Source organism: Nostoc sp. (assembly GCF_036917535.1).
GTDB lineage: Bacteria > Cyanobacteriota > Cyanobacteriia > Cyanobacteriales > Nostocaceae > Nostoc.
The window spans coordinates 1-57,671 of record NZ_JBALDA010000007.1 but is presented as its reverse complement, the minus strand read 5'-3'; the positions used below and the strand labels follow the sequence as shown (position 1 = coordinate 57,671).

Sequence of the window (57,671 nt, the reverse complement as noted above, 5' to 3'; positions counted from 1 at the left end):
TAGCTTTATAGACGCCGACATCCTTAATACTTGTAGTTCAGCTTTTTAGAATGTGTGATGAAATACCCAAGTAAGTCAGTATACAGACGTAAATAGATACAAAAATGACAAAAATTGATTGTGTAAAAGGTTATTGTTTATGGGATGTCGATTAAAAGTGTTTCTCACAGAAGAAGAAAAGCTGACTTTAGAAGAGTTGAGAAAAGCCAAAGATGTTCCTCAACGTACTAAAGATCGTGCTCAAGTTTTACTGCTGAATACTCGTGGCTTAAAAAATGAGCAAATTGCAAAAGGCTTGAACTGGGCGATTTCAACAGTGCGTCAAACCCTTCATCGCTGGGAAAAGATGGGTTTAGCAGGTTTATGGGATGCTCCTGGTCGAGGAGGAAAACCTCGATATTCAGAATCAGATTTGGTTTATCTCGAAAATTGTTTAGCTCAAGAATCAGAGACTTATAACTCTAAACAATTAGCAAAAAAACTCGCATCTGAGCGTCAAGTAAACTTGAGTGCAGATCGACTACGACGGGTACTGAAAGAAAGGGGAAGGAAGTTTGGAAGCGCACGCACACAAACTCAGAAACAGCATAATTAGCTGATTAAATCATCTTGGACTCGAATCACTTGTTTCGTTTAGGTAGCGATCGCTAGATTGTGGTTGACAATCAAGATTATCTTCTTGACAAGTTCTGCTTTGTGCAGAGATAGTACTTGTTGCGTTTATTTCTGTTACTTGGGCTTGGGCGCTGTTGAGGTCTACACGCTTTTGGTTTAAGGTTTGCCAAGAAACTGGATAAACCAATTTGAAAAAAGAATGCGACAGATACATATGGACATACCTTTGTTCTGTCTGGCTTTCTTAATGCGTGAATTTTGTTAGCGCAGCGTAAAGCCTTCTCTTCTCCCAAGGGGAGACGCTACGCGAACGAGAGGCTTCGCCAACGGCATGGCAACTCTTAGAGACGCACTCGCGTTCGCTTAGAGCGAGTCCGCGTACTCTGTAAGAGTTGCAAGCTACGCTTTTAGCGTCTCGTAGAAAGCGTCATTTTGAATTTTGAATTGGTATAATAGTCCAGTTTCGCATTTTTACCAAAAATTTTGGGCTTAACTCAACGGTATTGCTATATTAACTGTTGAACTCAAGTTAGCTGTGCATTATAGAAAATTCTGATGAAAGTTTCCCATAAAACAAAGTCCACTTACACATCACAGTGTTAAGTGGACTTGTTAACTATTTTTAGTGGATCCGAGCAGAGTCGAACTGCTGTCCAAATTGGGTATTGACCCCCCGCTCATTCACAGGTTTAGCCTTTCTGACCCTCAAGGCGGGAATCGTTCATTATCCCGAACGTAGGATGCTCTGATTTAATCTTAGCCAGCAAGCCAACCAGAGAACGCTTGCTAGAGCATCCGTTGGGGTTTGGTCTTCAGTCCTTAACGGAGTCAAACTAAAGACGCTCGAACCTGTAAAAGGTGTTTTAGGCTGCTACTAGAGCTTCCCGACGAGCAAATTTTACGATGTTATTCGCATTTACTTTTTTTTCGAGCCTTTGATTTTCGAGAGGAGACTCACTCTCGACCTGAATCACAGAGCAGCGTTCGCCAACCTGTCGAAACCGTGACGGACCCATGCGCTTCATACTTCAATTATAATACGCAATTCTTGAAATGTGTTAATAGACAAAATTTTTTGCTTGATGTTGAAAGTCCCAAATACTAAAATAGCCAATTGCTAATCTTAAAATAATTAGCAATTGGCTATATACTACAACACACTACAAATAAATAATTAGCTATACCCTAAGCTAGTGCTTCAGCACCGCCTACAACCTCTAGGAGTTCTTGGGTAATTGCAGCTTGTCGGGCTTTGTTGTAAGACAGGGTTAAAGTATTAATCAGTTCACCGGCATTGTCGCTGGCATTACTCATAGCTGTCATCCGCGCTGCTAGTTCGCTAGCTGCTGATTCTTGTAGCGCCCGCAATAACTGGTTACTCAGATACAGGGGCAATAGAGAATCGAGAATCTGCACAGGATCTTGCTCAAAAATCATGTCAGGAGCCAACGTGCGGACTTGGTTAGTCACTTTCTCCCGTTCTACTTGAAATTGACCACCACGGGTTGTTAAGCGGAAGATTTCGTCATCGTTTGCTTCTAGTCCTTGCGGGTCGAGGGGTAGCAGGGTTTGGACTACAGGACGGGAGCTAACCAAAGAAACGAATCTGGTATAAATTAACTCAACACGATCTACTTCTTCTGAAAGGAACAAGGAAAGCAGTTGGTCAGCAATTTGAGTAGCTTCAGCTGCGGTAGGAATTTGCTCTAAGCCACTGTAAGTTGCATCAATGGGTTGATTGCGACGTTGAAAGTACTGCATAGCTTTGCGTCCAACAATCACAAATTGATAGTCTAAACCTTCTGCCTTAATTTCCTTAGCACGGTTTTCTGCACGGCGGATAACGTTATTGTTGTAGCCGCCGCATAGACCGCGATCGCCTGAAATAACCAACAACCCAACTGACTTAACTTGGCGTTTTTTCAGTAGTGGTAGGTTTGCTTCTTCAAAGCGCAGACGGCTTTGCAAACCATACAATACTTGTGCCAAGCGATCGGCAAAGGGGCGAGTTGCTAGCACTTGTTCTTGCGCCCGACGCACTCTAGCCGCAGCTACCAGACGCATGGCTTCTGTAATTTTTTTGGTATTTTTGACCGACTGAATGCGATCGCGTATTGCTTTTAAATTGGCCATAACTGTAAGTTCTGAGTCCTGAGTTCTGAGTTCTGAGTAGTAGAAAGTGCTGAATGCCAAGCTTCATAGGAATTGGAAATGTGAGAACTTGTAAGCATCATGCTCATATATCTTCACTCTTGACTCCTCTTCTCACTCAGCACTCAACACTCAGCACGGGCTTAACGCCCCGCTACCGCTAACAGCACTCTATTACGCTGTAGCTTTGAAGGTCTTCTTGTATTCGGTAAGTGCTTCCTTCAAGGCAGCTTCTTCTGCATCACCTAGTGCTTTAGATGCTTGTACTCCTTGGACATACTGGGTTTTTCCAGTCTTTAAGAACTCACGTAGACCTGCTGTGAAGCTGGTGACTTTATCTACAGGTACATCATCTAAATAACCATTAATACCAGCGTATAAAATTGCTACTTGCTCGTATACCGAGAGTGGCGAATTTTGTGGCTGCTTGAGGAGTTCGCGCAACCGTTGACCCCGTGCCAACTGGTCTTGAGTGGCTTTATCTAAGTCAGAAGCAAATTGTGCGAAGGCTTGCAGGTCGTCAAATTGGGCTAGTTCCAATTTAATCTTACCGGCAACTTTTTTCATTGCCTTGGTTTGAGCCGCAGAACCCACGCGGGATACTGAAATACCGGGGTTTACAGCCGGACGGATACCAGCGTTAAACAAGTCAGAAGAGAGGAATATCTGACCATCGGTAATAGAAATTACGTTGGTGGGGATGTATGCTGAAACGTCACCAGCTTGAGTTTCAATAATTGGTAGGGCAGTCATACTACCTTTACCTAATTCGTCACTCAACTTTGCGGCTCTTTCTAACAAGCGGGAGTGGATGTAGAATACATCTCCGGGGTACGCTTCGCGTCCGGGTGGACGACGTAGCAGTAGTGACATTTGGCGATAAGCTTGGGCTTGCTTGGAGAGGTCATCATAAATTACCAGGGTAGCTTTGCCTTTGTACATGAAGTACTCAGCAATAGTTGCGCCTGTGTAGGGAGCAAGGTATTGCAGGGTAGCTGGTTCACTGGCACTAGCGGTGACGACGACGGTGTAATCGAGTGCGCCTTTTTCTTGCAGTGTCTGTACCACGTTAGCCACGGTGGAAGCCTTTTGACCAATCGCAACGTAGACACAAATTACATCTTCTTCTTTCTGGTTGATGATGGTGTCGATCGCGATCGCAGTTTTACCAGTTTGGCGATCGCCAATAATCAACTCCCGTTGACCACGGCCAATAGGAATCATTGAGTCAATAGCTGTGATACCCGTTTGCATGGGTTCGTGTACAGACCGACGGGCAATGATACCGGGTGCTGGAGATTCAATCAAACGGCTTTCTGGGGACTTAATGTCTCCCTTACCATCAATAGGACGACCCAAGGAATCTACAACTCGTCCAATTAAGGCTTCTCCTACTGGGATCTGGGCAATTCTACCAGTGGCAGTTACAGAACTACCTTCTTGAATTTCCAGCCCTTCACCCATCAGCACCGCACCCACGTTGTCTTCTTCTAAGTTCTGGGCAATGCCAATTGTGCCATCTTCAAATTCCAAAAGTTCCCCAGACATAGCCTTTTCCAGACCATAAATCCGGGCAATACCGTCACCAACTTGGAGAACAGTACCAACGTTAGCAACTTTGACCTCTTGATCGTATTGCTCGATTTGTTGTTGGATAATACTGCTAATTTCGTCAGGTCTAATTGATATGCTCATGTGTCTATCTTTTTTGCTTTCGAGACAAAAGTAAAAGGGACTGGGGATTAGGGACTGGGGATTAGGGATGGAAAGAATTTTTGATTATAATCTTTTTCCTAGTCCCCAGTCCCCAGTCCCAATTTTCTAACTATTAGTTAAGCGCAATGAAAGGCGGCGCAACTGACCCCGGATACTAGCGTCAATTACCTGCGAGCCTACTTTAATGATCACACCACCAATTAACTCGCTGTCTATCCTGGTTTCTAGTTCTACCTGGCGAGCATTTGAGATGGCGATGACCTTTTGGATGATTGCCTGCTGTTGAGCTTCTGTGAGGGGAACGGCTGAAATTACTTCCGCTAATACGGTTTGATTCAGCTGCCGCAACAGCGCTAGATACTGTTGAAAAATCTCTTCCAAGAATGCAATCCGCCGTTTATCTACCAGTACCAGCAAAAAATTGCGTAAGTAGGGGTTAGCACTTTCACCGAATATTTGTTTGATCAGAGCTTTTTTATTCTCAGACTGAATAAACGGGTTGCTGAAGAAGTTGTGTAGCTGTTTGTCTGCTTTGAGCAATCCCAGGAAAGTACGCGCATCTTCCCCGAATTCTTCTGTCAAATTTTTTGATTGAGCTATTGACAAAAGTGCTTGTGCATAAGGCTGGGCTACTTCGATTGCCGCTACCTGACTTGTCATACATTGCCTCCCAGTTGTGCGATGCTGCGGTCAATTAAACTTTGTTGAGCATCGTCGGCAATCCCGCTTTTGAGTTGCGATTCGACTTTTTGCAATGCTAGTGTAGCTACCCTTTGCCGCAGTTGAGCGATCGCTCGATCAGTTTCGGTGTTTAAATCTGCTGCTGCTGTTTGTTTCAAGCGTTCTACGTCTTGCACTGCCTTCGCTAACAAGGCTTCTTTCGTCTTTTGGGCGTTTTCTGTGGCAGATTGGCGGATACGTTCTGCTTCTGCCTGAGATTGCTTCAATTGCTCTTGCGCTTGGGAAAGGGCAGTTTTTGCCTCTTTTAAGCGCCCTTCTGCTTCCTGAATTGCGGTGGCAATATTGGATTGTCGCTCGTTCAGGATATTGCTTAAAACTTTACGTCCGAAGTAGAATAATATGCCAATCAGAATCGCTAGATTAATCAGATTGGTTTCAAAAATGTCTACGTTTAGACCGAAACCACCTTCTGCTGCGCCTTCTGCAAATTCAGAGTGAACAGCGTTCGCTTCTGCGGCAAGTAATAAGAATGTCCCCATGATACCCATTTACAAGTGCGCTGCTCGCTTGCTAATACGTTGTATTTTCCTGAAGGGAAATTAAGTTTCTTTCCCTGAAGGGAAATTAATTATCTTTTCCGGAAGGTAAATTAAGTATCTTTCCCGAAGGAAATTTAAGTATCTTTTCCTCGAAAGGAAATTAAGTATCTTTTCCCAGAAGGGGAAAAAGTGCCTTTTTTTGACACTTAATTAAGCGCTCTGGACTAGGGACCAGTTTGCGCGTATGCTTTCACAGAACAATTCTAGTTAGTTTATCTAACTGGAGTTGGTCCCAATAGTTTTTCTAGAATCTGCCTGCTTAGAGCATCAACTTGTTGCTCTAAGGTGCGAAAAGCTTCCTGCTTTTGTTGTTCTATTTCAACAGCAGCTTGTTCTCGTTGAGTCTGAGCTTCCTTTTGGGCCTCAGCAATTTTCTCGGCAGTAATTTTCTTAGCTTCTAGTTGAGCTGCTTCTATAGTAGCTTGCGATTGTTTGCGAGCGTCTGCGAGTTGCTGCTCGTATTCGGTAGCCAAGCGCTCGGCTTTAGCCAAGCTCTCCCGGGCTTCCAAGGTATTCGTTCGGATATAATTATCGCGATCGTCTAGTACCTTGGTCAGTGGCTTATAGAAAATTGCATTCAACAAAGCTGCTAGTAGCAGGAATTGCAATGCCATGAAGGGCAAGGTAGCATCGAAATCAAACATTTGTCTCCTCTTTGGCTGGAGTAGCAGTTTTCGTGGCTAGCAACATCATCCAACCTTTGATATTTTAGAAACCCATAGCCAATAAGGGTCAACTGAACATTAAAACTATTACGACACCCAAAATATTTTGATTGTAGAGGCGTGATGGTTCACGTCTCCACACTCACAAAAATTTTCAGGTATTAGCCGAAGGGGTTAGCAAACAGCAATACCAGGGCAATTACTAGACCATAGATAGTCAAGGATTCCATGAATGCCAAGGTTAATAGCAGAGTACCGCGAATTTTTCCTTCTGCTTCAGGTTGACGAGCAATACCTTCTACTGCTTGTCCAGCAGCGTTTCCTTGACCAATACCAGGGCCAATTGCAGCTAAACCAATCGCTAAAGCAGCAGCGAGAACTGAAGCGGCCTGAACTAATGGATCCATGTTGATTTTCCTTGCTTTGATTACAAAACTAACAAAAGTACGTTAACAATTAGAAACGTGGTTTTCACGCTGCACATGAGTTCTTTTCTTTGATCGCGCTTTGCGATGTTTTGAGCGAAAATGCTCTTGGAACCGTGCTATCAACTGAGAAGTTTAATGCTCCTCATGTTCTTCTCCACCATGCCCCTCCATTGCCTCATGAATGTATGCTCCGGCAAGGGTGGCAAAAACCAGGGCTTGAATGGCACTGGTAAATAAACCCAAGGCCATTACAGGCAGAGGTACAAATAGAGGAACTAGCAGCACCAATACCGCTACTACCAATTCATCCGCCAAAATATTACCAAATAGCCGGAAACTTAGGGAGAGGGGCTTGGTGAAATCTTCTAGAATTGCGATCGGCAACAAAACAGGTGTTGGCTCTATATATTTCTTAAAGTAGCCTAAACCCCGTTTGCTAAAACCTGCGTAAAAGTACGCTAAAGAGGTCAGCAGTGCTAATGCAACAGTCGTATTGATGTCATTGGTGGGAGCTGCCAATTCACCTGAAGGTAGCTTGATGAGCTTCCAGGGAATTAGTGCGCCTGACCAGTTCGATACGAAAATAAACAAAAACAATGTGCCAATAAATGGCACCCAAGGGCGATATTCTTTCTCACCGAGTTGGTTTTTGGCTAAATCGCGAATAAATTCTAGGGCGTATTCCATCAAATTTTGGATGCCCTTGGGAATTCTTTGTGCGTTGCGAGTAGCAGCTATTGAAGCCACTACTAGAATACTAATCACAAACCATGAGGTAAGAAAAACTTGCCCATGAATTTTAAGATTGCCCAACTGCCAGTAGAAATGATGACCTACTTCTAATTCGGCGAGGGGAAAAGAATTAAAGGCGTTTAAGACACTAAGCATTTGCATTCTTCAAGCATTTTCCCCAACGAGCGAGGATGGGATTACTATCTTTGTGAGCCTGACTTTTTAAGAATCAGGAATGAACGCAATTTGCACCATATAGACGAGGAGCGTAGCTTTGTAAGTTAGAAATCCCAAAAAAATGGGCAGAATCTGTAGCTCACGCCACCGAGTTGCCACGATCATGATTCCAATAAACAGAGCAAAACGAGTTTTGCTCAGACTGGTTTTTTCACTACCGAGCTGCTCAACATCTCTAGCCAACATTTTTAAGTAAACCACACCTGTACACGCCCCAATTAAATAATTTAGGGCAATGTTTAAGGAATAAAAAATCCACACAGAGATAAAAATAACCCCCGTCAAGACAAGCGTGATTACCAACAATCGCTGAAAGAGTTGATAGAACTCTTGCATGGAGTTACCTGATTCTGTGTCTTCAGAACCAGTTTTAGCATCTTGTTGCGTTGTCGGAGTGGGCGCAATTGATTCGTCAGACAAGCTCACGGGACTTGAAACCAGTACAGTTAAATATGATGACTGCACATTCAGTCAGCTGAATCATATCACGATGCGGTAACAATACTTTAGGAAAAAACAATTAACTTCTTGTCAACATTCAGAGAGTAAGTACCAACAGACTAAAGCCTACAGCACTTTTACCAAGTTCGCCAAGGTGTACTTGGTGAAAAAGTAAGGGTTTTATAGGATATTGATAAATAGAGGGCAGGCATCTTGCCCGCCCCACAAGAGTCTTGGATTGAATATACCTCTCGAATTAAATTATTTTGGCAGTCCGCAGACCGAACAGCAAACCTACAGCTAAACCAAAGAATAAACCCAAGAAGACGATATAAGATACAATTGCAAACATTTATTGCTCTCCAGAATACTTCCTAAATCTATTGAATCATTAGTTGTTGGGTATTGGGTATTGGGCATGGGGCATGGTTATTTTGCTTGTCCTTTTGTCCCCTTGTCTCCCTTGTCTCTCATCTTCCCCTACTTCCCTGGTTCTTACCAATCCCCAATTCTCAATTCCCTATGCCCATTTCTTAGATTGCGATAGAATACAGCCCACGGGCGCTTGTTTGGGGTTGGGCAATGACTTCTGTAATTAATGTAAATCTACCAGAGCAGTCTTATGAGATTGCGATCGCACCTTCAAGTTTAGATCAACTGGGTCAACAGATGGCCAGTCTCAAGTTGGGCAAGAAGGTATTGCTGGTTTCTAATCCGACAATTTTTAAGCATTTTGGTGAAAGAGCAATTACATCCCTAACATCTGCTGGATTTGAAGTTGCTAGCTGCAATCTACCACCTGGTGAACGCTACAAAACCCTCAATTCCATCCAAAAACTCTACGATATCGCCTTGGAAAACCGCCTAGAACGTTCTTCTACGATGGTAGCTTTGGGCGGAGGTGTAGTTGGCGATATGACTGGCTTTGCAGCCGCAACTTGGCTACGCGGTATTAATGTTGTCCAAGTGCCTACCTCTTTATTGGCGATGGTAGATTCAGCAATTGGCGGCAAAACTGGCGTGAATCATCCCCACGGTAAAAATTTAATTGGGGCATTTCATCAACCGCGCTTGGTTTTGATTGACCCAGATGTGTTAAAAACTCTACCTATGCGTGAGTTTCGAGCAGGGATGGCAGAAGTGATTAAGTATGGTGTGATTTGGGATGCCGAATTGTTTGCCCAGTTGGAAGCAAGTAAACGCCTTGACCAACTCCGCTATGTCAAACCTGACCTAATAAAAAACATATTAACGCGTTCTTGTCAAGCTAAAGCTGATGTTGTCGGCAAAGATGAGAAAGAAGGCGGATTACGCGCAATTCTCAATTATGGACACACCATCGGTCATGCAGTGGAAAGTTTGACTGGTTATCGTTTAGTGAATCACGGTGAAGCGGTAGCTATTGGTATGGTAGCAGCCGGTCAAATTGCTGTGGATTTGGGACTGTGGCAAAAGGAAGATACAGAACGTCAAAATGCTTTAATTCAAAAAACTGGTTTACCGACTCAATTACCAGATGGGGTAGATATTGAAGCAATCATTGAGGCGTTGCAGTTAGATAAGAAAGTCAAAGCCGGGAAAGTGCGGTTTGTTTTACCAACAGAGATTGGTGTAGTAACAATTACTGATGAAGTATCATCGGATATTATTCGACAAGTTTTGCGAGGAATTTCAACAATTTGAAAAAAGAATGCGACAGATACATACGGGCATACCTTTATTCTGTCTGGCTTTCTTAATGCATGAATTTTGAATTTTGAATTTTGAATTTTGAATTGGTATTAGTTGCTCTGTTCTTCAATTACGAATTAATAAGCCATGATACTCCAAGCCAAAAATCAATTAACTTTGCAAGAGTTCTTGAATCTTCCACCAGGCGAGGGAGATATCACCTATGAACTTGTTGATGGTCAAGCAAGTCCTAAGATGTCACCAAAAAAATTCCACTCGAAACTTACCCGTGCCCTTCTCAATTTAATTGAGCAATGCTGTGAAGGCAAAGGAGAAGTTTGCCCAGAATTAGCTGTCGCATTAACTCGTCGAGGACGAGATTGGATGCCAATACCTGATATTTTATATATTTCTAATGAACGTTTACCCCTTGATTGGGAGCAAGAAGGAATATGTTCTGTTCCTCCTAATTTGGTGATTGAGATTATTTCGCCAGGACAAACCTTTGGACAAATGGCGGCTAAAGCCAAAGACTATTTGGATGCTAAGGTACTGCGGGTATGGGTATTAGATAGTAAAGCCAGAAGTATTACTGTTTTTTATCCAGATGCAGCACCACAAACTTATATGGGAGAAGAATTACTCACAGATTCTTTATTTGAAGGACTGCAATTTACTGTTGAGCAGGTGTTTCAAAAGGCGAAAATACCATTCACTACAGAATAACACTTTACATCTAGCACAATTCTCTTCCTTTCAACATCCATCGAAACTTCAAGTGGCAGAAGATTTGTCTAAAATTAACCAGTTGCTTGAGCAACTTCTCTGGTTAATTTAGATGGTAGCTGTATTGTACTAATAGTTGATCTGAATAATTCATCCATTTGTAGGAGGTAATTAGCAAGGAAATAAGTATACTTTGTTTATAATCAGACCAACACTAATATGGTTGGAAACTGTATTTTTACAACAGATGTATCAATTATGTCAAACTTAATATTTACCAGATGTATAAAAACAAAACTATTGGTTGTTTCAACAGCTTTTTTATTGGCTGTACAGACTTCTGCCAATGCTCAACAAGCTGTTCCTAGTTTGACGCCAGCACAAGCTCAACATTTATCTCGTGACTTGGTTCCATATAATTCTCAAGACTTTTTTAGACGAGGAAAGGATTCAATTGAGAGAGAAATTCAAATTCTTAATCAAAGACAACAGCGCCCAATTAAACCTTTTCTTAAGATTGATTTAGTGCCGCAAAGCAAGAAACCACATACTCAGCAAAAACCCCAACGTTTTATTTGAGTAAGAATCATCACCCTTCTACGGCTCCTTTTTGTCCTGTTAATTCTTAAACTGTAGTACATAACCTACATCCCCAGGCATCAGAATTACTATGTTCTGCTTTTGGGTACAGGATTTTGCATTATCAATAAACTTTGTAATATAAATTTACAATTTTAATCGTCTAGCAAACTCATCAATGCTTGTATTTCAAGGTCTTGCTCTTGCGGCTCTGATATTTGAGACTGTAGCTTTAATAATTGACTCTGCAATTCTTCTGCTACATGAAGCATATCAGACTCTTGTGCAATTTTTAGCTGATTTTCTTTAATTTTGATTTGTTTAAGCAAGTTACTTTCAATATGAATTGAGTTGTAATGTTGAGCAATCATAGCTTTACATTTATTATCAATCTATGGAGTGCGATTAAATTTTCCACCTATGTATTATTCCATACTTTTGTAATTTTTTAAATATGTTGATGATTTAATCTTGATGTTCATAGTTTTTAGCCTGTTCTATTCTTCTCAAAATTTTGGCAATATTGAATTACAGACTTCCAGTGAAAAAACATCCCATCTAAGGGTGTACATCTGTGCATTGGTATCAAATTAAGCTGAAATCTCCTGAAGTATTGTATATATGTTAAATATTATTTTTGGAAGCAGTATGGACTTAAAGTTTATCAAGAAAAAGATTTATACCTTTGTAAAAATTATATCTACAGTGCTTATAACAAGCGCAATTGGATTGGAATCATGGAATATTTATGCAGTAATAACTAATATTAATGTGCCGAGTAGCCTTAATCCTATTTTTTGGATTGAGCGTTTTGCTATAATAAGCCATTTTATTGAAGGCATTATAGCAGCTTTTTATGCACCTTCAAAACAAAAGATGCCAATCAAATATGCTACTTATACTTTTTTTGTAGGCACAATTGGATTGTTAGAACTGTTTGATCGGCAGGATGAGTATTGATGCTTCTACGCCTTGAAGGTATAGGTTTTTGGATTAGGTTGGTTGCTAGGGTGCGTTATGCGATCGCACTCTCCGTACAAAGAGTATAAGTTATTAAATATACCATAGAAAGCAAAAATCATCTGTGGGGTTTCCCCAATGAATGTAGATAACTAATGAATCTAATATTCATAAGGGAGTATAGTTTGTATAGTTAGCTTTTTGCTGAAATTTTAGTTTGACACTAAGGAATTAAAAAATGTCTACTGATACTGACATAGTTGCTTACGTTGAAGAAAGTGAATTTGATGTTGTTTTAAATGGAAGTGAAGAGAAAGTTGTTGTTGTTGATTTTACTGCTACTTGGTGTGGCCCTTGTCGCTTAGTCAGTCCGTTAATGGATCAACTTGCCCAAGAATACAAAGGTCGCGCTAAAGTGGTTAAGGTAGACGTTGACAACAATAAGCCAATTTTCAAACAATTTGGTCTTCGCAGTATTCCAGCGGTTTTAATTTTCAAAGATGGTATTTTAGCAGAAACCATTGTGGGAGTTTCTGCTTACGAAGACTTTAGCAATGCTGTTCAGAAGCTTCTTTAGCTAATTTGTAATACTCGCCATTCGTGTAGCGTCTCGTAGAGAAGGCGAGAAGCAAACTACGTAATTCGTAATTCTTAGAACACATCATTAAGAATTACGAATTATTTTAAATATTTCCTTGTCGCCGATAATGTGCTTGAAGTAAACCAGTTGGATATTGTTGTGAGTTAATCAGCTCCAATTTTTCTTCATGGTTAGATGGTGGAAAAAGATGTATACCGCCACCTAAGATAATTGGAATAGTTGAAATAATATATTCGTTAATCAAGCTGTGCTGAAGAAACGAATTGATTAATTTTCCGCCACCAACTAGCCAGATATTTTTAAAGCCTTGAGCTTCTATATTAGCTAACGCCTGTTTTACTGGGTTAGAAATAAACACAACGTCCTCACGAGCGGATTGAAGAGGACGCTGAGTGAATACGAAGGATTTTTTTTCTGGATAAGGCCATTTATCAAAACCAAGCCCTACTTCATACGTGTTGCTGCCTAAGACGATCGCATCAATCGATTCGTAGAAAGCAGTGTAACCGTAGTCTTCACCTTCTGTATCCAGGATTGATAGCCACTCAATTTTGCCATCACTGCGAGCAATGTAGCCATCCAAACTAGCTGCAATGTAGAGTGTAACTTTCGTCATTGTGCTTAGTGAATTTGGGAGTTTTCACTCAATTAGTGCAAGCGAGCGCAGGTAAGTATTTTTTTATAGCATTTTAGCCTTTGATGATTTTAGACGATATTTTAATTGAACATATCACAAAATAGCGATGTCTACGACGGGTTACACCTACGCTTACCCAATTACTTACGTTTTTTGATTATGCGATTTAAACCGACCTACAACAAATTCTCGCCCAGATAAATGTTTTGTATTGCGTTTGGTGACTCGCTCTCGCCACATCTGGAAACTAGATTCCTTCATTTCGCGTCTCATTAGGGCAATTACCTGTTTCTCCAGCAGCCCAAACTGAGCTTCAATGGCATCAAAAGATGTTCTATCTTCCCATGCCATTTCAATGATGCGATCTATGGTTTGTGAATCGAGGTTAGGTAGCTTCATTTTTTTGCTGGCAATTGCTAAATTCGAGCTATATATCTATTTTACTTTTCATTTTGGAGAACCGTTGTGTCTGCTGCACCCAGTTGCAGAGCATAAAGGTTGGCATAGACACCTTGCTGATTAACGAGTTCGGCGTGAGTACCTTGTTCCACAATTTGTCCTTGCTGAATTACTAATACCTGATCTGCTTGAGTAACTGTACTGAGACGGTGGGCAATTACGAAACTGGTACGACCTTGAAGCAAATGAGCGATCGCACTTTGCACTAGCGCTTCTGTACGCGTGTCAATGCTACTAGTGGCTTCATCAAGAATCAGAATTTGCGGATTAATTAATACCGCACGAGCAATACTAATTAGTTGTCGCTGTCCTTGACTCAGGGGCGCTCCCCGTTCGCCCAATTGAGTTGTATAACCCTGTGGCAGTGAGGTAATAAACTCATGCACATTTGCTAGTTGTGCAGCCGCTTCGATATCAGCTTGAGTGGCGTAAGGAGCGCCAAAAGCTATATTTTCGGCGACGGTGCCGGTGAATAAAATATTATCTTGCAGGACGATGCCTATTTGACGGCGCAGACTTGCTTGAGTCACGCTACGCACATCAATATCGTCAATTTTCACTGCACCGCCAGACACATCATAGAAGCGCAAAATCAAGTTAATAATTGTACTTTTTCCCGAACCAGTCGGCCCTACTAATGCAACCATCTGCCCTGGATAGGCGTGCAAATTCACTCCTTTGAGAACCAGTTGCTCTGGGTTGTAGCCAAATTTGACATTCTCGAATGTCACCTCACCTTGAATTGGCGGCATTTCTATGGCATCGGGTGCATCTTTGAGTTCTGACGGTTCATCTAGTAATAGAAAGATTCGTTCTAATCCGGCGAAAGCAGATTGAGCTTGGGTGTAAAACTGGCTAAGAATTTGGATAGGGCGGAAGAACTGCTGGACGTAAAGTAAAAAGGATGTCACTACACCTACTGTTGCAGCTCCTGTTACCGTTAGATAACCGCCATAGGCTAACACGCCTGCGGTTGCTAATGTGTTGAGAAAATCGATGGAGGGCAAAAAGGCTGAAGTAATTGCCACAGCTTGAACGTTGGCATTTCTATTGGCGATGTTAAGAATGTTAAATTCTGCGATATTCATCTGTACACGATTAAATGCTTGTGCTTCTCGCACGCTGCCAATATTTTCTTCTAACTTGGCGGAAAGCTCCCCAATAGTTTGTCGCGTAATCCGAAATCTGGCTCTTGCCCAACGTGCAAATAAGCTTGTGGTAAAAATCATCAGTGGTACAACCAGATTGCTCAATAAACCAAGTCGCAGGTTGATTGAGAGCATTGCAATGATGATGCCAACTAAACTGAAAGTGTTGCCCAGCATTTGGGCAATCGTCAGTCCAAATGCCTGATTCACGGTATTCACATCATTCAGCAAACGGCTCATTAAATCGCCTGCTTCGCTACGGTCAAAAAAGCTGACTGGCAGACTTTGGATTTTAATGAAAATGTCTTGTCTCAGTTGAGCCAGCAATCGCTGCATAATCCAGCCGACTCGAATAATTTGACCCCGAATTGCTAAGATACCAAGTCCATAGTTCAGCCCTAGTAGCCCTAACAACATCAGCAGTCCTTGCAAATTCCCTTGTGCAATCAGATGATCAATTGACCAGCCGATAAAGAATGGGCCAATTGCCTGGGTTATGGCACCAATCAATACTAATGTGATGGCGATGGGAATTTCTTTGCGATAGAGTAGCACGTATTCCAAAAAGCGCCGCAAGGTGGAAAGTTGCTGACTTGTCTGCTCAGATGCAACATCGGGAATAGTGCCTTTCATAAAAATTTTGGATTTTAGATTTGGGATTAAAAGTCTTTATCAAAACAGAATTCAGGAGTCAGGAGTCAGGAGTCAGAATTCAGTTAACTATTCTGTACGAATGGGAGACTTCGGCGTCAGCGCTCAATCGAATACAGAATTCAGAATTCTGAATTCTTCTTCAATACAAGGCTGTAGGCAAAATTAATTATGCTAATTAGATCATTTTTTTTCTTTTGGGTTTACCTGAGATTCCAAAATCACACCATAAAGTGGGCTGCTTTGCATCAATTCCTCATGAGTACCTTGTGCTACCAATTGTCCTTTATCGATGAGAAAAATGCGATCAGCATTCTGGATGGTGCTAATGCGTTGAGCTACTACAAAAGTTGTACAAGCTTTTTGGCGCATTAAGCCATCTAGTTTGGCTTTAATTTGAGCAGCAGTTTTGGCATCTATAGCCGAGGTACTATCGTCTAAAATCAGAATGCTGTAATCGGTTAGTAAGGTACGAGCGATCGCAATTCGTTGTTTTTGTCCACCAGATAAGCCCACGCCCCGTTCACCCACAAACGTGTTGTAGCCATTGGGTAGACCGATAATAAAATCGTGTATTTGAGCAGTTTTGGCAACTTCAATCACCTGCTCTAAGGTGGCATCAGATTTGGCATAGGCAATATTTTCCCGGATTGTGCCAAAGAAGAGGGTGGTTTCTTGAAAGACAATGCCAATATGCGATCTAAGGCTTTTGAGTGTGAAATCTTTTACATCTCGTCCGTCAATGCGAACTGCCCCATTAGTGACATCGTAAAAGCGGGGAATCAGGTTCATAATTGTACTTTTTCCTGAACCAGTCATTCCAAGAACGGCGATTAGCTCGTTGGGCTTGGTTTCAAAGGATACTTCTTTAAGAGCTTCGGTTATCGCTCCTGGATAGCGAAAAGAAACGTTTTCAAAGGTAATTCTACCACCGCAGGTGTCAAATGGGACAGCACCGGGGCGATCGCTAATTTCTACTTCTGCATCCACAACTTCATAAACTCGTTCCGCAGAAGCCGCAGCTTGAGAGATCGCGGGTGCGGCAAATCCAATTAACAAAATCGGTTGCAGAATCAACGCTAGGTAGGAGTTAAACGCCACCAGTTCGCCAATGGAGAACCGATTTCCAATCACCTGCGCTCCCCCGTAGGCGAAAACTGCCAGTGTTACCAAATTACTCAGCAAAAAGATCAATGGAAAGGTATCACGGATGGCGCTAATGGTCTTCAAGTTTGCCTTGACTAGGCCATCATTCAGAGTTGTATAACGCGACCTTTCGGTTGACTCCCGTACAAAAGCTTTCATTACCCGGATTCCTAGCAAGTTCTCTTGCAATACAGCATTCAGATTGCTCAGTTGCTCTTGTACTTGCCGAAAAAGTTTGTTATTTCGGTTGATGAATTGTGCCATCAACCATGCGGTCATAGGTACTACTGTGAGGGTAATTAGGGCTAATCGCCAGTTCATCACCAGCAAAAGCACCGAAATACTCACCAATGTCACAATTGAACCGACAACCTGAATTAAGCTAGTGCCAATAAAGGTACGAATCTGCTCAATGTCGCTGGTGACACGGGTTAGTAATTGGGAAGTCTGCGCCTTGTCGTGAAAGCTGAAACTGAGATTTTGAATCTTGCTGAAAATTGTGTTTCGCAGGTCATAAGCAACACCCTGAGACACTGCTTCTGCTAAATAGCTTTGTCCAAAGTTAAATACACCACGAGCGATCGCCGCAACTACCATCCAAGCGGCGCTGTATAGCACAATTTGGAGATTTTTTGGTACGATCCCCTCATCAATTCCCCACCGAAATAGTTGTGGAGTGACAGCGTTGGCGATCGTCAACAGCAACAGGCTGATTAATGCTGCCAGTGAAGTCCACCGGTAAGTGCTTAAACTTCTAAGCACGCGCTGGGTTGACTTTATCGACGAAGTTTCCTGGAGTTCTGGTTGCTGAACCACGGCAATTCACCCCTGTATCTTTGGAAAATTATCTCGTACTTTGATTGTAAAAAACCAATTGCTTGTTTGAGAGCGGGGAATGTGAGATAGAGAACATCTTTGTTCTTTATTAGGACTTACGCACAGGTAACGGAAAACGAACCACAGAGAAGCCAGTGCGTTGGGCGGGTTCCCCGACTTGTTCGCGCAGCGTCTCCCCTTGGGAGAAGCAACTGGCGCGACGCAGAGGCGTTAGCGCAGCGTTAGCGAGCCTGCGTTCGCGGAGCGCGTAGAGAGCCTCACCTGTTAGCGCAGCGTTAGCGAGTCCTCGAGCGTCAGGGGTGGTTTATTTATGCCGTGCTGTACTAGTAACTAAGTTCTTCACTTAAACTTGCTCTGTCATCTTCAAAATACTGAACTTACAGAACCTTGGTGTATACCGTGATTCCCGCATGGGTAAGGTACAGACAAAAACAATTAACCACAGATGAATACAGATACTCATAGGGAGATGGCATTGCCTTGTCCCTAGTACGCCACGACGTAAATAGCGCAAAGTCGAGCCAGTCGCACAGTCAGGGTTTCCCGACTTGGGCGAACTGGCGTTGAGCGGCGTTTCCCGCCGTAATATGTATCTAAATATGGTATTAAATATTTCTGAATAATGCGAAAAAATCAGTTTAACTTGGTTTGTATATCAACTAAATGTACATCAAACGTGGTCTAGGTTCAGGAACTGGACGCCCCAAATCCTTAGCAGTTTCTATCCATTCCTGCACAACTAATTCTACATTATGCAGGGCTTCTTGATAAGTATCACCGTCAGCAGCACAGCCTGATAATTCTGGGACTTCAGCAATAAAAGCTTGATCTAGTTCACTCCAATAGAGAATAATTTCATACCGAAACATCATTTTTACTTCCTAGTTTATGTTTGAGAATCACTGCCCGAACTTGTTTAATTTGATAGCTTTTGGCTTTTCCTTTTTTATGTTGCAAGTTCAATATTTCCTCAACATCGGCTTTGACAAAAATACGATGATCGCCACGAATCCGTTCTTCAAAGCCTAGTGTATATAAAAGTTGCCACAGTTGGGCGAAAGGGATATCTGTATCAGAAGTCCCAGAGAGAATTTTTTCTAAGAGTTTGTCTTGCTGACTCACGTTTTTCTGACTGCCTTAATATTTCTATAGTCTCATATTTATTTAAAATCAGGGTATCCAAAAGCAAATATATTATTTTGCTCCTGAGCGAGAGCATCCCTGATGACAATGACTAATCCAGTTATCAAGATAAGTTTTAGGCTTGGATACTGCTCTACTAATTTACTTGATTTTAAAAAAGACTAATTATTTCGATGTTACAGATACTTTCTTTGAAGCGATATTTTGCAGTGAGTTTAATTTGGTAACATTAGTTTCGCTTATAGTGGAGTGTATAATTTCTCTTAACGAATGATGCTTATTTATCATTCTTGCTGGGGTTATCAGTCTTAATATCGGCTTAATTTATACTTTCACGACTTTTCTATAATCCTTTAGCGTAAACTTCCACAGGAAAGGTATCGCCAATTTCTCGCTAATATAGGCAACTACAGAGGGCAAATTGTTGAGATTGCTCATATCATAATGCTGAGGTATAAATCCATCTCAGTCAATATTGCTATTAAGTAAAAAATATTACACAAGTATGAAAAGCCAGCTTCTAAGTGCAGTTGCATTTTTAACCACGATTAGTTTGACAACAACCGTACAAGCAGCAAATTCTGAAGATGTTAAACAGTTATTAGCAACCAAACAATGTCAAAACTGTGATTTGACAAGTGCAGGTTTAGTGATGGCTGACTTATCTGGAGCCAATTTGAGCGGTGCTAATCTCACAGGTGCTAACCTTAGCCGCGCAAATTTGAGCGGCGCAGATTTGCGAGGTGCAAACTTAAGTGGCGCGAGTTTATTTGGCGTTAACCTGAGCGAAGCTAAATTTAATGGGGCAAATTTGACAGGTGCTGATTTGAGAAATACTTATTTAGCAAATGTAGAACTAACTGGCGCTTACTTGAATGGGACTAACTTTCAAGGTGCAGTTGCAATACCATCACAAATTGCTTCACCAGCAGAATTTTATGCTTTGGGTGTAGCAGAAGGGCAAAAAGGCAACCAACAGCAAGCAATCAGTTATTTTAATCAAGCGATCGCAATTAAACCAGAATATGCAGATGCTTATCTAGCTCGTGGTGTCAGCCGTTACCAAATATTAGATAGACAAGGTGCATTCCAAGATGCTCAAGTTGCAGAAAAATTGTTTACATCCCAAAACAACAGTACTGGAACTCTAACAGCCCAAGCTTTTATAAAAGAACTGCAAACACCCATCAATGATAAGGTAAGTACTGGTAAGCCCAACTTTGTTGATTTTTTGGGAAGTATTGGCTCAGTCTTGCTCCAGTTCTTCCCTTTTTAAAGAAGATAATAACAGTTGACAAATGACAAATGACTTTATCTAACGAATTATGGGCAGCAAATCAAGACTTAGCCCAAGCTTGCCTAGAGCATCCTTTCGTTCGCGGCATTGGTGATGGTACTCTTGAGCGAGCTAAATTTGCTTACTACGTAGGGCAAGATGCTTTTTTCTTAGAAGCTTTTGCGCGTGCCTACAGTATCGCTGCAGCTAAAGCACCAGATTGGTTAGGTTTCACCACATTTCATAATTTAGCTAGTGGAGTTTTAGAAGAACTACAGATGCATAGTGGCTATGCTTCTGAGTGGGGAGTCAATTTATTTGCTGTAGAACCTGCATCTGCCACCCGTCGCTATACTGATTTTTTGTTAGCAACTGCTTGGAGCAAAGATGTCGGTTTAACTGCTGCGGCGATGTCTCCCTGTATGCGTTTGTATGCCTTTTTAGGAGAAAAATTGGCTTGTAACGGTATTCCTAATCATCAATATGCAGACTGGATTCGTACTTATAGCAGCGCAGACTTTCAACCACTAACACAACAATTAGAAAATTTAGTTGACAATTATGCCGCCACCAATTCTGTTGTGCATTCAACTTATCGTTATGCGATGTTTTGTGAGCGCGACTTTTTTCAGGCTGCATGGATGTTCAGTTGAGCAAATTCATATATAGCCTGAGTTCGGGTTAACCAGATTGGGGTAAAAGCCACTCCATCTGAAGGCTGGGTTTGTTAGGTTAATGGCAATAAGCGATTAATCCGCACAAAACATTAACACAAAAATCAACGGGACTTCAAACTACTATTTCACGACATTTTGACCCACTGTCGGCCTGCCGAGATACGTGGCTCGACACCGACACGGTGCTTATACTGCTTGTAGCCGTTTCAATTCTTGTATCAACGCAAGACATTGTTTACTAGCGTCTCTAGCTTGCCGCATTAAATCAAGTCCAACTTTACGATCCACTTTAGAAACTTCTACTGACTGATTGCTTAATTGAGCGGCTTTTAGGCTGAGTTCTTTTATTCTGGCTTTGAGTGCTTCATGCTCTACTGTTGATGGCATCTTAGGTCAGCCTCCTAATTCTGAAATTACAATGTCTATATTTTCCATCTGTTCATAAAGTATATTTGCTCTTGCTTGGAGTAAGCTTGCGTCGTCATAATCTCCTTGGTTTACAGCATCATCTGCTAGGTTGTATAGTTCTTTTGTTATTTCCTCAAGTTTTACATATACCCGCAATAATGCGTCAAGTGTTGTTTGCTTCAAGCTTTTATAATCCTATTTATAAATTGTAATATTGATGGGGTCTTGGGTAGTATGCCATGATTGCGGGTCAACGCTATATTTCCCGCCACCGAGAAAAAACGAAAGCCTTGAAACCCAAACAATCAGGGCGAATGGCTGATTGTGAGCTAATCCACATGGTAAGCTTCATCTCCACAGAGAGTATTATCGCCGCTTAGGGAAGATATATAGTATATAAGTACTAATTTAAGATGATACCTATGGGTAAAAAGAAAAACTCTGACGATAATTTTGGATTCAAGAATTTAGACAAGTTTAAATTCAGAAACCCTCTCCCACGACGAGACAAGCTTATCCCAGAGCCACCAGCACCTTTACCAAATATCGAGCCAAGTATTGATCCGTAGTAACTAACCAAAAATTAAGAAAGCACCTTTGCTTTGTCTTTAGTAGTGTGATCGCTTTGCTGGTTATGTGGGAAACTGTTAACCAAACGCCGATAATGTTGCTTTTCGGATCTCTACCATTGAACTTTGTTTTAGAGGCGATCGCATCAGCAGTAACTAACCTGAGTTCGGGTTAAGCAGATTGGGGTAAAAGCCACTCCATCTGAAGGCTGGGTTTGTTAGGTTGATGGCAATAAGCGATTAATCCGCACAAAACATTAACACAAAAATTAACGGGAGCTTCGATGCCGTTGAGCTTCAAAAGCTTTACAGAAATTATCTACATCGCAAAATAAAGTATCTAAACTAAACATAGAACAGGTGTTGGATTTGACGTTATTTTCAGCTTACTACCTGTCCCTTTTCTTATTCCGAACTCAGGTTATCTATTAACCTTTTTGACCTTTCCTAACCGTCGAACTTACGTTGTTTTGAGATATAATTTCAGTAAAAATGCTGAGTTTTATTTCTAAATAATACATAAAAATAAGACGCAAAAGATAAATTTGCGTCTTATTTTAAGATTTTCAAAATTAGAAAGTGAATGTGGTTCTCACTGTACCAATCACAATATCGTCGTTTTGATTGTTATGGTCTGGTGCTGTCAGCCAGATAACTCCTGGGGTGATGCTGATGTTGTCACTCAGCTTATATTGATAGAAACCTTCAATATGATATGAAGTGTCTGGATCTTTGTTGATACCCGCATTGATGAGAGAATTGCTCACACCGGTAACTTTAGGTTCCATACCCACAATAATGCCTGCAATGTTACCTGTTTTACCAAGATCCGGGAAAGCCAGTGTGACGGCATAGTTCCAAATGTCAGCATCACCAACTGAAAGGACGCGAGCTTTAGTCAAGCCAGCCCAACCACCAATCACAAATTTTGAGCTAGGTTGAAAGGATGCTTCTATACCATAGGAATTACTGGTAGCATTCTGCAATATGTTGTCATTGGCGTTATTGCTACCACCACTACCATTGGCAAAAAAAGTATTTTTATAAGCGTTAATGTATGTCAAACCAAGAGTAATTTGATTGGTAGGCTTAACAGTTAACTGCCCCATAGCACCATAAGCACCGTTGAAAAGTCCAGAGCCTAGCTGAGGGTTAGCAGCATCATTCGCTAAATACCCAAAGCTTAATTCCAGCCGATCGCTGAACTCGTGTTTTATTCCTATACCAGTACCATTGACTAGATAATAAATTGGGTTGCGAGTCCCAAAATGGGAAACAGCACCAGTACCACCGTCCCCATCTAAATACGGGTTGACTGTGTTAGTGAAATCATCAATTGCACCTGCATTTGCTTCCAGAGTTATGTTTGTTTTCTTACCGAGAGGAAACTGATACAACAGTGCGTCTATCACAACTCCATTATTATTGTTACCACCAGCAAATCGCAAGTCACCTTCTGGTGTAAAGGTAGCAGTCTGAGAGAAGGGGTCTAGGTTTGTTGCCTGAAGTCGTGTTCTGAGTAAATCTTGGCCAGTAAAACTGGTATCGAGGTTTAGACGCACCCGGTCTGCAAGAACAGTATTTTGATTGACTTCTTGACCATTAACTGTATCCCCAGCGATAACATCTGCAAGCGCTACTACTACTTCTCCATTCAGTTTGGTTGTAGTTGAAAACCGATTCGCCTCCAATTCAGCAGCGCGTGCTTCTACCGCATCCACACGACCTCGGAGTGTTGCCAGTTCTGCGGAAAAATCTTGTTGCAGCTTTTGTAATGTGGCTAAATCTTGTTTGTTAACTAAATCGCCAGTGGCTGTAGCAATAAGTTCGTTAACGCGATCAAGACAAGCATTCAAACCAGCAGCAAACTCATATCGCGTTAATGCCCGATTACCACGATAAGTGCTATTTGGGTATCCTGCAATACAGCCATAGCGCTCAACTAAGGACTGCAATGCTTGGAATGCCCAGTCAGTGGGTTGTACGTCGGAAAATTGAGACACAGAGGTAACTTGCGCCATTGTCTGATCTGGCGCTATGTTCTCAGCTTTTCTGTCTGGACTAGCTAAAACTTGTGGTTGATTGATTTCAGACGTGTTGGATATTTCACCTGCAAATGTAGCAGTATTCACAAATAGCATTACACCGCAGATTACTGGACTAACTAGCAGATATTTACAGAATTTTTGCATTTTTATCCTCACATTGATCTCCAACTCACACCCAAACCACATTTTTTTTAACGTGTATTTCATGAAAATATTTGTCAGTAATCTTATCAGAAATCAGCAACTTTTTTAACAAAAAAGTCAAGAAATCCTAATTATTCAGGGAAAACTAAATTGCAGAGGGCTGTACCTTCTAAAAAAGTTTTGTTGTTACTCATTACACAGCAAACCCAGAATGATATGATGTGCTAAAAATGAGAATGAGAATTATTATAGTATAAAATTTAGAATACTTCCCATTGTCAATTCCGTTTGGAGGAGAAATATTGTGATTGTGAATTGCAGAGGACTTAGAACAGGTAGGCAAAGAAGTGGCATCTTGACCATAGTTGCTCTGCTAATGTTGTCGATGGCTACTGGGTGTAGTCAATCGAATCCAAATCAGGGAAAAACTTCCGAACAGTCGCCGCGAGCACAGGAAGCTGGGTCTACCCCAGTGGCGCAGTCAGGAAAAACTAAAGTAGTAACAACATTTTTGCCTATATATTTGTTTACTAAGGCAGTAGCTGGGGATGTGGCAGATGTAGAAATTCTAGTGCCACCTGGTACAGAGGTACATGAATACCAAGCGACACCAGCAAATGTCAAAGCGATCGCTACTGCTAAAGTGTTAGTAAAAAATGGTTTAGGTTTAGAGGAATTTCTGGAAGGTACTGTCAAAAATGCCCAAAATCCCCAATTAACTGAAATTGATGCTAGTAAAGGTATTAAACCCTTAAATGAAATTTCACCTGTTGTAAAAACGACGCTAGATGAAAAAGATCGCGAACATAGTCAGGGTAATCCTCACGTTTGGTTAGATCCAGTTTTAGCAAAACAGCAGGTAATCAATATTCGAGATGGATTAATTGCTGCCGACCCGACGAACAAAGCTACTTACAAAGCAAATGCTACGGCTTATATTAAAGAATTAGAAAGTTTAAACAGTGAATTTCAGCAGACTTTGCAAAAAAATCCCAGTTGCACCTTTATTACCTTTCATGATGCGTTTCCATATTTAGCCAAACGCTATAACCTCAAGCAAGTTGCTGTGGTGCAAATTCCCGAAGATCAACTTTCACCAACAGATGTCCAAAATGCCGTTAATGCTGTGAAAAAATACAAAGTTAAAGCTTTATTTAGCGAACCAGGAGTAGATAATAAACTGCTGAACAGTCTATCTAAAGACTTGAAATTAAATTTGCGTACTCTGGATTCTCTAGAAACTGGCGAAACAGATCCACAGCATTATTTCAAGGCAATGAAAGCTAATTTGCAAACTTTGGAAACATCGTGTAATAAATAGATTTGTCCTACCCTGCGGGAAGCCGCTGGCGCGTCTATGTCAGTTGTCATTTGTCCTTTGCAAATGATTAATGCCCAATGCCCAATGCCCAATGCCCAATGCCCAATGACTAATGACATTCCTATTTTGAAAGTAGAAGGATTAACTGTCTATCAAGGCAGCTATCTAGCTGTTCAAGATGTTTCCTTTGAATTATTGCCAGGAACAGATACAGCCATTGTTGGCCCCAATGGTGCTGGTAAAAGTACCCTGGTAAAAGCGGTTTTAGATTTGATACCTCGAAGTGCTGGTACGATTGAAATCTTGGGTCGTCCAATTTCCAGATTAGGGCATTTACGCCACACGTTGGGCTATATGCCGCAAAATTTCATTTTTGACCGCAGCTTTCCTATTTCTGTCAGCGAATTAGTGGGACTGGGATGGACTAAGGAAAGGAAAAAAAAGAGTTCATTTTTCTCCAAGTTGTGGAGACAAGACCGAGAAAAATCGGCAGCGGTAACAGAAGCTTTACGGCGAACTGATGCTTATCATTTGCAGCATCAAGCTATTGGTACTCTTAGTGGCGGTCAACTCAAACGGGTTTTATTGGCTTATTGTTTGGTAATGCCTCGGAAACTCTTGGTACTAGATGAAGCCTTTGCTGGTGTTGATGTGCAGGGTGCAGCAGATTTTTACGCTTTGCTCAATGAATTAAAGCAAGAGGAAGGTTGGACAGTATTACAAGTTTCTCATGATATTGATATGGTCAATCGCCATTGCGATCGCGTGCTTTGCCTGAACCAAAGCATTGTTTGTACTGGTAAGCCAGAAATTGCCCTTTCACAGCAAAACCTGTTAGCAACCTACGGGCCAGGTTTCAGTCGCTACCAGCACCAACATTAATGCTCATAAGTATGAATTTCTTCAATGATTGTCAGATAACTTGGTTAGCGATCGCTAGTAGTAATGACTTGCTAGAGTTGTTACAACTTCCTTCGATACAGCGTGCGATCGTCGGTGCTGCTTTGATGGGAATACTTGGCGGGATGTTGGGTAGTTTTGTTACCTTGCGCCAGTTGTCATTTTTCAGTCACGCGGTTGGTCATGCAGCATTGGTAGGTGTGGCATTAGGTGTGTTGCTACAAATAAATCCTACTTGGATGCTATTACCTTTTACCTTAGTTTTTGGGGTTATTGTCCTCTACTTTATCGACAAAACCGACTTAGCTAGCGATAGCATACTTAGCATCGTGCTATCTGGGGCATTAGCGATTGGTTTAATTCTCACGAGCCTAATTAAAGGATATCGTGGCAACTTGATGGCTGTACTGTTCGGGGATATTCTAGCGATCAATACTACAGATTTGATTTTGACTCTGCTAATTCTTGTAGGAGGCAGCATATTTTTACTATCAACTCTGCGACAGCAAATTTTATTGACCCTTAACCCCGATGTAGCCCAAGTTCAAGGCGTTCCCGTCCAATTGTACCGCTACGCCTTTGTGATTTTGCTTTCCCTTGCCGTTGCTGTTGCTATTAAAGCTGTTGGTATTTTATTAGTGAACGCCTTTTTGGTCATTCCCGCCTCTACCGCCAAACTGATCAGTCACCACTTTAGCCGCTTTTTAGTCATGTCAGTGATAGTTGGTTCTATCAGCAGCATTGCTGGCATCATTGTCTCAGGTCTTTTCAACCTTGCTTCTGGGCCAAGTATTGTTCTTGTCCAGTTTCTACTATTTGTAGCCGTCTTCATCTGGTTTAAGTTGACTTTGAAAGCTGCATAGCTATTTTTCTCCAAAGACTTGCTATATTCTTATATGTTTGTTATATTAATTAATCGTGGCTTACAAAAGCCCTAGCCGGGATAGCTCAGTTGGTAGAGCAGAGGACTGAAAATCCTCGTGTCACCGGTTCAAGTCCGGTTCCTGGCATCGATTACAGACAAAAACAGTTCTGACATAAGGCATAAACTGGCATAAAACTGACATAAAGGTAGAAATACTCTACCAACTAAGTTAGGTAGGTTAATCCTTGGTATTATCTTTTTAAAAGAAAATAAACTCAAAACCTTATCCGATAAGAATCGCACAGATTGCAGCATTCTCGCTTAATCACGAATAGCTGCAACTGACTCATACGGGTATGAGTAATATTCGCGCCACTGGTACGAGGTAACACGCTATCTCGTATGTCAAGGTATTTATGTCAGTTTATGCCAATGAATCACAATAGGGTACCCTTGCGTAGAAAGTGACATATTTCAGTGTCACTTTAAGTGTCATCCGAAAATGTCACTTACAGCAACACAACATTAGCTAAGTCATTTGAGGGTGACGACTTTATTATGTGGAAAGCAGTAACAGGTTTTAACATCACTTCAATACACACAAGATTGACAACAAAAAAAATGAGTAACTTAACTTTTGACAAATCACTTGCATTTTCTCTGTATCAGTCTGATGAACAATTTCCTATCAACTTGAATAATGCATGGCAATGGCTGGGGTACACCAATAAGCGTAACTGCGCTGACATGGTTAAAAGCAATTTCATTATCAATGAAGACTTTTTGCGGGGAGGGTCGAAAAGCAATGGTGGTAGACCTTCTGAAGTTTTACTACTTAGTATTGAGTGTTTTAAATGTCTTGCAATGATGGCAGGCACAGAGCAAGGCAAGGTCATTCGCAAGTACTTTCTAGAGTGCGAACGTATAGCTAAGGGCGCGATCGCTAAACCACATCAAGCTCAACTTGCCACTGGTAAAAGACTCTCAGAGTTGATGTCCAAAGAAGTGTCAACACGCCAACAAATCAAGGAACTTGAGACTGAACTGGCTAGCAAAAGACGTGAACTACAAAGTGTGATGCAAGAGCTACTAGTGGAGGCTAAAGCGTATCGTGATGCCAATGCCGAAGTAATGCAACAGTCGCTATTGGTCAAAGAAATAATTGACAGGGTAAAGCAAGGTAATCCATACCTTAGTGTGTGAAGTGACATCTGTAGGTGACATGTTTAGGTGTCACTTTTAATGACACTTTTTAATGACATCTAGGAAAACATAGGGGTATACCCAGTATTGCCAAGATACTTGTAAATATGATTTTTACTAGTCACAGTATACGTTTCAGCTTATATTCTTATTTATCTGTTATAAATAATTGACAAGTTTTTATTTGTCTGTTACAAATAAGAAAAGCAAACAACAGCAAGGGATTCAGAGATTTATCGATTCCATAGCGCTGTTAATGCCTGGTACACCCAATCTAGGAAACATACTGTGTTATCCCCCGATTATGATCTAGAGACTATTCAGACTGATGCATTCGAGTTAATCACTAAGTCACGAGACTTAGGGTGGCTTGTCTTTGGATTAACAGATGAGGTAACACCTCGCACGATGGTTGAGCAGTTCACTGAACTAGACAAAGCCTATCAATCCCTGAAAAGTCAAATTGATGTAGTTCGCAACAGCTTAGACAATGGTCACGATCCTGACCGTCATTTGTTCGACTACTGATTGATACACACAATAAAATGCGCCACCCAATGAGCGGACAACTCAAAGGATGACGACTTCCATCTCACGTACCTTTACTACGCAAGAGGCAAAACTATTATGACCGCTAATCAAGTTACTGTACATCCTTCCGTCGTGTCTATTCCCGCTCCTCTCTACAAAATAGGTCAGCAGGTTGAGTGGATTGATGGGGACTATCCTTCTGTATGCGAGTTCACGGGAATTGTTACCGGACAGACTTATTGTATCGATTACAAGGGTGGTATCTGGAAGTTCACGATGGCAATTACTGGGGCAATAATAACTGGAAAGTTACAGCCTTCTTATATCGGCGGGAATTACCCTAATGTAAATGAAGATCGTTTGCGTGCCTGCGTCAAACATAAGTAAGTGAACATTTTCTAAGTGCTGACTAGAGTCAAACATTGAATTTTCCCCAACAATCTATAAGTAAAAAACAATGCATTCCACTGGTTAGCGCTAGTGGGATGTACAACAAAGTCTAAAAGTAATGAGGTTTTAATCTATGCCTAGAGGTGTTCCAAAGGCAGGTACAAGAAAGCCAGGTTCGGGGAGGAAAAAAAAATACGCTGGAGAGGTAATGCAAAAGTATGTCCCTATCTCTATTGCTGACAAGCTGGATGACATTTATCAACTCTTGATTGACCTTGAGAAAGAGGTTGATACGTGGGAAAAAATCTGTGAAGAAAAAAGGACTTCACCACGCTATGAGCAAGCACGAAAGCTTGTCACTGCGCTTAGACTTCTCTTGAACAGGCTAGGAATTGATGCTAGCGGTATTTATGCACAAGACAATGAAAATGACAAACAGGAGAATGAATCATGAGTTAATCAATATCCTCGACTAAGTTTTTCTCTAGCCTTGTACCCTATATTTTTGAAGTGTCATATTTTAGTGACACTAAAAATGTCATATTTTTATGTCACTTTTAAGTGTCACTTTGCAGACATAAGGTATTTAAAAGTATTGCCCAGGATTGGGAATACCAAGGTGAACGCTAATAGCTAAAAGCTACTTACAAAAAAAACAAGGGTGTTACCGAAATGGCAACACCTAAGAGATTGTAGTCCTAGTAAGTCTTGTAAATGATTAATTCCGTCTAGTCTGTTAACTCAATTTTCCCCTTGGTAGTTACCAGTTATCAAAGGGAAAGCAAAATAAAAATGTCTAACAATCAAACCATGATAGCATTATCATCCATCAACACTAACAATTTTCTAAACTCTAGTAACACAAATGGATTACCTGCCGCTTATGACTATGCGTCGATGTATTGCGACAATACTGACCATAATTTGGCATCAATCAATGAGTCCATCACTGAAAATGTTTGTAGTAAAAATCTCGCACTAAGAAACAAAGCACTTTTAGTATTCCGAGATAGATGTTACCCTTTCTCTGTACTGGATGAAATTGCTTTGTTGCACAAGCCAAAAGACATCAGAGATTACATCACTCTACAGGTTCACCCATTTAACAACGCTTGTCATCGTGACTTAAGTGTTCGTGGTGGAAGTAAAGACTTCTGGGAAGCAGTAATCAAATGGTGTAGCGATCGCTAAAAGAATGTTGAATTGAATTAATACTTACACCTAGCACATCACTGCTGGGCTTTTTTGTTGGCACGGCAAGAGCAAGGCAACAGAAAAAGATATTCTAAAACCTTAAGGTATTGGAAAAACTTTTTCTTCTAGAGGCTGTATGGCTCGATGTTTTTGGGGTTTTTGAACTCGCGGTTAAAAAGTAACGTTCAAATTTTTCATTACCCGACTTTTGATCTAGCGTTACAAATCCACCGTCTGCGAGCGCCATGAATGACCACGAATGCCCTTAAACATGAAAACGTACCGTCAACTTGGTACAAGTACCCTAAAGGCGATTTTAGCGCTAGGTGTTAAAAGTTTGCTCACTTACGCAAGGTCAAGCTGTGCTTTTTTTAACAAGTGTTCTATACTTGGTTTAATACTATTTACATCTCGACCAAAAAAGAGGTTTTATCAAATGGCTTACGACATAAAATATGTGACTTTGCAATCTTTTTTGAAAGATGCTCGTGCAAACGGCAATGTACTAAATTGTAAACTGGATGCAGAATACAATGTTCTCAAAAGTGAGTATGAAAGATTAACGTCCAGTCAGCCCAGTTCTAACAAAATAGAGAACTTGAATAATTTATCAAATGATATTTTACCTGATAGTCAAGTAACTACTATTAAAGGTGAATTTCCCGATACAGATAGCAATTGGCGAATGATCGAAGTGAAGAAAACCAGAGATAATCTATATGCACAAAGTCTCTGCCCAGTTTTGTGTACAAGTTTTTACGATTCCAAATTAAACATCACAAAATATTTTCCCTTCAGAGGCATATTCAAATTAACTGGTAACAAATGGTTGCTTACGGGTGAGACTTGTGATGTAAGTTGGTTAGAAGCTGTTCAGAGCAATATCAAGCATCGATATCGTCAAAATTATACCGTTGCTCTACAAAGTGAATATGGTGTAAGAGGTGCTACACAATGGCGAATAAATGAAATCTACAATACTAACGTTTGCATAATGGCAGGATTGACATGTATAACACCGGGAATGAATAATCATGCTGGTGATACAACTGTTCAACCATTAGTGCAATTGATAGTCACTGATAACAATAAACCAAAAGCGTTTCATAATTTCCAACCTTCAACACAACTGGCATCGACTAAATAAGTCATTGTCTTGAACTACTCACAGATTCACGTAACCCCTTGCAGAAAATGACATCTGTAGGTGACATATTTTGATGACACTTTAAATGTCACTTAAAAGTGACACTCTGAAAAATAATACCCCAGTGGTAGCATTGCACTATCCTGGGGTATTTTGTTGGTTGGGGTATGACTAGTTATTGCTTGGCATCACAATATCGCTAACGTCACCCAGGTATCTCTTGGCAATCATGTTGGGTGAATTGCCTACCCACTTGGCTACAACCACGCTATCAACGCCATTTTTCACCATCATTGTTATAGCGGTATGTCTCATCTGATAAGGGTTCCTATATTCGATATCTGGTAGAGTTTTAAGTACTGACTTCCATGCTCTATTAGCGAAGTTGTGCCAGTCTATGAAACCACCCTTTTTCGCGGGAAATACGAAATCATCTTGTGAATATTTCTCTGGCTTAATCTCGCTAACAACAGACGCCATTCGTTCATTGACTGTAATAGAACGTTTACTCTGTGTCTTAGTACCTGCTTCTATTTCACCACTTGCTGTTAGCTTTTGACAGAATGTTATTTTTCCACCCTTGATGTGCTTCCATTGCAGCGCTAACGCTTCCTCTGGGCGACAGCCAGTAATGAATAAAAATTCTATTAGTGGAGCGTAGTAACTATAACTGCTGCTAGCGTAAAATGCTTGAATAATTTGCTTCCGTTCGCTATCGCTAAAGGGATTAATGTCTTCCTGAGTAGCTGATTTTTTTGTAAATGGTATCAAGTTCTTTAGTCCGTCAAATGTATTTGACTGCAATTTCTTGCAAGCTACTCCCCATTTACAGCAAGCGTTTATCAGTTTCCATTGCTTCTCAACACTGCTAGTGGATACTCCTTTATGATCATTTACTAACCATTGCATAATGTCTACGGCATCTCTCACCAGCTTATGAGGGCATTTTCTAAGCTTGTTTTTAATACGGTCGTAGTCAATCATGCTGTTAGCTTTTAAAGTCTTAGACTTGAACTGTGTATAGTCCTCGAACAATTGCAATAAGTCAACCGCATTCACTGATAACCTTGCAGCGATAATTTCCCTTGCCTCTTCGGCATCTTGTAAAGCAGCTTCCTTAGTTCTCCCTTTCAGGGAATTGGGCTTATATTTTGTCAACGTGGGGTCAAAGTATCCGGTTATGCAATCCTGATAAATTCTATGAGCAATTTCCTCAGCCTTAGCGATCGCTAGTTTGTCAGAGTAGCTACTGCCAGGAGTAGGGTTGAAACTGTATCGTTCACCAGCGTAAGAAAATCTGAGGATTATAGAACCGTTATTATCTCTTGGTGTAATTTCTCGCATACCCACTATTTTTACTTACTTGTTTACCCTATTCTGGCATAAAGCTGACATAAATTTGATTAACATGAATAAGTAATTAACACGTATTGCTTACCAGTTAAGCATTTTGAACAATATTGAGTTAGGACTGAAAATCCTCGTGTCACCGGTTCAAGTCCGGTTCCTGGCACTCTCTTAAACCCCCTTGAAATCCAATAATTTCAAGGGGTTTGTGGTTTGTATGTACTAGTTTATATAGAAAAACTGTTGTAGCTTTGGCTAAAATCTAGGGCATATTTTGATACCTTTATATAGAGAATGGGTGTAAAACTGGTGTAAACAAGCTAAGAAGCGGGAGATTTTATAGGTAGTTGAAATCTTGTTAACGTTTATGCTTAAAATTGCACAAGAGGTTTATTTAGCATCTACTGACAGCTAAAGTTGACCCTTTGCAGGACTCCCCCAAGCTAATGCTGACTGAAATTTTGCCTTTCCGTTTTGAGTTAGACACGATCGCGATCGCTGGAGCGAGTTTGTGGTCATTAGCGCTATATCTAGGTTTTTCCAGAGTGAATGAATGGGTTATCGAGCAACTCAATCGCTGGTTTAACTTTGCCGAGCGATCGCTCTACACCAGCGAGTCGGAATTTGAAAAGACTCGTAAAGCCAGAGAATCCCAAAATGCTTTCTACGCCTCACTGTTTAGCATTGTGCCTTTTTTGGTAGTCGGCGCTTTATGTAACTGGGTTCTGGAAATTAGTTTAGGTGAGAGTTGGGGAATTAGTACAGGTATATTAGCTTGTATGGGTGCGGGTATTTATGAACTTGGGCGCAGGGATGGAGAATCTTCCGATTAAGCCAGAGTAAAAATCAGGGGGATGTTGCTTGCTGCCATTACTCCCTCATCTCTCATGACTTCCCAATTTCCTCACCAACAATCTGTGCTATCTTCTGAGCTGCACCGCTTTCACCGCGAATCTTACGGAGTTTAGCGCCTATATCATCCAATTTTTCTGGATGCGTCAAAAAGTCTAAAACCATTTCCCCAACTTCTTGCGGTTGAAGTTTACCTATCAGTTCTGGCACAATCTCTTCCTGTGCCCAGATGTTTGGCCATGCTAATAAACCTTTGCGTCTCACAAATCTTAAGAATAACCAATTAATCACCTTAGCAAAGGGCGTACCGACTACTGGCAGATTTGCCAACAATCCAGGTAAACCATCCCAAGAACGCATAGCGTCAAGTTGCTGCGTTGGTAGCAAAACAATCATTGGCACTCCTAAAGCACCAAGTTCGGCAGTGTTTGCCCCCACTGTAGTCAAGCAAATGCAGCACTGGGATAATAAATGATATGCAGGGTTTTCTTGCCACAGTTCAACAGTTAAGCCCGTTGTTGTTTTGAGCAATGGCTTACTTTTAGCGTCCTCTGGGACAATTAAGGAAGCACCATCAAAGCCAAAAGTTTCAGCAATAAAGTTCTTTTTGGGATCGGCAAAACTAGCTAAAGTTGGTAAATCCAAAGTTGGGGCTACAGGAATCACAAATCTAGTTTGCGGTCTTTTTGCATGAACATATTCGGCAATACTTAGAGTTAATGGTACTCCTTGAGCTAATTTTGCTGCTTTCGATCCAGGGAGTATACCAATGATTGGGGAATGCAGAGTAGAAAATAGGGAGTAAGGAGTGTTGACTTGTTCTTGTGCTTCTAGCATCAAATCACCGACAACAGTGAATTTGTGAGCATATTTTTGGGGAACACGGGCTGCAACTTCGGGTTTCATGATTCCAAAGCGATCAATCCGATTATGCCACCTGGCTTCCCATTCGGCGTAAACTACTGTCCGATATCCAAGTTTTTTGCCTATAATCACTGGAAAAATTTGATCGCCGCCTAGAAAAACAACAACACCGCGACTTTTCCAATCCCAATTTTCAAATGTTTTGCCCCAAAGCAAAAATTGCCAAAAATGTTTTGCTCCTTGAACTCTATCTACTTCTGGATAAGAAAGAGCGATCGCTGCTTCTTTACCACTGGCATTTGAGCAAGGTGATAATACTACAGAAATCCTCACTAAAGAATGGTCATCCCCTAATTCTTGCCGCAACGCCTTTACTACTGGACGCACCCAGGTTGTTACTTCACCTGGGCCATTTGAAAGGATCAGAATATCTACTTGAGTCATTAGTTAAAAGGCAAATGTTACCTAATTATTTACTATGTTATACGTATATACTGTAGCTTGTTAGTGATATTTGATAATCTGTTCCAGATTCAATTTGTTGCTACTATTAGTTAGTTTTTCAGAAAGTTTAACTTGCACTTTTGCCTGTTTGATGTGGGCTTGATGGTCAGCAAAGTTTAGGGTATTGATAATCGCAGCTATGGGTAACAATCCTAGCTGCGATTATCAATAATTTTTTGGGCAATCTAAATATATATAGCCCTTTTTTTTGCTTATCAAACCCATTGTTTAGAGGGTGAACCCTGTGATCAAAGGCAACTCCAGCCCATCTGCTCCTAAAATATACTCCTCGCGCAATTTACTGCTCCGATTTATTCTTGGCGGCACTACTCTTATTGTAAGTATTTCTGCTTATTTTAGCTATCAGGCCGCTCGAAAAATAACGCTAGAAGACCTGAGAGAAAAAGCTTTTTTAGAGGTACAGAGAGGGGTTGATGAAATTGAGGAGTGGTTACATGTTCGGAAAGTGGAGGTGCAAACCCTTGCTCATACTTCAACTGTACGCTCCTTAGACTGGTCTGTGGCAGAACCTTATTTAAAGTCAGAAATTGAGCGGATCGATGAATTTTTCTTTTTCCTAATGGCTATGCCGGATGGTTCGTATTTTAATACTAAGGTTGGTCGGTCAAATAAGAATATTAAGGATCGAGACTACTTTCAAAAAGCACTAGCCGGAAAAAGTAACATTTCCGATCCCTTTATCAGCCGTTCCACAGGCATTCCTTTAATTGCGATCGCCACCCCAATCTGGTCAAATTCTCCTACCAATCATTCACCAATTGGGGTCTTCCACGGCAATGTTAAAGTCGATCACATTGCAGAGGTAGTCAACTCGTTGCACTACGGCAAGAACAGCTATGCATTCGCCCTCAATTCCCAAGGAGAAGCGATCGTCCATCCCAATTCAAAGTTAATGTCAACGGTAGAAAAACCTGCACCCAGCCTGCTGAAAATTCCAGATCGCAATTTAAATGCGATCGCGCAGCAGATGGTAAACAAACAACAGGGAATTCAGTTGATGGAAATTGACGGCACTAAAAAGTACGTTGCTTATGTGCCATTGCGAGAAGCTAATTGGTCTGTGGCTTTGGTAATTCCGCGCCAAAATATTGAATCTCGGCTACAATTCCTCGATCTGATTGCCCTAATTGTGGGCGGATTGACAGTGACGATGATCGCTGTTTTGTGGCAGGTGCAAGCGTTTGAACAAGCTCAACTGAAAAAATCTAAAGCAGCGGCTGATACCGCAAATCGGGCTAAGAGCGAATTTTTAGCCAACATGAGCCATGAACTGCGAACGCCCTTGAATGGTATTTTGGGTTGCGCTCAAATTTTGCTGCGTTCTAAAGGTTTGTCAGAGCCAGAGCAATATCATCTAAACATCATTGAACAGTGTGGCTCTCATCTGCTGACTTTAATTAATGACATTTTGGATCTTTCCAAAATTGAAGCGCGAAAACTGGAACTACATCCTCAAGATTTGCATTTTCCGTCTTTTTTACAGGGGATTGTAGAAATTTGCCAAATTCGGGCAGAACAAAAAGGCATTTTGTTTGTCTATGAACCCGCCAGCAACTTACCCACAGGGGTTCATATCGATGTCAAAAGGTTACGTCAGGTTCTCTTGAATCTGCTGGGAAATGCGATTAAATTTACTGATGAGGGTAAGGTTAATTTTAAGGTTGAGGTAGTCGATCAACTTTCTGCTGATGAGCAGACAGAGAAATATCGCATTCACTTTAGTGTAAAAGATACAGGAATTGGCATAACTCCAACTCAATTGGGTAACATTTTTTTGCCATTTGAACAAGTAGGTGAAAAAAAGCATCAGATAGAAGGGACAGGGCTAGGTTTAGCTATTACTCGGCAGTTGGTGCAGATGATGGGTAGCGATATCCACGTTAAAAGTGAGATCGGTCAGGGTAGTACTTTCTGGTTTGAAATTGCGATTGCCCAAGCCAGCGAATGGGTACAGTCTGCTATGGCTGTATCCAAGGGACAAATCATTGGCTTTGCAGGTAGCCCCCGCACCATCTTGATGGTGGATGATCGCTGGGAGAATCGCACAGTAATTACAAACTTATTACAACCACTGGGTTTCAATGTGATTGAAGCTAATAACGGTAAAGATGGTTTAGAAAAAGCGATCGCCCTGAAACCAGACTTGGTAATTACAGATTTGCTCATGCCAGAAATGGATGGATTTGAATTGATTAAACACCTGCGTCATACCCCAGATATCGAGGATGTCAAAATTATCGTTTCTTCCGCTAGTGTGTTTGAAGCCGACCAACATCGCAGTCTGCAAGCAGGAGGTGACACCTTTTTGAGCAAACCGATACAGGCAGATGAATTACTGCATCAATTAGAGTGCCATTTAGGTTTGACATGGATTTACCAGCAGTCTGAGGAACAAAAAATTAATTCTTCGGTTACAACACTTGATAGTTCATCAGATAAATTGACTCTTCCTTCTGCCGATGTATTACAGGAACTGATAAATTTAGCCAGTAAAGGTAACTTCAATGACATTCTCAAATGGGCAGATAAACTAGAGGAAACAGACACAAAATTCGCTCCCTTTGCTAACCAATTACGGCAGCTAGCAAGGCAGTTTGACGAAGATTTAATTCTCAACTTTTTGAGCGAAAAATCAAAGTATTAATTACCCTAAATTTATTTATGGTAGTTGTACTACGTGAATTTTTAATTTTGAGCGCTTCCTTAACATCTTGCAAAGAAGCAACGTGAATCAATATAAAGTAGAAATATTATGACAGCAACTAGAGGCGATCAGAAAAATCCCCTAAATAGCAATCCTAGCAGAGGAATTATTTTAGTCGTTGATGATAACCCTGCCAACTTACAAGTTTTATCAAGCTTTTTAGATCAGTCTAGTTTTGAAGTTTGGACAGCTCGCAGTGGTGAAAAAGCCATTCAGAGATTAGACAATGATAATTTACCTGATTTAATCTTGCTTGATATCATGATGCCGGGTATCGATGGGTTTGAAACTTGTAAATACCTAAAAAGCGAAAGCAATCCTCGTGTCCAGGATATTCCGATCATTTTTATGACTGCTCTCTCAGATACTGCCGATAAGATTAAAGGATTGCAATTGGGAGCCGTAGATTATATTACTAAACCTTTTCAGTATGAAGAAGTATTAGTGCGAATAGAGCACCAATTGAAGCTGAGAAATTTGATGAAAACCCTGACAGCCAAAAACGCAGAATTACAACAGGCTCAAACCCAACTGATTCAAGCAGAAAAGGTAGCAACCTTGGGTCAAATGACAGCAGGAATTGCCCATGAAGTAAATAATCCCATCAATTTTATCGCTGGCAACTTGAATTTTATTGAAGAGTATTTTCAAGAGATTGTTAATTTACTCGAACTATATCAAAAGTATCTGCCTGAACCACCGACTGAAATTCAAAATGCTATTAAAACAAAAGATATAAACTATTTGTTAAATGATTTATCCAAAATTATTCGCTCTATGCAACTAGGAACAGCTCGCGTTACAGAAATTGTATCATCGTTGAATAAGTTTTCTCGACACGGAGAAGCAGGGAAAAAACTGACTAACCTGCATGAAGGGTTAGAAACTACGCTACTTATTCTTGGACATCGACTCAAAGCAAATGGTCATCGTCCGGCAATTAAAGTAATTAAAGAATATGGAGAATTACCAAATATTGAGTGCTATCCAGGCGAACTAAATCAAGTTTCTATGAATTTAATCGGCAATGCAATTGATGCAATTGAAGAAATACAAAAGAATCAATATTTTGATGAAAGTTTTCGGCATATTGGTGTGATTTGGATAAAAACAGAGGTAGTTGGTGAACGAGTTATTCTCCGAATTGCAGACAACGGCTCAGGAATCAGCGAAGTAAACCTAACAAAGATATTCGATGCTTTCTACACTACAAAAGCTATCGGTAAAGGAACAGGGTTAGGTTTATCTATTGCTTATCAAATTGTAGTTAATAATCATCGCGGTAAGCTAAGTTGCCATTCAACACAAGGTGAGGGTACAGAGTTTGTGATTGAATTACCTATCCGATAAATTAAAATTCCAAATTTTAACTGCATCAGCATTCAGAAAATACTTGCAATGGCTGAATTATCGATTATAGGCGCAACGATAGTTATTTAAATTCACAGAGCAATCGCTACAATAGCAGATATTCCCTTTCGGATGAATGATTATCGTTTGCGGGTGTATCGAAAGTTTCCTTATAAACGAATGCGTCAGATAGTTATTTACCTACAACCAAGCGATTCTGAGCTAGTCTATCAAACAGAATTTGTTCTAGAAAACAGCCTGCACAGATTTGAAGTAATTCGACTTTAGGAACAGCCAACCGAAGTATTTTTTAATTCTCCAGGCTTACTACCGTTTGCAGCTTTAAGTCAAACCGACGCTCAAACGCGAATCTTAGAAGAAGTTACTCAAGTTATTGAAGCACTAAATGATACCAGAATCCGCAGTAATGTTGCTGCATCAACAGCAGTATTAGCTGGGTTAGTATTAAAGAAAGACGTGATTAAAAGAATTTTGCAAAGTAATACTATGCGCGAATCTGTGATTTATCAAGATATTCTGCAAGAAGGGCTTGCACAAGGTATTGAACAAAAAGCTCAAGAAATTGTCATCAAAATGATTAACAAAGGTATCGATATTGAAACAATCGTAGATGTCACAGGTTTAACTATTGAACAAGTTCAACAATTACAAGTCAAAACTCTCGGTAATCAAGCCGATTGATAGATATCATGCGCGAATTTGTGATTTATCAAGATATTCTGCAAGAAGGGCTTGAATAAAAAGCTCAAGGAATTACAGTAAATATGCTCAATTAAGGAATTGCGATCGCATTTCTCTAAACTCTATCGACTTCTGGGTAAGAAAGGGCGCTCGCTTATTTGGACAAAGCGATCGCTCCTGTCGCTCTCATTCTCAGAGGATGTTTTAAAAGTTGGAACTAGTCAAAAATCATGCAAGTCGTCTGACCATAATACGAATCATAGCAATATAGATGAATGTCTCTGAGGTTTCAGGAAGGCGTTCATAATCCTTACTCAAACGCCGACACCAATTAAGCCAGCCAAAAGTGCGCTCCACAACCCAACGCTTTGGTAATATGGTAAAACCCTTTTGTTCCAGGGGTCGGAGTACGATTTCAACAATCCACCGAAACATATCCATCACCCACCGCATAAATTCTTCTCCTCGATATCCTCCATCCATCTAAATGGTATTCAATCGTTTTACCTGATTACCTGTGTCATGAACTCGTTGGAGGACAAGTTTTGCTCCTTGTCGCTCTGGAAGGCTAGCAGATGTCACCAAAACCCGTAAAACTAGCCCTAGTAAATCAACGGTCAAATGTCGTTTACGCCCGTGTATCTTTTAAGAAGCGTCATAACCGACATCGATTGAAATCATAGTTGCTGTTTGCACTGATTGACTGTCAACAGCTGCTTCTGAAGGACCCCGAACAAATATTTATTGAAGCTCCTGCGATCGTGATTATTGAAGCAAAAAAAGGTGATTTAAAACCTGGTTTGGGGCAATGTGCAGCAGAAATGATTGCCGCACAAAAATTTAATGAAATCAATAATATACCGATTAAAACAATTTATGGCAGCGTCAGCAGCGGTACAGCTTGGCGATTTTTAAAATTAGAAGAGCAAACACTGAGTATTGATTTGAATGATTATCCTGTTCCACCAGTGGAAATATTGTTGGGAATGTTGGTTTGGATGGTGCGGGAAGGGTGAAGAATTCAGAATCAATTAGTGGGAGATTAAACAGAAAGTAAAGCCAGTCGCTTGGGCAGGTTTTGAACAAATATAAACTAGGCGATGTCTATGATCGGCTACGCATCTCGCCAAACAGAACCTATTTTACAACCCACACAAGCAGGTTTTATTTTGCAATACAATAATATATCCAAATAGCTATTTAACTATTAAAAATAATTATTGCAAAAAGTTTACAAATAGTGAGCCAAGACTTTTGATAAAGTCAACAATTACGAAGAAATATTTCGTTTTTTATATCGATTTGTGTCAGATAGGGGATAAAATGCCCACTGGGCAAGCGTTTTCTGATAAAAAACACATATTGCCTAAAGATCACAAGTTACCTGTGGCTGATAATGCCGCTAGGAACTTCCTTCAGAGAACACGCATCAAAGGAGCCGAAGAAGCATGTTCACACACGTCAAGTCCACCATTAGACACATTGCGCCTGATAACTTACGCGGACGTAATTTAATCAAGGTGGTCTATGTCGTGCTTGAGTCCCAGTACCAGAGTGCATTGTCGCAAGCAGTTCGCACGATTAACGCGAACAATCCCAACTTGGCGATTGAAATCAGCGGGTACTTGATTGAGGAACTCCGCGACCCAGAGAATTATGAAGAGTTCAAACGAGAAATTGAGAGTGCGAATATCTTCATCGCTTCCTTAATTTTTATTGAAGACTTAGCACAGAAAGTAGTAGCAGCAGTAGAACCACACCGCGATCGCTTGGACGTTTCCGTTGTCTTTCCCTCGATGCCAGAGGTAATGCGCCTGAGTAAAATGGGCAGCTTTTCCTTGGCACAGTTGGGTCAGTCAAAAAGTGCGATCGCCCAATTCATGCGGAAACGCAAAGAAAAATCTGGTGCGGGATTCCAAGATGGGATGCTAAAGCTTTTGCGAACCCTGCCGCAAGTGCTGAAGTTTTTACCGATGGACAAGGCACAGGATGCCCGAAATTTTATGCTCAGTTTTCAGTATTGGCTAGGTGGTTCACCAGAAAATCTGGAGAACTTCTTACTGATGCTAGCTGATAAATATGTATTTAAAGGTTTAGACAAACAAAATTTTGAGCCTTCTACATATCAACAGCCAGTGGTTTATCCCGATTTAGGGATTTGGCATCCTTTGGCTCCCAGTATGTTTGAAGATGTCAGAGAGTATCTCAATTGGTATACAGCTCGTAAGGATATTTCTAGCGATCTCAAAGATCCGTTAGCTCCTTGTGTCGGGTTAGTATTGCAACGCACTCACCTAGTTACAGGGGATGATGCCCATTATGTAGCGATGGTGCAGGAGTTGGAAGCACTAGGCGCACGGGTACTACCTGTATTTGCTGGTGGTTTGGACTTCTCCAAGCCTGTGGATGCATACTTTTATGAACCGACTACTAATATACAGTTGGTAGATGCAGTAATATCGCTGACTGGTTTTGCTTTAGTGGGTGGCCCAGCCAGACAAGACCATCCCAAGGCAATTGAATCACTCAAACGCTTAAACCGTCCTTACATGGTGGCGTTACCCTTAGTATTCCAAACCACAGAAGAGTGGATGGATAGCGATTTAGGGTTACATCCCATTCAAGTAGCTTTGCAAATTGCAATTCCGGAATTGGATGGAGCAATTGAGCCGATTATATTATCAGGTAGAGATGGGACTACAGGGAAAGCGATCGCTCTCCAAGACCGTATGGAAGCTGTAGCCGAACGCGCCCTAAAATGGGCTAACCTCCGCCGCAAGCCGAAGCTGGATAAAAAAGTTGCCATCACCGTTTTCAGTTTCCCGCCAGATAAAGGCAATGTGGGAACCGCCGCCTACTTGGATGTATTCGGCTCCATCTACGAGGTAATGAAAGCCCTCAAAAATAACGGTTACGACTTACCGCAATTACCAGAATCAGCCGAAGCGTTGATGCAAGAAGTCATCCACGACGCCCAAGCGCAGTACAATAGCCCAGAACTGAACATTGCCTACAAAATGTCCGTTCCTGAGTATGAGGCGCTGACACCTTACTCTCAACGTTTAGAGGAAAACTGGGGTCCACCTCCCGGACATCTCAACAGTGATGGGCAAAATCTGCTGATTTATGGTAAGCAATTCGGTAACGTCTTCATCGGTGTCCAACCCACATTTGGTTACGAAGGCGACCCGATGCGGCTGTTGTTCTCTCGTTCAGCTAGTCCTCACCACGGTTTTGCTGCCTACTACACTTACCTAGAGCAAGTTTGGAAAGCTGACGCTGTACTGCACTTTGGTACACACGGTTCCTTGGAATTCATGCCAGGTAAACAGATGGGGATGTCTGGCGACTGTTATCCAGATAACTTGATTGGCTCAATTCCTAATCTATATTACTACGCAGCTAATAATCCGAGTGAAGCGACAATTGCCAAACGTCGGAGTTATGCCGAAACAATTTCTTACTTGACACCTCCGGCAGAAAATGCTGGTTTGTATAAAGGTTTAAAGGAACTCAGCGAATTAATTGCTTCTTATCAAACCTTGAAAGATAGTGGACGCGGTGTTTCCATTGTCAATAGCATCATGGATAAATGCCGGATCGTGAATCTGGATAAGGATATTCACCTGCCAGAAACCGATGCTAGAGACATGAGTGCCGATGATCGCGATAATATAGTTGGCAACGTCTACCGCAAGTTGATGGAAATCGAGTCTCGGTTGTTGCCTTGTGGGTTGCACGTCATTGGTAAACCACCAAGTGCAGAAGAAGCGATCGCAACTCTCGTCAATATTGCCAGTCTAGATCGTCAAGAAGAAGAACTTCAAGGCTTACCGGGAATTATCGCTAACAGCATTGGGCGTAACATTGACGATATTTACCAAAATAGCGATCGAGGCATTTTAGAAGATGTCCAGTTATTGCAAGATATCACCTTGGCAACCCGTGCAGCAGTTACTGCTCTTGTGCAAGAGCAAATCGACGCGGAAGGACGAGTTTCTCTGGTTTCCCGGTTGAATTTCTTCAATATGGGCAAAAAAGAACCTTGGGTAGAAGCATTGCATAAAGCAGGTTATCCCAAAGTCGATGGTACAGCCCTCAAACCCCTATTTGAGTATTTGGAATTCTGCCTGCAACAAGTATGTGCCGACAACGAACTAGGAGCATTACTCAAAGGCTTAGAAGGTGAATACGTCCTACCCGGCCCTGGTGGCGATCCCATTCGTAATCCGGATGTATTACCCACGGGTAAGAATATCCATGCACTCGATCCACAATCCATCCCTACAACAGCGGCAGTACAATCAGCCAAAATCGTCGTAGATAGGCTTTTGGCGCGTAACAAGGCTGAAAACGATGATAAATGGCCCGAAACCATCGCCTGCGTCCTTTGGGGAACCGATAACATCAAAACTTACGGTGAATCCCTAGCCCAAATTATGTGGATGGTGGGCGTGCGTCCAGTTCCCGATGCTTTGGGACGGGTGAACAAGTTGGAATTGATATCTTTAGAAGAGTTGGGACGCCCCAGAATTGATGTAGTAATCAACTGTTCTGGTGTATTCCGCGACTTGTTCATCAACCAAATGAACCTGCTAGACCAAGGCGTGAAGATGGCAGCTGAGGCAGATGAACCCTTAGAAATGAACTTTGTTCGCAAACACGCTTTGCAACAAGCTGAGGAAATGGGGGTTAATCTGCGTCAAGCAGCGACGCGCGTCTTCTCCAACGCTTCTGGTTCCTATTCGTCAAATATCAACTTGGCAGTAGAAAACAGCACTTGGGATAGCGAAGCCGAGTTGCAGGAAATGTATCTCAATCGCAAATCTTTCGCCTTCAATTCCGATAACCCCGGAATCATGGACGAATCCCGGCAGATTTTTGAAAGTACATTAAAAACTGCTGATGCAACTTTCCAAAATCTCGATTCTTCTGAGATTAGCTTAACGGATGTTTCCCATTACTTTGATTCCGATCCCACAAAGCTGGTAGCAAATCTGCGGGGTGATGGTAAAAAACCAGCATCTTATATTGCAGATACAACTACAGCTAACGCTCAAGTGCGGACATTAACAGAAACCGTGCGCTTGGATGCGCGTACTAAATTGTTAAATCCTAAGTGGTATGAGGGGATGCTGAATCACGGTTATGAAGGTGTGCGCGAACTCTCCAAGCGATTGGTAAACACAATGGGTTGGAGTGCGACAGCCGGCGCTGTAGATAACTGGATTTACGAGGATACTAACGAAACCTTCATCAAAGATGAAGAAATGCAGAAACGATTGATGAACCTTAATCCCCATTCTTTCCGCAAGGTTGTATCAACTTTGTTAGAAGTGAATGGACGCGGTTATTGGGAGACTAGCGAGGAGAATTTAGACCGCCTACGCGAGTTGTACCAAGAGGTTGAAGACCGGATTGAAGGGATAGACTAGGAAATAAGTAGAGTAATCTATACTTCATTAATATAATCTAAAGACCTGTAGAGACATCATGTATTAAGTCTCTACGGGTTTTTGTATAAAAAACACTAAGTAATGTTATTCATATTTTTGCAAGACTTTTCTCAACTTGCATTCTCATAAATTACAATACTTAAAAATTAAAAAACATCGGTTTTGTTTGCACAAACAAAACCGATGTTTAAGATAAAATATAACATAGTATTCGTCAGACAGAATTCTCTTCATAGTAAAATATAGAAAAAGATAGATTCTTAATCAAAAAAATAATTAAGTTAAGTTTTTGCCATATATTTTATTGAATGCTTAGAAAGTTTGTCTAAAAAGTTAATTAATAATACATATTATTTTTTGTGAAAATTTAGTAATCATACATTTTTAAATTAAAAAAGGAATAAAGAATAGGTTTATTTTAGCTTTTTAAAAAAGGTGATAATAGATTTACATCTATATTTTGCTTTCTATAAAACAAATTGTTTAGAAGGCTTCTTAATCCCTAATTTTGATTTGTATTTAGATGTTTTCATTAATTCAGATAGAAACATCGAAGATATTCTATGGAAAAGTCCATCATTCTGGAAGCTTGATGACTGAGTGTGAAAAGCCAGATATTTACATAATTTTTTGGCATTTAATAAAAAAGTTGACATTGCTCTTTTGGTTTGGTAATGTATATACCAAATTCAAAATTCAAAAATATGGAAGCAACACTAACAATATCAAAAGAATACTTAGTAGGTCTAGCTATCAGAATAAAAACACGTATGGGCATAGAGCAGTTTATTTCATTTAAAAACATGGATGAGACTCAAATCCAAGAATGGATTATCAACGCAAATAGTATAATTCCAGACATTCTTATAAAAGAAGTACTAAGTTTTCCTCATACAGTTACAGTCAAAATGAAAAGCTAAACTATTTTTGAAAAACAGTTTAGCTTTTACACGGTACTGTTTAGTTGAATACCGTGTATTTATTAAAATAATTAATTTAAAATGTGCTATGTTTGTACAAACATAATACATTTTGGTTGGAGGTAGTTAATGGCTTTAGTCATCGCCGGTATAAAAGGACGAATGGGTGACACCAACTTTTATCAAGCAACGATAAAGGCTCGTGACCTAGTGCAAGGAGTACGTGCAGCAAACGAACTCGATGAATGGACAACAATGAGCATTGAGGATCGATTGCAAAGGGAACCTGACCTTAAAAGAATTCAAGAACAAATTGCTCCTTACATTGCTGAAGCGAAGGATCGTTTCTTCGGTTCCATGATTGTGCTTGTTTATAAGGGACAGATTTATTTTGAGAGCATCAAAAAATGGGTCAGTGAAGAAGCCCCGCACGTTTACCAATCCGTGGCAGATAATATAGGTGTCATTACTATTGAGGGTGGCGCTCTGATTATGCTCGATGGTCAACATCGCCTTCTAGCTCTTGAAAAAGTGGTGAAAGGCGAAGTAATAGGAGAGTACCGTGAGCAAGTACCAAACGATGATGTTTGCGTCATTTTTCTCGCTCACGAAAGCAATGAAAAAACGCGGCGTATCTTCAATAAAGTTAACCGCTATGCTAGACCAACTAGTCGCGGTGACAATATTATCACCAGTGAAGATGATCGTAGCGCTATCATTGCGCGGAAATTACTAAGTGATGGTGCTCCCCTAGGTGTAAGGGTCAAAGGTAGTAGTGATGTAATCGTTGAGTGGAAGAACAATACTATTGCAGTTCGTAGCACGAAGTTGACAACTATAAGTGTTGTCTACGAAACAGTAAAGCTTATTCTTAGTGATAACGGTGTGCCCAATGATACTACCTCTCGCCCTTCAGAAGATGAACTGGAACAATATTATGAATATGTTGAAAAGTTCTGGAATAAAGTGCTTGAGGGGTTACAGGCTTACCAGAAAGCACTCTCTGACAGCAGCAAAATTCCAGAAATGCGTAAGGATGACCACCCATACTCACTACTATTTAAGGCAGCTGCACAGATTGCTTTATTTAAAGGTCTGATCGCAGCAACACGTAAGAATCGTATAAGCCTTGAAGAAGCTGTGCGACGGGCTGATCAAATTGACTGGGCTATGTCTTTATCTGTTTGGAAAAATGTGCTTGTTACTCCAGGAGGAACAATGGCTAGGGCACAACAAGCACAGAATTTAGGAGGAAAGCTGATTGCATACTTAATTGCAGCTGACAAAATGACAGAAGAAGAAACTGCACAGATTCAACGAGAATACAGCAGCGCACATGGAGTAGATATTGATGACCCTGATGTTAAATTAATGCCTTTACCTAAGCCTGTTGTAGAGCAGGTAAAAGCTGTAGAACTTTTAGTATAAATGCAGAAATGGATTGAAACTGCTCAAGAACTAGCTCGTTCAATTCTTGAATTGAGCCAGCGTTTAATATCTGCCTAATTGATGACAACATGAAGTGCGATCGCTCACTCTTGGACAACAGGCGATCGCTTTATTTTTGAGGTTTTATGCAAGGCGATCGCTCTTTTGTTAACTATTTTTCTTTAGGGCAAAATTTCAAAGCTATCGCAGTGCTGAGGTCGATATAATCTGAAATCTCGCTGATCTAAGGTGAATATTTTTTTAATACCATAGCGTTCAGCTATAGCCATAACGCTTGCATCTACAAAATCAATCCGACTATCTGCATACTCATTCAAGATTTCCGCCACACGAATTACATCTTGGTCTGTTAAAGCTACTAAACTAAATCGACTCGCAGATAGTCCTTGCAAAAAAGCTACAACTATAGCTACACCTGCATTACGTCCTACCAAATAAGCTAATTCTGCCAATACTGTTTGTGGTAACAGAATTTGTTTTTGTTGTGTATATACTATTGCAGCAATACTGTGCATTGCATCCGAACGGTTCAACAATGCTACAACAAAACCCGTATCAGCTACTGCTAAGGTTATTTCCACGTCCAACCAGATTTTTCAGTAATCTCTTGTTGGAGAATATCTTCCGACTTTGTAGCTAAATCAGGTGTTCCTGCAAATAAGCCAATTAATGGGTCAGACACAGCATTATCAACTGTTTCTAGCAATTGGGTTTCAAGATATAGCCTAACAGCTTCGCTGATAATTGATTCAGGAGATTGCCCTCGTTCACTAGCCAGATTTATGACTTTTTCTAGTAAAGTCTGTTCCAGCTTCCAGTTAAATGTAGAGTCCACCAGATAACTTCTCTCTCTTTAGTAATAAAAAATATTCTAACAAATAGGGGTTTGATACTCACTGTTATAATTTTTTATCTTTAAGTCAAATATACACAGCGATACTTACGGTAAGTTACGCTAACGTACTACTTTTCCACAGCGATGTATGACGATAAGCTACTATGCGTCTACGCTTTGTTTTTAAGGTTTCTGTAAGGCGATCGCCCACAATGCCATCATACAATCAGCGATCGCTTTGGAAATGTGGGAGCGCGATCGCTTATATATTAAATTTTATGGGAATATTCAAGTTTAAATTTTTCTATGGATGCGTTAATTATCAACTTTGCCTTATTTTAAGCCTTGAGGCGATTTGGTAACTGAATAACCAATGTATTACAAATCAACAAAAGTAATTAATAAAACAGTATGAGTATTATACCCAAAGCAATAAATATAATGTATGAAGACTTTAAATACAAAAAGACCAGCCTCCCACAGCCGGTCTAAAAAATGTTCTTGTGTTGTCTTCTCAAGAGAGTTAAAACCCAATTGCACGTTCCCAAGATGCAACGGGCAACTTTTCTTAACAATATTGTAACAGCCAACACAGATTTTTCCAGAATATTCATCAAAAAAAGACATGAGCAAAGCTTAAAAGCCTCTATCTATCAGGATAATTCCGCAGATTGCAAGGTGTAGATGGGAGAGATAAAGAAAGACAAGGGAGAATATTTTACCTTGTCTCCCTTGTTCCTCTTATCCCAGCATCAGTCTCAACCGATCAATTTCAACTTGACAGGCTACTGATGCTGGGAGCGATTTCTGCATCTGTTGATGTTTCGCCCACACGGAGGATTTTAGCCCCTAATTGCTGCAACTTCATATCAAGTCGATCATAGCCGCGATCAAGGTGCTGTAAACCCTGAATTGTGGTTTGTCCTTCTGCCGCTAGTCCGGCGATAACTAATGCTGCCGATGCTCGTAAGTCTGTACCTAATACTGGTGCGCCAGATAATTTTGGTACTCCCCGAACGAAAGCAGCATTGCCTTTGACACGAATATCTGCCCCCAAACGATTCAACTCTGAGGCATGACGCAAGCGATTTTCAAAGACGGATTCGTTAATTACGCTGTCACCTTCTGCCACTGCCAGCAAAGCCATGAATGGCGCTTGCATATCTGTGGGAAAACCTGGATGGTATTGAGTTTCAATATCCGTTGCCTTAAGGGTTTCCGCTGGCAGAATGCGTAATTGGTCAGGCTTTTCATCAATTATTGTTACTCCAATATCCCGCAGCTTGGCAATTACTGGGATGAGATGTTCTGGAGCCACTGGCGAGAGAATAAGTTCTGAGCGGGTAATTGCTGCTGCCAGCAAAAACGTCCCAGCCTCAATGCGATCGGGAATAATGCTGTAGTCAACAGAATGCAACTTGGGGACTCCTTTGATAATAATCCTGCTAGTCCCTGCGCCCTGAATCTTCGCTCCCATCGCGTTACAGAAGTTAGCTAGATCGACTACTTCCGGTTCTCTAGCAGCATTTTCGATGATCGTTTCACCCTCTGCCAGAGTAGCCGCCATCATCAAGTTTTCCGTCGCTCCAACGCTGGCAATGTCTAAGTAAATCTTCGCACCTTTTAATCTCCGACTACTGCCAGGAACATAGGCATTACAAATGCCATGCTCAATTTGTACTTCTGCTCCCATTGCTTGCAGTCCTCGAACATGCAAGTCAACTGGTCTTGCCCCAATCGCACAACCGCCTGGTAAAGGCATCTGTGCTACTCCTAGTCTTGCCAGAATGGCTCCAATGGCGAAAAAACTCGCTCTCAACTGGGTAACTAATTCGTAGGGAGCTTTTGATGTTTTAATCTCGCTGGCATTGATGTCTAAAATGTCGCCTTGTCGGGTTAATTGCACACCCAAAGCTGATAACACCTGACCCATCCGCTCTACGTCCGCTAACAAAGGGACATTACGGATACGACAATCACCCGGACACAGCAAGGCTCCAGCCATGATTACCAGTGCTGAATTTTTTGCCCCGCTAATTTTCACATGACCCCGCAAAGGATGCCCACCCCAAATTTGCAAGACTGAGGAGTCTGCTTCTGGAGCAATTTTGGCATCTGGTAAGCTGGTAGAAGGATTAATAAGCCTACCTCCAAAAGTAATACGTATTTTATATGTTTGAAGTTGGTTTTGATTCTACAGTAAAGATTCAAAATGTCCACGTTTTAAAGCAGTGTTTTGTATAAAAAAATTGTTTTTTGAGTGAAAAATCCGGGCTGAGAAGAAGCAATAGCAGGGTTTTTGAGCTTTTTAAAAAATTTAAAAAAAAGAATGAATAAGTAGTAGTTTTAAGCAAAAATAAATACTCAGTAAAATAACTTAAGTGTTCTCTAAAAATCACTGCTATAGTTTTCAGTTAATATTTTGATTCGACCTCGTGCCTAAAAAACTCGTTTACAGTTAGAGACTTTTAACGAGGCGTTATGCTTTTACTTGACAAAGGTAAAACATAACGTAATAATAAGAAATTGTCGATAAGCAAAAATGCCAGCGGAACTGGCGGAATTGGCAGACGCGCTAGATTCAGGTTCTAGTGCCGCAAGGCTTCCGGGTTCAAGTCCCGGGTTCCGCATACTATCTAAGTTAGGAGTTACAAGTCAAGAGTTATTAGTTAAAAGATAACTAAATTAACTCCTAACTATTAATTTCTAATTCCTAAGTTTTTGATGTTGACCAGTTTACAAAATTCTCTTGTCAAACAAATTCGCAAGCTGCACTCTACCAAAGAGCGGCACAAGCAGCAGTTATTTTTACTGGAAGGAACACACCTGTTAGAAGAAGCTTGTGCGGTCAATTACCCACTAGAAACAGTGTGTTGTACCCCAGAATGGCAAGTAGCTCACTCTTCGCTGTGGGAGGAAGCTTGTAGCCGATGCGATCGCGCCGAAATTGTCAGTCAAGAAGTTTTGGATGCGATCGCTACCACAGTCCAACCGGATGGTGTAGTAGCAACAGCAAAACGAAGCCAACGCCAAACTCAACTACCATTTACTGGTTTAGTGCTAGCTTTAGAGACGATACAAGATCCCGGCAACTTGGGTACAACGATCCGCACTGCCGCTGCCGTCGGAGCGTCAGGGTTATGGGTCAGTCGAGATAGTGTAGATTTAGATAGCCCTAAAGTTCTACGTGCTTCCGCAGGGCAATGGTTTCGCCTAGCAACAGCCGTAACCGAAGATTTAAAAGCGACAGTCCAACAAAGTCAGCAGGCAGGAATGCAGGTAGTGGCAACCTTACCCAGTGCGACTTTAACTTACTGGGAAGTAGACTGGCGAAAACCCAGTATGATTTTACTGGGAAATGAAGGTGCTGGATTATCGGCAAATTTAGCAGCGATCGCAGATCGGCAAGTCAAAATTCCTTTGAGTCCTGGGGTGGAATCTTTGAATGTGGCGATCACAGCCGCTTTAATGTTGTACGAAGCTCAACGGCAACTAATTTGTCAGTAATAAATTTTAACTTTTTACCCCAATTGGGTTTTTGTTATTTCTTCAAGATATTGTTCAATATCAGCAACTGCGTCCTCAAGAGCTGCTAAATCAATATCTGTCAAGTCTCGATCGAGTTCGACTTCAGTAAAATTACTAGTATGCAATTGGGGGATCTCTTCTTCCTCAGTCGAACTTTCTTGTAAGATATCCTCCAACTGTTCGAGGGATTCTTGAAACACTTGATCGGCAGCGCGCCTCTGTTCTGGCTGATTTTGCTCCATAATATTAACTTGAAAATCCTGATTTACTGACTTGATTTTGATTCTAGTTCCTACAGATTTAAATTTTGCACTTATAACATCATAGTTGTGTGCTGTATCAACTTTAGCAGTGGTTATCAAGAATATCGATACCTGTCTCCAATTAAGAGGAGGCAGGAGGCAGGAGGAAAGAATTATGATTGATTACTATTGATTACTTTAGTTGTGGGTCATTATCCTGTTTAAAAAGAAGATCTGGTACGAGCATCAAGTGCCGTGAGATACAAACTAAGTCCAATGCTTTTAAACATAGGTTACTCCTGCCTCCTGAACGCGATCGCTACGGGTACACTAAATCAAGTTTGGCTAGGTTTGGGCAAGTTTTATAAAACAGGTCTAAGACTTAATTTGATAGACTATCCTAAATTTGAAATTATAAAAACTGGTAGCTCAGGGCTGATAACTAACTATGAGTAAAGCCTTATTCTGTATCGAAAATCTGCGAGTTGCCTATCCTGGGCGGAGTGGAGAAGAAGCAAGCTGGGCGGTTGATGATGTATCTTTCACGTTGCAACCAGGTGAAAGAATGGGATTGGTGGGAGAGTCAGGTTGTGGTAAATCAACTATCGGACGGGCAGTAATGCGTTTACTACCAGCCTCTAGCCGTATTGAGGGACGGGTGACGTTTCAAGGACAGTCAGTGTTTGAATTAACACCTAAACGCCTGCGTAAATTTCGGGGGGAGGCGATCGCCTTAATTTTTCAAGATCCCATGACACGCCTTGATCCGTTGATGACCATTGGTAAGCATTGTATCGAAACCCTCCAGGCGCACTCACCACAATTATCACCGCGAGAAGCCAAAGAAAAAGCACTTGCTACTTTGGCAAAGGTGAATATTCCGATTAATCGTTGGAATCAGTATCCTCATGAGTTTAGCGGCGGAATGCGCCAACGGGTAGCGATCGCTTTAGCTTTACTCCTCAACCCCAAGTTTATTGTTGCTGACGAACCCACCACCAGTTTAGATGTCACTGTCTCCGCGCAGATATTGCAAGAATTAACTCGCCTGTGCGGTGAAGAAAACATGGGATTGCTGCTGATTTCTCACGATTTAGCAATGGTGGCTGAGTATTGCGATCGCATTGGCGTGATGTACAACGGTAAGATAGTGGAAATGGGTTCTACAGAAACTGTATTTAGGCAACCTCAACATGAATACACGCGATCGCTCTTAAAAGCAGCTTTACACATTCAAGCAGTAACTGATAGTGGAGAATTGATAATTGCCAATGACCCAGAAAAGCAATTACCGATTATGAAGCAGCAATCTCCAATTTTGAGCGTTACAGAACTTAAGCAACACTACACCATAGAACCTAACTTTATCGAACGACTGCTTAACACACAAGCGCAGACTATTAAAGCAGTAGATGGGATCAACTTGGATCTTTATTCAGGAGAAATTCTCGGCTTAGTCGGGGAATCAGGTTGTGGTAAAAGCACACTCTCACGAACAATATTGCAACTAGTTCGTCCCACTAGTGGCAAAGTTGAGTTTTTAGGACAGGATTTGACTAAACTGTCGCGTCAAGAAATTCGTTCCTCGCGGCGACAAATACAAATGGTTTTTCAAGACCCTCATGCTTGTCTCAATCCAGCGATGACAGTGGGACAAAGTATTGCAGATCCTTTATTTATCCACAATTTAGCCAATCCTGCTAAGGCAAAAGAACAGGTTTTGTGGATGCTAAGTAAAGTTGGCTTAACACCGCCAGAAGTGTATTATGAGCGTTACCCGTCGGATTTGTCTGGTGGACAACAGCAACGAGTAGCGATCGCTCGTGCTTTGATTACTTATCCTAAACTCTTAATTTGTGATGAACCCGTGAGTATGTTAGACGCCAGCGTGCAGTCGCAAGTGCTAGATTTGATGTTGCAATTAAAGGAAGAGTTTGAGTTGACTTATCTATTCATCACTCATGACCTTTGGTTAGCTCGATTTTTGTGCGATCGCATTGCCGTAATGAATGGCGGTAAAATTGTCGAACTCGGTCTTACAAAAAAGATTTTTGCTAATCCTCAGCACCCTTATACCAAAACTTTACTAGCTGCTGCTCCGTTACTAGCACGCGCTTAACTATCAGGAGTTATGAGTAGGACTTACGCAAAAATCGCCCAAAAGCTTGATTTGTTGAACTGCAAAGACGCCAAGAACGCCAAGAATTCGTAGAGTGTGCGTAAGTCCTAATGAGTTTAAAATTCCTAACTCTCTTCTCTTCCCTCAAGTAATTTAGTTGCTTCTCCACTCGAACCATATAGCTCAACAAATCTTTTAAACAACAATGCAGTCTCGTGATTTGAAGTCCTACTTAGGTTGAATAAACGCCCTATATTTTTTTCACCTAAAGCTCTTAAATATGGTAAATCTTCAAATAGAGTCAAACAAGAAGCAAAATGCAAGATTATTTGTAAGAATGGCTTTGGCCACTCTAGGTCACTATAAATATCTATAAAGAAATGATGTTCTAAGTCATTTAACGGGAAAGCATGAAATATAACAATTATCCTTTTGTTATTGTAGACTGGAATACTTAGTTCAACAGTGTAGGGGGTATGTAATATTAAATCTACCTCTACAATAGGTTGTCGCCAAATCCTCAAAGGATTAGCTGGCGAGTCTAATATTGTTTGGAATTTGATTATTCCACCATTGTTTGTGGGCTGAAAGTGGCTAATTTGAAAAATTTTTAGGTTATTAAGGCTAAAGTTATGAACTGTTTCTAAATGTTTTAAGTTCAATAGATGATAAATTTGGCAAATATAAGGAAACGGTAAAATATACTCCTGACTAATCATGTGGAGCTTTTTTACTTGAAGCTTGTTAGCTTGAGTCCGATCGAGATATTCTTGATATTGGCTGGGGCCTAAATCATTGCTATTGAAGCTTTCTTCTGGCTTTAGATATAGCCAACTCATAAAAAAGAAAGAAGCTGTAAATAGCTGAAATATTTCTAGAGGAGATAAATAACCATCAGCAAATGCAGCTATGCTTCTATCGGTTATTCCGAAAAGCCAAGATGGAATACCAAAAAGCCAAATACTACTTTTAATTTGATCTATAAAAAGCGCTACTTCAACAATATTTGAAAGACTAATATCTTGCTTTACTTTATTATTAATTTTAAAACAATTAATAGACATAAAATTCTAATTATAATATTCGTGCATATAAGTTTATGCTTAAATTAATTCTAAATACAAATACATGGTGCTCACCTCTATCTTTAGCTAGATACAATGGCAATTGTAATAATTAATACAAATTTAAAATTATCTATTATAAATATGGCTAAAAAATACAACTTATTGTTATATACAAGCATAGATTATATGTCTATCCAGTCCTAATGAAATTATTTATAAATATGCTATAAAGATATTTGGTTTCGTATTTTATAATACAGAATTTTAAATGAATAAAGTTAAAAACTTTTATATTTATTGAATTAAAAATTTAAATTATCTCAATTTGACAAAATTAGTATGTTATAAAACTTCAGAAAAAACTTGAGTTTTTCTGATATAGTAAAATAATCTATTTATTTAGGATGAATACTGAATGATGCGTTAGGAATAAAAACTTAGAATTAAAAAGTAAGCAGTTATAAAATTTCTCCGTTACACAAAATACTGTAGGTAGTGCGTTGTAATTTCCCTCCAGTTATAGCAATTGTGGTGTCTTTTGTAGTGGTGCACCGCACACTTGCTAGTAGAGTTAGCCATTATCTTATGTAAGGTAGGAGGCTATTACCTGGCAAAGTATTTGTGACAATTACGATAGAAATCATAAAATTGCTAGTGTTAACACAGTATTATTTTTGAATATTATCTGAAGATTTTTTTGACCCAGTAGCAATGACTATTCGCCATGCGACTGAAACTGACTTGCCTGCTATTGTGGCAATTTACAATGCTGCAATTCCTAGCCGCATGGCAACCGCTGACTTAGAACCAGTATCCGTGGAAAGTCGCCTTGCTTGGTTTAGGGGGCGATCGCCTTCACAACGCCCACTTTGGGTAATTGAAGTAGACGGAGTAATTGCTGGATGGCTTAGTTTCCAATCCTTTTATGGGCGACCCGCCTATAATAAAACTGCGGAAATTAGTATTTACATGGCCCCTAGCTTTCATCGGTGTGGCTTGGGACGGCAACTCTTAGCACAAGCAATTAGTGAAAGTCCTAGTTTGGGTATAAAGAGCTTAGTATGCTTTATTTTTGCTCACAATCAGCCCAGTTTAAAACTTTTTGAAACATTTGGTTTTCAACGTTGGGGACATTTGCCTAAAATTGCCGAAATTGACAGCGTTGAACGGGACTTAGTAATTATGGGACTGAAAATTAGTAAACCTGTTATTTGAGGCGATCGTTATTTTCTGGGACTTGTCAACTAATCGTCTTTCATTTGATTTTTTCCTTTAAGTAAAATTTTTTGCATTACATATATTTTTCTATGCGCTTATAGAGTTTTACTGGCATTTTGACAATTAATGTATAATCCTCATACTCAAATCCAACCATTTTGACTGAGTAATTGGCGCACTGCTAGAAATATAATCCACATCCGTCTCTGCAACACTGCGAATGGTTTCTAAAGTCACATTCCCCGAAGCTTCAATTTTCACCCGGCTATCTTGCTGGCGAATCAATTGCACCGCCTGACGCATCATATCCAAAGGCATATTGTCCAACATAATAATGTCAGCTTTGTGCTTCAAAGCTTCTTTTACCTGCTCTAAACTTTCGGTCTCTACCTCTATAGTCAAGGGATAAGGAATCTGAGAACGAATACGAGTAACAGCTTCTCCAATTCCCATAGCCGCCGCAATGTGATTATCCTTAATCATCACTGCATCATCCAACCCCATGCGGTGATTAATCGCCCCACCCAAAGCAGTTGCGTACTTTTCCAACAGTCTCAGCCCTGGTGTAGTTTTACGCGTATCCACCAACTGAGCAGGTAAATCAGCAATTTTCTCCACATATATATTAGTCAGCGTCGCAATCCCACTCAACCGCATAGCCAAGTTGAGCGCAACTCTTTCCCCCATCAGCAGCGCATCCAGCGAACCATGAATTTCAGCTACGACCTGTCCCGACTCACACCATGCACCTTCGGGCACAACCGTCACAAAGCTAACCTTTTCATTTAATATTTGAAATACTCTAGCTGCAACTGGTAAGCCAGTAATTATTCCTGAAGCTTTAGCTATCCATTTCGCAGAGCCTAGCGTCACATTTTCTACTAGTAGCGTATTTGTAGTATGATCGCCTCGACCAATATCCTCCACCAACCAGCCACGCAAGAGTGGATCTAAAACCAGCCAGGGCGGCAAAACACCAGAATTGCTCACAACTTTA

Annotated in this window: 54 protein-coding genes, 2 tRNA genes, 1 other RNA gene and 3 pseudogenes; 30 read left to right on the top strand and 30 right to left on the bottom strand. The window is 40.8% G+C overall.

The genetic code is table 11. The annotated features are described in order from the left end of the window. The first annotated feature begins 139 nt into the window (after positions 1 to 139). A complete protein-coding gene (locus V7K56_RS02065) occupies positions 140 to 595 on the top strand; it encodes a helix-turn-helix domain-containing protein (RefSeq protein WP_334907106.1) in 456 nt (151 codons plus the stop codon). A gap of 643 nt (positions 596 to 1,238) precedes the next feature. Here V7K56_RS02065 and ssrA read toward each other — a convergent pair. The 10 genes from ssrA to petL form a co-directional block, all read right to left on the bottom strand. Further along, positions 1,239 to 1,629, bottom strand: a transfer-messenger RNA (tmRNA) gene (gene ssrA, locus V7K56_RS02060). A gap of 171 nt (positions 1,630 to 1,800) precedes the next feature. Continuing rightward, positions 1,801 to 2,748: a F0F1 ATP synthase subunit gamma gene (locus V7K56_RS02055; protein WP_334907104.1), complete on the bottom strand. Its 948-nt coding sequence runs from the start codon at positions 2,746 to 2,748 to the stop codon at positions 1,801 to 1,803. A gap of 192 nt (positions 2,749 to 2,940) precedes the next feature. Then, entirely contained in the window at positions 2,941 to 4,461 is a 1,521-nt protein-coding gene (gene atpA / locus V7K56_RS02050) for a F0F1 ATP synthase subunit alpha (RefSeq protein ID WP_334907102.1), read from the bottom strand. Between the two features lie 126 nt (positions 4,462 to 4,587). Continuing rightward, positions 4,588 to 5,142 (bottom strand): ATP synthase F1 subunit delta, encoded by a 555-nt coding sequence (atpH, locus tag V7K56_RS02045; protein ID WP_334907101.1) that lies wholly within the window; start codon positions 5,140 to 5,142, stop codon positions 4,588 to 4,590. Beyond that, positions 5,139 to 5,711, bottom strand: a complete 573-nt coding sequence (locus V7K56_RS02040; protein WP_334907099.1) for a F0F1 ATP synthase subunit B — start codon at positions 5,709 to 5,711, stop codon at positions 5,139 to 5,141. Before V7K56_RS02040 ends, atpH begins: the two co-directional genes overlap by 4 nt. A gap of 263 nt (positions 5,712 to 5,974) precedes the next feature. Then, positions 5,975 to 6,406, bottom strand: coding sequence for a F0F1 ATP synthase subunit B' (locus V7K56_RS02035; RefSeq protein ID WP_334907098.1), 432 nt, complete (start codon positions 6,404 to 6,406; stop codon positions 5,975 to 5,977). 182 nt (positions 6,407 to 6,588) lie between these two features. Then, positions 6,589 to 6,834 carry an ATP synthase F0 subunit C gene (atpE, locus tag V7K56_RS02030; protein ID WP_012411162.1) on the bottom strand — a complete coding sequence of 82 codons (246 nt, stop codon included), beginning with the start codon at positions 6,832 to 6,834 and terminating at the stop codon, positions 6,589 to 6,591. Between the two features lie 153 nt (positions 6,835 to 6,987). After that, a complete protein-coding gene (gene atpB, locus V7K56_RS02025) occupies positions 6,988 to 7,749 on the bottom strand; it encodes a F0F1 ATP synthase subunit A (RefSeq protein ID WP_012411161.1) in 762 nt (253 codons plus the stop codon). A 60-nt stretch (positions 7,750 to 7,809) separates the two neighbouring features. Continuing rightward, positions 7,810 to 8,250: an ATP synthase subunit I gene (locus tag V7K56_RS02020; protein WP_334907134.1), complete on the bottom strand. Its 441-nt coding sequence runs from the start codon at positions 8,248 to 8,250 to the stop codon at positions 7,810 to 7,812. Between the two features lie 271 nt (positions 8,251 to 8,521). Continuing rightward, the gene (petL, locus tag V7K56_RS02015) at positions 8,522 to 8,617 is read right to left on the bottom strand and encodes a cytochrome b6-f complex subunit PetL (protein WP_334907096.1); all 96 of its coding nucleotides are present in this window, start codon (positions 8,615 to 8,617) and stop codon (positions 8,522 to 8,524) included. Positions 8,618 to 8,847: 230 nt separating this feature from the next. On the opposite strand from petL, the gene aroB reads away from it, so the two are divergent. From aroB to V7K56_RS02000, 3 genes are all read left to right on the top strand, one after another. Beyond that, positions 8,848 to 9,948 (top strand): 3-dehydroquinate synthase, encoded by a 1,101-nt coding sequence (aroB, locus tag V7K56_RS02010; RefSeq protein ID WP_334907094.1) that lies wholly within the window; start codon positions 8,848 to 8,850, stop codon positions 9,946 to 9,948. A 135-nt stretch (positions 9,949 to 10,083) separates the two neighbouring features. Then, positions 10,084 to 10,662 (top strand): Uma2 family endonuclease, encoded by a 579-nt coding sequence (locus V7K56_RS02005; protein WP_334907092.1) that lies wholly within the window; start codon positions 10,084 to 10,086, stop codon positions 10,660 to 10,662. A gap of 258 nt (positions 10,663 to 10,920) precedes the next feature. After that, positions 10,921 to 11,241: a hypothetical protein gene (locus V7K56_RS02000; protein ID WP_334907090.1), complete on the top strand. Its 321-nt coding sequence runs from the start codon at positions 10,921 to 10,923 to the stop codon at positions 11,239 to 11,241. Positions 11,242 to 11,396: 155 nt separating this feature from the next. Here the strand turns inward: V7K56_RS02000 and V7K56_RS01995 are convergent, their stop codons facing one another. Then, the gene (locus V7K56_RS01995) at positions 11,397 to 11,612 is read right to left on the bottom strand and encodes a hypothetical protein (protein WP_334907088.1); all 216 of its coding nucleotides are present in this window, start codon (positions 11,610 to 11,612) and stop codon (positions 11,397 to 11,399) included. A 277-nt stretch (positions 11,613 to 11,889) separates the two neighbouring features. On the opposite strand from V7K56_RS01995, the gene V7K56_RS01990 reads away from it, so the two are divergent. Together V7K56_RS01990 and trxA are read left to right on the top strand one after the other, a co-directional pair. Then, positions 11,890 to 12,201 (top strand): hypothetical protein, encoded by a 312-nt coding sequence (locus V7K56_RS01990; protein ID WP_442939901.1) that lies wholly within the window; start codon positions 11,890 to 11,892, stop codon positions 12,199 to 12,201. Positions 12,202 to 12,439: 238 nt separating this feature from the next. Continuing rightward, the gene (gene trxA, locus V7K56_RS01985) at positions 12,440 to 12,778 is read left to right on the top strand and encodes a thioredoxin (RefSeq protein WP_334907084.1); all 339 of its coding nucleotides are present in this window, start codon (positions 12,440 to 12,442) and stop codon (positions 12,776 to 12,778) included. Positions 12,779 to 12,884: 106 nt separating this feature from the next. Here the strand turns inward: trxA and V7K56_RS01980 are convergent, their stop codons facing one another. The 6 genes from V7K56_RS01980 to V7K56_RS01955 form a co-directional block, all read right to left on the bottom strand. Beyond that, the gene (locus V7K56_RS01980; protein WP_334907082.1) at positions 12,885 to 13,418 is read right to left on the bottom strand and encodes a dihydrofolate reductase family protein; all 534 of its coding nucleotides are present in this window, start codon (positions 13,416 to 13,418) and stop codon (positions 12,885 to 12,887) included. Between the two features lie 165 nt (positions 13,419 to 13,583). Continuing rightward, positions 13,584 to 13,838 carry a TIGR03643 family protein gene (locus tag V7K56_RS01975; protein WP_292870671.1) on the bottom strand — a complete coding sequence of 85 codons (255 nt, stop codon included), beginning with the start codon at positions 13,836 to 13,838 and terminating at the stop codon, positions 13,584 to 13,586. A 41-nt stretch (positions 13,839 to 13,879) separates the two neighbouring features. Further along, positions 13,880 to 15,679: an ABC transporter ATP-binding protein gene (locus V7K56_RS01970; protein WP_334907078.1), complete on the bottom strand. Its 1,800-nt coding sequence runs from the start codon at positions 15,677 to 15,679 to the stop codon at positions 13,880 to 13,882. Between the two features lie 201 nt (positions 15,680 to 15,880). Beyond that, positions 15,881 to 17,659 (bottom strand): ABC transporter ATP-binding protein, encoded by a 1,779-nt coding sequence (locus V7K56_RS01965; RefSeq protein ID WP_334907076.1) that lies wholly within the window; start codon positions 17,657 to 17,659, stop codon positions 15,881 to 15,883. Between the two features lie 680 nt (positions 17,660 to 18,339). Then, the gene (locus V7K56_RS01960) at positions 18,340 to 18,552 is read right to left on the bottom strand and encodes a type II toxin-antitoxin system HicB family antitoxin (RefSeq protein ID WP_289795047.1); all 213 of its coding nucleotides are present in this window, start codon (positions 18,550 to 18,552) and stop codon (positions 18,340 to 18,342) included. Then, the gene (locus V7K56_RS01955; protein WP_334907074.1) at positions 18,536 to 18,802 is read right to left on the bottom strand and encodes a type II toxin-antitoxin system HicA family toxin; all 267 of its coding nucleotides are present in this window, start codon (positions 18,800 to 18,802) and stop codon (positions 18,536 to 18,538) included. Before V7K56_RS01955 ends, V7K56_RS01960 begins: the two co-directional genes overlap by 17 nt. Before the next feature lie 526 nt (positions 18,803 to 19,328). Between V7K56_RS01955 and V7K56_RS01950 the strand changes: the two genes are divergently transcribed. Next, positions 19,329 to 20,099 (top strand): pentapeptide repeat-containing protein, encoded by a 771-nt coding sequence (locus tag V7K56_RS01950; RefSeq protein ID WP_334907072.1) that lies wholly within the window; start codon positions 19,329 to 19,331, stop codon positions 20,097 to 20,099. Positions 20,100 to 20,128: 29 nt separating this feature from the next. Then, complete coding sequence (locus tag V7K56_RS01945) at positions 20,129 to 20,752, top strand: TenA family protein (protein ID WP_334907070.1); 624 nt, start codon at positions 20,129 to 20,131, stop codon at positions 20,750 to 20,752. 210 nt (positions 20,753 to 20,962) lie between these two features. Here the strand turns inward: V7K56_RS01945 and V7K56_RS01940 are convergent, their stop codons facing one another. The 4 genes and pseudogenes from V7K56_RS01940 to V7K56_RS01930 all read right to left on the bottom strand — a co-directional run bounded on the left by V7K56_RS01940 (position 20,963) and on the right by V7K56_RS01930 (position 23,945). After that, complete coding sequence (locus tag V7K56_RS01940) at positions 20,963 to 21,163, bottom strand: hypothetical protein (RefSeq protein WP_334907068.1); 201 nt, start codon at positions 21,161 to 21,163, stop codon at positions 20,963 to 20,965. A gap of 6 nt (positions 21,164 to 21,169) precedes the next feature. Further along, positions 21,170 to 21,367: a hypothetical protein gene (locus V7K56_RS01935; RefSeq protein ID WP_334907066.1), complete on the bottom strand. Its 198-nt coding sequence runs from the start codon at positions 21,365 to 21,367 to the stop codon at positions 21,170 to 21,172. Positions 21,368 to 21,925: 558 nt separating this feature from the next. Further along, positions 21,926 to 22,052 (bottom strand): annotated as a pseudogene (locus tag V7K56_RS36885) (IS982 family transposase); the annotation flags it as partial. A gap of 273 nt (positions 22,053 to 22,325) precedes the next feature. Further along, positions 22,326 to 23,945, bottom strand: a complete 1,620-nt coding sequence (locus V7K56_RS01930) for an iron uptake porin (protein ID WP_334907064.1) — start codon at positions 23,943 to 23,945, stop codon at positions 22,326 to 22,328. 376 nt (positions 23,946 to 24,321) lie between these two features. Here V7K56_RS01930 and V7K56_RS01925 point away from each other — a divergent pair, with 376 nt between their 5' ends. From V7K56_RS01925 to V7K56_RS01880, 10 genes are all read left to right on the top strand, one after another. Continuing rightward, a complete protein-coding gene (locus V7K56_RS01925) occupies positions 24,322 to 25,266 on the top strand; it encodes a metal ABC transporter substrate-binding protein (protein WP_334907132.1) in 945 nt (314 codons plus the stop codon). Between the two features lie 105 nt (positions 25,267 to 25,371). Continuing rightward, a complete protein-coding gene (locus V7K56_RS01920; RefSeq protein WP_334907130.1) occupies positions 25,372 to 26,148 on the top strand; it encodes a metal ABC transporter ATP-binding protein in 777 nt (258 codons plus the stop codon). A gap of 11 nt (positions 26,149 to 26,159) precedes the next feature. Continuing rightward, entirely contained in the window at positions 26,160 to 27,029 is an 870-nt protein-coding gene (locus tag V7K56_RS01915) for a metal ABC transporter permease (protein ID WP_334907062.1), read from the top strand. Positions 27,030 to 27,103: 74 nt separating this feature from the next. Beyond that, positions 27,104 to 27,176, top strand: a tRNA-Phe gene (locus V7K56_RS01910). 476 nt (positions 27,177 to 27,652) lie between these two features. After that, on the top strand, positions 27,653 to 28,234 hold the full coding sequence (locus tag V7K56_RS01905) for a hypothetical protein (protein ID WP_334907061.1): 582 nt from the start codon (positions 27,653 to 27,655) through the stop codon (positions 28,232 to 28,234). Between the two features lie 288 nt (positions 28,235 to 28,522). Further along, positions 28,523 to 28,762 carry a hypothetical protein gene (locus V7K56_RS01900; RefSeq protein WP_334907059.1) on the top strand — a complete coding sequence of 80 codons (240 nt, stop codon included), beginning with the start codon at positions 28,523 to 28,525 and terminating at the stop codon, positions 28,760 to 28,762. Between the two features lie 135 nt (positions 28,763 to 28,897). After that, positions 28,898 to 29,152, top strand: coding sequence for a hypothetical protein (locus V7K56_RS01895; RefSeq protein ID WP_334907057.1), 255 nt, complete (start codon positions 28,898 to 28,900; stop codon positions 29,150 to 29,152). A 136-nt stretch (positions 29,153 to 29,288) separates the two neighbouring features. Beyond that, complete coding sequence (locus V7K56_RS01890) at positions 29,289 to 29,609, top strand: hypothetical protein (protein ID WP_334907055.1); 321 nt, start codon at positions 29,289 to 29,291, stop codon at positions 29,607 to 29,609. Positions 29,610 to 29,947: 338 nt separating this feature from the next. After that, positions 29,948 to 30,346 (top strand): hypothetical protein, encoded by a 399-nt coding sequence (locus V7K56_RS01885; RefSeq protein WP_334907053.1) that lies wholly within the window; start codon positions 29,948 to 29,950, stop codon positions 30,344 to 30,346. Between the two features lie 439 nt (positions 30,347 to 30,785). Then, complete coding sequence (locus V7K56_RS01880) at positions 30,786 to 31,496, top strand: hypothetical protein (protein WP_334907051.1); 711 nt, start codon at positions 30,786 to 30,788, stop codon at positions 31,494 to 31,496. Between the two features lie 171 nt (positions 31,497 to 31,667). On the opposite strand, the gene V7K56_RS01875 is transcribed toward V7K56_RS01880, so the two are convergent. Then, on the bottom strand, positions 31,668 to 32,840 hold the full coding sequence (locus V7K56_RS01875) for a tyrosine-type recombinase/integrase (RefSeq protein WP_334907049.1): 1,173 nt from the start codon (positions 32,838 to 32,840) through the stop codon (positions 31,668 to 31,670). 449 nt (positions 32,841 to 33,289) lie between these two features. Here V7K56_RS01875 and V7K56_RS01870 point away from each other — a divergent pair, with 449 nt between their 5' ends. Then, on the top strand, positions 33,290 to 33,676 hold the full coding sequence (locus V7K56_RS01870) for a hypothetical protein (protein ID WP_334907047.1): 387 nt from the start codon (positions 33,290 to 33,292) through the stop codon (positions 33,674 to 33,676). Positions 33,677 to 33,728: 52 nt separating this feature from the next. Here the strand turns inward: V7K56_RS01870 and V7K56_RS01865 are convergent, their stop codons facing one another. Further along, a complete protein-coding gene (locus tag V7K56_RS01865; protein ID WP_334907045.1) occupies positions 33,729 to 35,003 on the bottom strand; it encodes a lipid-A-disaccharide synthase in 1,275 nt (424 codons plus the stop codon). A 304-nt stretch (positions 35,004 to 35,307) separates the two neighbouring features. Between V7K56_RS01865 and V7K56_RS01860 the strand changes: the two genes are divergently transcribed. The 3 genes from V7K56_RS01860 (at position 35,308) to V7K56_RS01850 (ending at position 39,840) form a co-directional block, all read left to right on the top strand. Beyond that, positions 35,308 to 37,728 (top strand): hybrid sensor histidine kinase/response regulator, encoded by a 2,421-nt coding sequence (locus V7K56_RS01860; protein WP_334907043.1) that lies wholly within the window; start codon positions 35,308 to 35,310, stop codon positions 37,726 to 37,728. Between the two features lie 108 nt (positions 37,729 to 37,836). Next, positions 37,837 to 39,138 (top strand): sensor histidine kinase, encoded by a 1,302-nt coding sequence (locus V7K56_RS01855; RefSeq protein ID WP_334907041.1) that lies wholly within the window; start codon positions 37,837 to 37,839, stop codon positions 39,136 to 39,138. Between the two features lie 507 nt (positions 39,139 to 39,645). Continuing rightward, positions 39,646 to 39,840 carry a hypothetical protein gene (locus V7K56_RS01850; RefSeq protein WP_334907039.1) on the top strand — a complete coding sequence of 65 codons (195 nt, stop codon included), beginning with the start codon at positions 39,646 to 39,648 and terminating at the stop codon, positions 39,838 to 39,840. Positions 39,841 to 40,068: 228 nt separating this feature from the next. On the opposite strand, the pseudogene V7K56_RS01845 reads toward V7K56_RS01850, so the two are convergent. Continuing rightward, positions 40,069 to 40,566 (bottom strand): annotated as a pseudogene (locus tag V7K56_RS01845) (IS5 family transposase); the annotation flags it as partial. Between V7K56_RS01845 and V7K56_RS01840 the strand changes: the two are divergent. The 4 genes and pseudogenes from V7K56_RS01840 to V7K56_RS01825 all read left to right on the top strand — a co-directional run. Next, positions 40,563 to 40,856 (top strand): annotated as a pseudogene (locus tag V7K56_RS01840) (hypothetical protein); the annotation flags it as partial. The pseudogenes V7K56_RS01845 and V7K56_RS01840 overlap by 4 nt on opposite strands. A 432-nt stretch (positions 40,857 to 41,288) precedes the next feature. Continuing rightward, a complete protein-coding gene (locus V7K56_RS01835) occupies positions 41,289 to 45,275 on the top strand; it encodes a magnesium chelatase subunit H (RefSeq protein ID WP_334907037.1) in 3,987 nt (1,328 codons plus the stop codon). 725 nt (positions 45,276 to 46,000) lie between these two features. Next, positions 46,001 to 46,216: a hypothetical protein gene (locus V7K56_RS01830; RefSeq protein WP_334907035.1), complete on the top strand. Its 216-nt coding sequence runs from the start codon at positions 46,001 to 46,003 to the stop codon at positions 46,214 to 46,216. Positions 46,217 to 46,345: 129 nt separating this feature from the next. Then, complete coding sequence (locus V7K56_RS01825; RefSeq protein ID WP_334907033.1) at positions 46,346 to 47,644, top strand: DNA sulfur modification protein DndB; 1,299 nt, start codon at positions 46,346 to 46,348, stop codon at positions 47,642 to 47,644. Between the two features lie 182 nt (positions 47,645 to 47,826). Here V7K56_RS01825 and V7K56_RS01820 read toward each other — a convergent pair whose 3' ends face one another. From V7K56_RS01820 to murA, 3 genes are all read right to left on the bottom strand, one after another. Continuing rightward, positions 47,827 to 48,246 (bottom strand): type II toxin-antitoxin system VapC family toxin, encoded by a 420-nt coding sequence (locus V7K56_RS01820; RefSeq protein ID WP_334907031.1) that lies wholly within the window; start codon positions 48,244 to 48,246, stop codon positions 47,827 to 47,829. Continuing rightward, positions 48,237 to 48,500 (bottom strand): hypothetical protein, encoded by a 264-nt coding sequence (locus tag V7K56_RS01815; RefSeq protein WP_334907029.1) that lies wholly within the window; start codon positions 48,498 to 48,500, stop codon positions 48,237 to 48,239. Before V7K56_RS01815 ends, V7K56_RS01820 begins: the two co-directional genes overlap by 10 nt. Before the next feature lie 772 nt (positions 48,501 to 49,272). Beyond that, on the bottom strand, positions 49,273 to 50,640 hold the full coding sequence (gene murA, locus V7K56_RS01810) for a UDP-N-acetylglucosamine 1-carboxyvinyltransferase (RefSeq protein ID WP_334907128.1): 1,368 nt from the start codon (positions 50,638 to 50,640) through the stop codon (positions 49,273 to 49,275). A 408-nt stretch (positions 50,641 to 51,048) separates the two neighbouring features. On the opposite strand from murA, the gene V7K56_RS01805 reads away from it, so the two are divergent. Both V7K56_RS01805 and V7K56_RS01800 read left to right on the top strand, forming a co-directional pair. Further along, positions 51,049 to 51,130 (top strand) — tRNA-Leu (locus V7K56_RS01805). 94 nt (positions 51,131 to 51,224) lie between these two features. Next, positions 51,225 to 52,007: a TrmH family RNA methyltransferase gene (locus tag V7K56_RS01800; RefSeq protein ID WP_334907027.1), complete on the top strand. Its 783-nt coding sequence runs from the start codon at positions 51,225 to 51,227 to the stop codon at positions 52,005 to 52,007. Positions 52,008 to 52,021: 14 nt separating this feature from the next. Here the strand turns inward: V7K56_RS01800 and V7K56_RS01795 are convergent, their stop codons facing one another. Further along, entirely contained in the window at positions 52,022 to 52,390 is a 369-nt protein-coding gene (locus V7K56_RS01795; protein WP_334907025.1) for a hypothetical protein, read from the bottom strand. Positions 52,391 to 52,718: 328 nt separating this feature from the next. Between V7K56_RS01795 and V7K56_RS01790 the strand changes: the two genes are divergently transcribed. Beyond that, positions 52,719 to 54,389: an ABC transporter ATP-binding protein gene (locus tag V7K56_RS01790; protein ID WP_334907023.1), complete on the top strand. Its 1,671-nt coding sequence runs from the start codon at positions 52,719 to 52,721 to the stop codon at positions 54,387 to 54,389. A gap of 125 nt (positions 54,390 to 54,514) precedes the next feature. On the opposite strand, the gene V7K56_RS01785 is transcribed toward V7K56_RS01790, so the two are convergent. After that, a complete protein-coding gene (locus V7K56_RS01785; protein ID WP_334907021.1) occupies positions 54,515 to 55,453 on the bottom strand; it encodes a hypothetical protein in 939 nt (312 codons plus the stop codon). A gap of 714 nt (positions 55,454 to 56,167) precedes the next feature. Here V7K56_RS01785 and V7K56_RS01780 point away from each other — a divergent pair. Continuing rightward, complete coding sequence (locus tag V7K56_RS01780; RefSeq protein ID WP_334907019.1) at positions 56,168 to 56,671, top strand: GNAT family N-acetyltransferase; 504 nt, start codon at positions 56,168 to 56,170, stop codon at positions 56,669 to 56,671. A 126-nt stretch (positions 56,672 to 56,797) separates the two neighbouring features. Here V7K56_RS01780 and nadC read toward each other — a convergent pair whose 3' ends face one another. Then, complete coding sequence (nadC, locus tag V7K56_RS01775) at positions 56,798 to 57,664, bottom strand: carboxylating nicotinate-nucleotide diphosphorylase (protein WP_334907126.1); 867 nt, start codon at positions 57,662 to 57,664, stop codon at positions 56,798 to 56,800. Between the last annotated feature and the right edge of the window lie 7 nt (positions 57,665 to 57,671).

Excerpts from the sequence above, each read along its gene's own strand:
- V7K56_RS02065 (WP_334907106.1), top strand. The coding sequence starts at position 140 with ATGGGATGTCGATTAAAAGTGTTTCTCACAGAAGAAGAAAAGCTGACT.
- V7K56_RS02055 (WP_334907104.1), bottom strand. The coding sequence starts at position 2,748 with ATGGCCAATTTAAAAGCAATACGCGATCGCATTCAGTCGGTCAAAAAT.
- atpA (WP_334907102.1), bottom strand. The coding sequence starts at position 4,461 with ATGAGCATATCAATTAGACCTGACGAAATTAGCAGTATTATCCAACAA.
- atpH (WP_334907101.1), bottom strand. The coding sequence starts at position 5,142 with ATGACAAGTCAGGTAGCGGCAATCGAAGTAGCCCAGCCTTATGCACAA.
- V7K56_RS02040 (WP_334907099.1), bottom strand. The coding sequence starts at position 5,711 with ATGGGTATCATGGGGACATTCTTATTACTTGCCGCAGAAGCGAACGCT.
- V7K56_RS02035 (WP_334907098.1), bottom strand. The coding sequence starts at position 6,406 with ATGTTTGATTTCGATGCTACCTTGCCCTTCATGGCATTGCAATTCCTG.
- atpE (WP_012411162.1), bottom strand. The coding sequence starts at position 6,834 with ATGGATCCATTAGTTCAGGCCGCTTCAGTTCTCGCTGCTGCTTTAGCG.
- atpB (WP_012411161.1), bottom strand. The coding sequence starts at position 7,749 with ATGCAAATGCTTAGTGTCTTAAACGCCTTTAATTCTTTTCCCCTCGCC.
- petL (WP_334907096.1), bottom strand. The coding sequence starts at position 8,617 with ATGTTTGCAATTGTATCTTATATCGTCTTCTTGGGTTTATTCTTTGGT.
- aroB (WP_334907094.1), top strand. The coding sequence starts at position 8,848 with ATGACTTCTGTAATTAATGTAAATCTACCAGAGCAGTCTTATGAGATT.
- V7K56_RS02005 (WP_334907092.1), top strand. The coding sequence starts at position 10,084 with ATGATACTCCAAGCCAAAAATCAATTAACTTTGCAAGAGTTCTTGAAT.
- V7K56_RS02000 (WP_334907090.1), top strand. The coding sequence starts at position 10,921 with ATGTCAAACTTAATATTTACCAGATGTATAAAAACAAAACTATTGGTT.
- V7K56_RS01995 (WP_334907088.1), bottom strand. The coding sequence starts at position 11,612 with ATGATTGCTCAACATTACAACTCAATTCATATTGAAAGTAACTTGCTT.
- V7K56_RS01990 (WP_442939901.1), top strand. The coding sequence starts at position 11,890 with ATGGACTTAAAGTTTATCAAGAAAAAGATTTATACCTTTGTAAAAATT.
- trxA (WP_334907084.1), top strand. The coding sequence starts at position 12,440 with ATGTCTACTGATACTGACATAGTTGCTTACGTTGAAGAAAGTGAATTT.
- V7K56_RS01980 (WP_334907082.1), bottom strand. The coding sequence starts at position 13,418 with ATGACGAAAGTTACACTCTACATTGCAGCTAGTTTGGATGGCTACATT.
- V7K56_RS01975 (WP_292870671.1), bottom strand. The coding sequence starts at position 13,838 with ATGAAGCTACCTAACCTCGATTCACAAACCATAGATCGCATCATTGAA.
- V7K56_RS01970 (WP_334907078.1), bottom strand. The coding sequence starts at position 15,679 with ATGAAAGGCACTATTCCCGATGTTGCATCTGAGCAGACAAGTCAGCAA.
- V7K56_RS01960 (WP_289795047.1), bottom strand. The coding sequence starts at position 18,552 with ATGATGTTTCGGTATGAAATTATTCTCTATTGGAGTGAACTAGATCAA.
- V7K56_RS01950 (WP_334907072.1), top strand. The coding sequence starts at position 19,329 with ATGAAAAGCCAGCTTCTAAGTGCAGTTGCATTTTTAACCACGATTAGT.
- V7K56_RS01945 (WP_334907070.1), top strand. The coding sequence starts at position 20,129 with ATGACTTTATCTAACGAATTATGGGCAGCAAATCAAGACTTAGCCCAA.
- V7K56_RS01940 (WP_334907068.1), bottom strand. The coding sequence starts at position 21,163 with ATGCCATCAACAGTAGAGCATGAAGCACTCAAAGCCAGAATAAAAGAA.
- V7K56_RS01930 (WP_334907064.1), bottom strand. The coding sequence starts at position 23,945 with ATGCAAAAATTCTGTAAATATCTGCTAGTTAGTCCAGTAATCTGCGGT.
- V7K56_RS01925 (WP_334907132.1), top strand. The coding sequence starts at position 24,322 with ATGTTGTCGATGGCTACTGGGTGTAGTCAATCGAATCCAAATCAGGGA.
- V7K56_RS01920 (WP_334907130.1), top strand. The coding sequence starts at position 25,372 with ATGACTAATGACATTCCTATTTTGAAAGTAGAAGGATTAACTGTCTAT.
- V7K56_RS01915 (WP_334907062.1), top strand. The coding sequence starts at position 26,160 with ATGAATTTCTTCAATGATTGTCAGATAACTTGGTTAGCGATCGCTAGT.
- V7K56_RS01905 (WP_334907061.1), top strand. The coding sequence starts at position 27,653 with ATGAGTAACTTAACTTTTGACAAATCACTTGCATTTTCTCTGTATCAG.
- V7K56_RS01890 (WP_334907055.1), top strand. The coding sequence starts at position 29,289 with ATGCCTAGAGGTGTTCCAAAGGCAGGTACAAGAAAGCCAGGTTCGGGG.
- V7K56_RS01885 (WP_334907053.1), top strand. The coding sequence starts at position 29,948 with ATGTCTAACAATCAAACCATGATAGCATTATCATCCATCAACACTAAC.
- V7K56_RS01880 (WP_334907051.1), top strand. The coding sequence starts at position 30,786 with ATGGCTTACGACATAAAATATGTGACTTTGCAATCTTTTTTGAAAGAT.
- V7K56_RS01875 (WP_334907049.1), bottom strand. The coding sequence starts at position 32,840 with ATGCGAGAAATTACACCAAGAGATAATAACGGTTCTATAATCCTCAGA.
- V7K56_RS01870 (WP_334907047.1), top strand. The coding sequence starts at position 33,290 with ATGCTGACTGAAATTTTGCCTTTCCGTTTTGAGTTAGACACGATCGCG.
- V7K56_RS01865 (WP_334907045.1), bottom strand. The coding sequence starts at position 35,003 with ATGACTCAAGTAGATATTCTGATCCTTTCAAATGGCCCAGGTGAAGTA.
- V7K56_RS01855 (WP_334907041.1), top strand. The coding sequence starts at position 37,837 with ATGACAGCAACTAGAGGCGATCAGAAAAATCCCCTAAATAGCAATCCT.
- V7K56_RS01850 (WP_334907039.1), top strand. The coding sequence starts at position 39,646 with ATGCGCGAATCTGTGATTTATCAAGATATTCTGCAAGAAGGGCTTGCA.
- V7K56_RS01835 (WP_334907037.1), top strand. The coding sequence starts at position 41,289 with ATGTTCACACACGTCAAGTCCACCATTAGACACATTGCGCCTGATAAC.
- V7K56_RS01830 (WP_334907035.1), top strand. The coding sequence starts at position 46,001 with ATGGAAGCAACACTAACAATATCAAAAGAATACTTAGTAGGTCTAGCT.
- V7K56_RS01825 (WP_334907033.1), top strand. The coding sequence starts at position 46,346 with ATGGCTTTAGTCATCGCCGGTATAAAAGGACGAATGGGTGACACCAAC.
- V7K56_RS01800 (WP_334907027.1), top strand. The coding sequence starts at position 51,225 with ATGTTGACCAGTTTACAAAATTCTCTTGTCAAACAAATTCGCAAGCTG.
- V7K56_RS01790 (WP_334907023.1), top strand. The coding sequence starts at position 52,719 with ATGAGTAAAGCCTTATTCTGTATCGAAAATCTGCGAGTTGCCTATCCT.
- V7K56_RS01785 (WP_334907021.1), bottom strand. The coding sequence starts at position 55,453 with ATGTCTATTAATTGTTTTAAAATTAATAATAAAGTAAAGCAAGATATT.
- V7K56_RS01780 (WP_334907019.1), top strand. The coding sequence starts at position 56,168 with ATGACTATTCGCCATGCGACTGAAACTGACTTGCCTGCTATTGTGGCA.